The organism is Candidatus Binatus sp. (assembly GCF_036567905.1).
Taxonomy (GTDB): Bacteria; Desulfobacterota; Binatia; order Binatales; family Binataceae; genus Binatus.
This window is the reverse complement of the sequence record NZ_DATCTO010000101.1, coordinates 1-57,671: the sequence shown is the minus strand read 5'-3', so window position 1 is coordinate 57,671 and position 57,671 is coordinate 1. Positions and strand designations below refer to the sequence as shown.

Here is a 57,671-nt window from a genome sequence, read left to right as displayed (position 1 = left end):
GGCATGAAGGAAGAATCACCTGCGCGGTGGGCGGCAGGGGCTGCGGCCCCTGCACCCGCAGTGAGAAGACGCGAAAATCTGCGCAGCGCATCTTTCCGCGACTACGCGAGTAGGGGGTGACCCCTGCACCCAGTATTAAAAAAAAAGATGCGGGCTTCGCCCTGTTAGAACGGGTCAGGGGGAGAGACGTCGTTTCTGGTTCTGGTTCGATGTCGCGGCTTGTGTTTTTGAAGTCATGTTTTGCGCGTTAATTTCCTCGCCCTGTTAGGGCGAGGATGAAGGTGAGGGTCCTTATACAGGGCGCCCTGTTTTCCTTTCTTAATACTGGCCTCCCGTGCCAACGGGCGCGCGATTCAGGATTCTGCCTTTGCCCAGAACGCGCCTCGTGTTCGCGCAAAGCTCTGCTAACGCGGCGGATGCGTCAGTCCGTCTTGATGAATCCGGCCGGGACGGCAGCCGCGACTAGCAGCAACATCCATCCGGCGAATAGCTGAATTAGCGAATAGACTTCAAATATCCAGTACAGGGAATCGCAGTGCCATTTCTCGCTCAGCCGCCAGTGCGACTTCTGGCCGAGATCGAAGGGGGAAATGACATCGAGCGAGTACACGGAAGCGTGGAACCGCGGATAGTAGTACGGCAGCGGGGTCTTCACTGTTTGGTCCGACTCGTAAGCCTCCTGGTCTGACGGCACCATCACGCGGACTGAGGGCCAACGAGCGACCGAGAACACGAGGGTTCCCAACAGCACTAGTATCGCCATCCCGAGGAACGCCCGCCACGGTTCGTATCTGTAACCCACAGCGAGATACAGAATCCAGCTTCGGAACTTGCCCCACCAGCCGAGATCGCCATGCTTGTACAAGTCCTTCTGCTTGGCGATGGCAACTTCCGCGACCTGATGCTCATGGCCCATCCGCTGCAAGACAGCGATTAACTGCTCGTATGGCTGGGGACGAAACCCGAGTTCGTCCGGCTGCCTGCGCAGCCACTCAAGCCTTGTCTTCGCATCCGTCGGACCGTCAGTTATGCGGTCATAGACGAAGCCATCGAGAATCAACCGTCCCTTCTCCGGCCAGCTAGCCTCCTCATCGGCCAACGCCCCCACAATCGCATTGGTCAAGTCCAAGGATGGCTTCCATTCCTTGTTTGGAAAGTCCGGATTGGAATCCTTGTGGATGTTTCGCCAGAAGAATGTCCCCGTGATTTGGGCGCTATCGAGATTTAACGCGTCCAGCCAGGCGTCATCGACCTCGAGTCGCCCCGTGATTTCTGCGCCAGGCAGCCTAACCTCGCCCTCGGCAACGAATTTGTCGCGCAGGAAGACGTTGCCGTGCACATTGATGCCGTCGGCGCTCAAGGCGTTCCCAATCGAATTCTTGAATGTTCCGCCTCGCGCAGTTAGATCGCCGCCGATGGTCGCGCCGAGCAGCCGCACCGTACCCTCAGCGCTGAAGCCGTTCCTCAGGAAAACGGTGCCCGTCACCTTGATGCCGTCGGCGTTCAGGGCGTACCCGTTGGAATTTTTAAATCTTCCGCCTTCGGCATCCAGGTTGCCCCCGATGGTCGCGCTGGGCAGCCGCACCCCGCCCTCGGCATGGAAACCGTTCCTCAGAAAGAGGCTGCCCTCCAACTTAAGCCCATCGGCACCTATCGCTCCCGTCCAACTGCCGTTTAGATTTAGCAGCGGCATCTTCGCCCATTTCAGGTCAAGGTCCTGTTCCAAACGGCATCTGAACAGGGCGAAAGAAAAGGGTACGTTGGTAAAGCTGAGGTCGAGAGCTCCCGTAATCCGGGCGCCCAGAATCTGGATGCCTCTTGGATCGACCTGCTCGCGGGCCTCGCGATCGACGCAGAGCCAGCGGATCAGATCGGCGCGAACGTTGCGCGACGCGGGCCATGTGTCGGCCTTCTCCGGGTCGCTGCCTCCGCCGAGATCGATGCATTTCGCCTCGGTCCCGTCGGAAGCGGCCCGCACCACCCTTTCTTCGGCCTCGGACAAGGGCGGGTCCGTAAACTTCAGCCGCGCCAGATCCTCCAGTTTGCCCACTCGCTCCCCCTTCACCGGCTATTGTCTAGCCTCCCTCGCCGCATAACGCGATAGCGCGCGAGATCCTTGGCTGCGCTCAGGATGACTCAAAAAAGCGAGCGGCCGCAGGTGTCATTCTAGAGCGAAGCGAAGAATCCCGGAGCCGGGGTTCCTTCGGCTTCGCTCAGGGCAGGCTCCTCGGCGTCGCTCGGGATGACACAAAGAAAGTCGGTCCTCGATGATCCATGAAAGTTTGCATGCGCGGCAGAACCCTCAGCTATCGGCCGCAAGGCGGCCGGCCTCCTCTCCGGCGTGAAATAAGGGGTGAGGAAATTTCAGAAGGGAATCGAAGTGATGTGGAACGCTACATCCTGACCTGGGCGAAAAATCGGAGGTAAGAGTGGAAAATCGGTGCTTTGGAGCACCTTAATAGCGTTCGACGAAGCATGAAGTGGGGCTGTCGTGTTGATAACTTGTGGATACGCAGTTAACACCCAGTTAACACACAGCCGGACCCCACCTCCTGTCTAACCTCCTCATCACCCAGCATAGCCGGAAGGCGCAGGTCATAGCTGTCGCAAGGAGAGCGCGTGCGCCCTAGTTTGCGGACTGGCGGGACAGTATTGCCGGCGGCTTTTGCGGCCGCACTGTGGCTTGCGACAATGGGCGGGGTTTTGCGCGCGGGAGTCGGCGCGCTGAGCGCGGTCCGTGTGCTGGGGCAAATCGATTTCATCAAGACCGCGGTGAACTTTGTCGATCCGATCGGAATGCACGCGCCGGCGGGAGTGGCGATCGACCAGTCGGCCGGCCACGTGCTGGTGGCGGACACGCAGAACAATCGAGTGCTGGGATGGAAGAGCATCGCGGCGTTTGTATCCGGTGGCGCGGCAGACCTGGTGATGGGGCAGTCTGATTTCAATTCATCGGGATGCAATCAAAGTGCGCCCGCGCCGGACGCGACGCGGCTGTGCCAACCGATCGGAGTCGCGGTTGACGGATCACATAACGTGTATGTCGGCGATACGCTGAACAACCGGGTGTTGGTATTTGCAGATCCGTTTGCGGCGCTTTCCAGTACAAATCAAGCGAACGATTTTGCAGCTTTCGCGGTATTGGGGCAGGCCGGGAGCTTTTTCACGAACGCGAACGGCCTGAGCGCCGACAGTCTAAACGGTCCGCAGGGCGTGGCGGTCGATGCGAACGGCGATCTGTTCGTTGCCGACGCGGGTAATAATCGGGCGCTGGTGTTTTTCTCTCCGATTCCGATGAGCAACGTGAGCGGGCCGCCGGGGAATTTCGGCGACGCGACGGCGGACGTGGCGATTGGACAGCCCAACCTGGTCAGCGGAGCTTGCAACCAGGGCGGTATCGCGACTCTGACGACGCTGTGCATGGCGCGTTCGCTGTTTTTCGGGGTTGGGATTGCGGTCGATGGCAGCGGCAATCTCTACGTCGCCGACACGCAGAACGATCGGGCGCTGGAATACAATGGCCCGTTCGGCTACGGGCAGACCAACAATCAAACAGCCGACCTGGTTTTCGAGGGCAACAACCTGGCGCAACCGTCGGGGGTCGCAGCCGATTCGAACGGGAATTTTTATGTTTCATCGGAGCCTCACAACCAGGTGTACGAGTACACCCAGCCGGTCCTGCTGGACACGGCGGCACTGCTCAACCTGACGATCGGGCCCGGCGCGCAGAATCCAAATGCCGGGACGCTTCAGTTCCCGATGGGGCTGGCGATCGACGCGGCCAACAATCTCTATGTTGCCGACCAGGCGAACAACCGGGTGCTGGAGTTCAATGAGGGCGGTGCGCCGGCCAATAAGAGAGCCAACGGCGCGGGCGGGCAGATCGATCTGTTGCACAACGCGCCGAACCAGGTCGATGCGGCAGGCGAGAGCGCGCCGGGCGGAATCGCGGTGGACGCGTCGTCGGACCCGCCGCATCGCCATCTATACGTCGCCGACAGCGCGAACAATCGCGTGCTCGGATGGAATGACGTGTCGTCGCAGGTCAGTGCGCAGCCGGCGGATATCGTTTTTGGACAGCCCGACCTTTACTCGTACAAGTGCAATGACGGGGTGGCGGGAGGCGACGTTGGCGGGCTCGGCCCGGACAGTCTGTGCGGTCCGGAGCGCATGGCAGTCGATCAAAAGGGAAATCTGTACGTGGCGGATTCGCGCAACAATCGCGTGCTGGTGTACAACACGCCGTTCAACCCGGCCAGCGGCGAGCCGGGCGCGGGCGACGCGTCGGCGGATTTCGTTTACGGGCAGGGCGGGGCCTTCACGACCAGGAACTGCAATCTCAACGGCGCGAGTGCGACGAGCTTGTGCAATCCGGCGGCGGTGGCGCTCGACGGCGCGGGCAATATCTATATTGCGGACGCGTGGAACAATCGCGTGCTCGAGTTCGCGAAGGCCGGCAATCCGCCGGTCGCGTCGGATGCGCTTGCGAATCGGTCCTACGGACAGGGGGCGGTGTCTGATTTTTCCGATACGCAATGCGCCGACGGCGTGGGGCATGATCCGCCGCCAAGCAATCACGGGATGTGCAACCCGGGCGGCGTGGCGCTGGATATGTCGGGGAACCTGTTTATTGCGGACACGAGCAACAACCGGGTGATCGAAATCGACGCGCCGCTTGCGGGTATGCAGAACGCGACGCGGGTGTTCGGTCAGGCGGGCGACTTCACGGCGTCGGGATGCAATCAAGGCGGGTCTTCGGCGCCGGGCGCATCGACATTATGCGCACCGGCGGGATTGATGCTCGACGTGCTCGGCAACCTGTGGGTGGCCGACGTGAGCAACGATCGGGTACTCGAGTACGATGCGCCATTGGGCTCGGACAGCGCGGCGGCGATGGTGATCGGACAGGGCGACGGCGGCAATTTCACGACCGCGGGATGCAATCGGGGAATTGCGCCGGGCGACTTGAACGGAGTTGGCGCGGACAGCCTGTGCTCGCCCGGCGCGGTGGCGGTCGATTCGAATATCGATCTCTACGTGGCGGACACGAGCAACAACCGATCGTTGGTCTATGACGGGATAATCGCGACGCCCACGGCGACTCCGACGCCGACCGCAAGCGCGACCGGCACACCTTCGCCGACCCCGACGGCGACGATGACCACAACTGCGACGGCGACCGCGTCAGCGACGGCAACTGCGACGGCAACTGCGACGCCGTCCGCCACGCCGACGCAGACGCCAGAACCGGGCGGCAAACTGATGCTGAGTCGGCGGTCGATTAAGTTCGGCAAGGTTGCGGTCGGCGGCCAGCCTGCGACGCGCACGCTAAAAATCAAGAATGGCGGGACGGTTACGCTGATGGCCACGGTGCCAAGGTACGGCGCGCCGTTTCCGATGAGCGGAGGACAATTCATGGTCAGTCCGCATGGCTCGACGGCGGTGACGATTCAATTTGTCCCGACCGCGAAGGGCGCCGCGCACGGCATGATCGAGATAACGAGCAGCGACCCGAAGCATCGAACAGTGGAGGTGAAGCTGAGCGGCACGGGAAAGTGAGGAGCGAGCGCGTGCAAGGCGCGCCGCCGCCGCCACATTATTTTGGGCCGGATGACCGATTTCCTTACATTTGACGATTAGCTAGTCGGCGATGACCATTTTCATATTACAATTGCGGAATGGGGGCGCACCGAGAGCGAGTATCTACCGCGCTCACGAGTGAGGCGCACTGGCGCCTGGAACGCGCTGGACAGCGTTGCGGAAGTGAGCACGCGCCCGCGAGGTCCGGCGGCGAGCACGCGACCCGACTTGAGCACGAGTACGTGCGAGAAGATCGCGACGATCTCCTCGACGTGATGGGTGACGAGGACCATCGTGGGCGCGCTGCGGGTGCGGGCGAGGCGCCGCAGGAATTGCAGGAAGTGCTCGCGGGCGACGGGGTCGAGTCCGGCGCACGGTTCGTCGAGGATCATGAGCTTCGGCGAGGCCATCAGGGCGCGGCCAATGAGGACGCGCTGGCGTTCGCCCTGGGAAAGAAATCGCCACGGACGATCGCGGAGCGCGCGGGCCTCGATGCGGCGCAGGATCGCGGTGGCGGCGCGGCGGTCGCCGGGGCGGATCTCGCCCCAGTAGCCAATTTGTGCGTAGCGTCCGCTGACGATGGCTTTGAGAGCCGTTTCGCCGTCGTTGTGTTCCATCATCTGATGCACGCTTGAACTGACCAGTCCGATCCGGGTCCTCAGATCGCGCCAATCAAAGCGCCCGTAAGTCTCGCCGAGCACGCGAATTTCCCCGGCGGTCGGTGGCAGGTATCCGGTCAGCGCGCGGAGCAGGGAAGTTTTACCCGAGCCGTTGGCGCCGAGAATCGCCCAATGCTCGCCGCGTTCGACGCGCCAATCGATGGACTCCAGGATTACGGCCTCGCGCTCGACGCGCAGCGCGGTCACCTCGATCACGGGCGGATGGGACTTCATTGCGAAACAATTTTTAACAGGCCGGCGCGGGTGAACGCGAGCCGAGTGGAATCGGCGACACGGGCGGGCATCGACATTAGCCGCGATAATTTACCCGGTAGCCACGAAAGTTCAGGGCTGAACTGTTCAGCCTTATCCAATTTCGAAACGCGATGCACAATGCGCCTCGATGGAAGACCTCATTACACGCACCGGCGGTGAGCGCGAGACGCGGGCGGGCAAACTGATTCCTTCGTTCGTGATCGATACCGCCGGTGCGCCCGCCTCTGCGCCAGCGCCGGGAGAAAAAGTCACGGCGGCGCCCGAATGGATCGAGCTGCTGCCGGCCGGGGTGTTTTACGGGCGCGACGGACGCGGGCCATTTCGGCTTGACGATCCGGCCGCGGTAATCGAGTCGACAATCGCGTTGCAGATGAATGCGGGCCTGCCGATCGACTACGACCATGCCACGGATTTCGGCGCGCCCGAAGGACGGCCCGCTCCGGCGGCCGGATGGATCCGCGAACTCGAGGTGCGTGGCGGCGCGGTCTGGGGGCGTGTGGAGTGGACGGCGCGGGCGGCGAATTCGATCGTGGCGCGCGAGTACCGGTACGTCTCGCCCGTGTTCCAGTTCGATCCGAAAGACGGCAGCGTGACCCGGCTGTTGCGAGCCGGTCTCACCAACAATCCAAACCTTCACCTGACCGCGATCGCGGCGTCGCGCACGGCGGCCGCAGACGCGAAGGACGAACGCATGGAATTTCCAACTCAAGAATTGCGCGAGCTGCTGAACCTCGATGGCGATGCGACGGTCGCCGAAGTCGTCGCAAGGGTGCGCGAGCTGCGGGCGGCCACAGATGCGGCGGCGCCAACCACCGGCGCGCACGCGCACGACCCGGCGCATTATGTGGCGATAGCGGAGTTCGAGCGGGCGCTTACCGAGCTCAACGCGCTCAAGGCCGAGCGCGCGCGCGAGTGCGCCGCGCATACGGTCGAAGAGGCGATTCGCGCGGGCAAAATCGTGCCGGCGCAGCGCGAGTGGGCGATCGCGTACTGCGCCGCGGACACGCGGGGATTCCAGGCGTTCGCCGCCAAGCAGCCGTCGATCGTCGGCGAGAATCTGGGACTGGCGGGAGAGCCGCCAGCGCAGCAGCGAGCGGGCGGGCTTAATGCGGCGGAGCTCGCCATCTGCTCGCAACTCGGCCTCAAGCATTCGGAGTTTATCCGGCGCAAGCGCGGACGCGCGGACTTCCTGAGCCTCGAACGCGCCGACGCCGATCTCCGAAATGCGGAAATCCGCAGCGCCGGCTTTCGCAGCAACCAAGACTAACTCGCGCCTCGCGCGGCTGCGATAGCGGCCGCGCCGGCGCGCATCAACAAGGGTGAAAAGATGGCGGCTCTAACCAATGCGCGAAACACGCCCGAGATGGCCGATGGCGGCAGGATGCGCGTTTACCCGGTCGAAGCGAATACCAACATCTACCTCGGCGGGATCGTCGCGCTGAACGCGGCGGGCAATGCGGTGCCGGCGTCGGCGACCACCACCGTCGCGAACCCGCTCAAGATCGTTGGGCGCGCCGAATACGTGAGCAACGGAATTCCCGGGCAGAACGCGATTAACAATCCCGGCGCCGCCGGCGCGCTTTCGATCACGGCGCGCAAGGGAGTCTTCCTTTACGCCACCGATGGATCGGTTGGCGCGGCGCAGGTCGGACTAATCTGCTTTGCGCTCGACGACAACAACGTCACGGCAGCCGATCGCGCAAGTGGCGCGACCGTGCAGCAATACGCGGCGGCCGGAATTGTGGTTGCGATCGATCCGAGCGGCCAGGTGTGGGTGGATTTCTGGCATCAGGCGACCGGAGCCGCGTGATGACTGCCTTCACCCGAAAAACGAAGACGAGGAAGAATTAGATGGAAATCAGTGCTGCGAATCTGACCGCATTGTTCACCGGCTTCGACGTCGTCTTCCAGCGCGGGTTCGAGAAGCCGCCGTCATACTACGAACAGATCACCAGCGTGGTGCGTTCGGCGTCGCGCCAGACTACCTATCCGTGGCTCGGCCGCACTACCAAGTTCCGCGAATGGCTGGGCGCTCGCGTTGTGCAGGCGCTCGAAACGCACGAATACACAATAGTCAATCGCAACTTCGAGGATACTGTCGCCATCGATCGCAATGACATCGAGGACGATACCTACGGCGCGTATGAGCCGATCATCGAACAGCTTGGATGGGACACCAAGGTCCATCCGGACATGCTGCTGTTCGCGATGATCAAAGACGCGGTGGCGAATCCAGCCGATGTCGTCGGCTTCGACCAGGTGCCGTTTTTTTCGGCCAGTCATCCGGTCGGCCTGATGGGGCAGAGCGCAGCCACGGCGGCGAATATCAACTCGAGCGGGTCGGGCGCGTACTGGTTCCTGATCGACGCGTCACGCGTGATTCGCCCATTCATCTTTCAGTTGCGGCGCGAATACGCAGTGACGCGAATGAATACCGTCACCGACGAGGCGGTGTTCAACCGGCGCGAGTTCCGTTACGGCGTGGACGGGCGGGCCAACACCGGCGTCGGGCTTTGGCAGTTGGCATACGCCAGCAACACGGACCTGAGCAATCCGGCCAACTACGCAGCCGCGCGTGCCGCGATGAGAGCGTTCAAAACCGATGCGGGGCAGCCGTTTGGCGCGCTGTCGAGCAGCAGCGGCGCGTATCTGCTGGTGCCGCCGACGCTCGAAGAAGTCGCGCGTCAATTGCTGAACTCCGAGTTCATGGCCGGCGCCGGCGCGAGCGCGAGCGTCGCGACCTCGAATATCTGGCGCAACAGCGCCGACCTTATAGTCAGTGAGTTCCTGGCGTAAGGACCCTGAGATGAAACCAGTCTCCCTGAACCGGCGTACCGCGGGTCCCCCTCCCGCCCGCGGCGCCGGAGCGCGTGCCCACTCTCCGCGGGCGCAGGCCAGTTGCCTGACGCCCGCGGAGAGGCCTGTCGGGGCAATAGTCAGTTGCGATGCGATGAGGTTACGACAGTGAGTTACGCGACCGCGCAAGATGTGATCAACCGATACCCTAATCGAGACCTTGTTCAACTGACTAATGAGGACCCGGCCGCGACCACGGTGAATGACACACCGATCACCCAGGATCTGGCCGACGCGTCCGCGGAAATCGACGGATATATCGAAGGGCGCTTCACCCTGCCGCTGACCGATCCCCCGGCGGTGCTCAACCGTCTCGCCACCGATATCGCGATGTACCGGCTGCAATCGCTGCGGCCGTTGCACGACCTTGAAGACGCGCGCAAGCGTTATGAAGACGCGGTCGCGATGCTCACGAAAGTCGCGGACGGCGAGCTCACGCTCGGTCTATCCGCCGACAACCAGGAACCTCCCGTGGCGGCGGGCGCGGTGGAAACCGTGCAGGCGCCGGATCGCGTTTTCAACCGCGGCAAATTGAAGGGCTACTGAGATGGGCGTCATGCTCGACGCGCCGTGCAACGGCGTGGTCTTCACCCCGCCGACGGCGATCGACATCGCGACGATCGAAGAAGCGATCGTCAATCAGCTGCGTTCGCAAATCAACTCGATCGAAATCGCGCACTATCCGGATCGGCCCGAGACCTGGCGCCTGACCCATCGCGTGGGCGCGGCGTTGGTGATGTACAAGGGCGCGCACTACGGCGAGATGCTCGACACCGCGGCGATAATCCAGGAACGCAAACTCGAGTTCGAGGTCACGGTAATGATGCGCGACCTCGGATGGGCGGTCGGTGGTGACCCGTCGGGGCCGAGTCCCGGCGCGTACGCGATTATCGAGGGCATTCGCACCGCGCTGACCGGATATCGGATTCCGGGCTGCCGCCGGATGTACCCGGTGAGTGAAAAATTCGTAAAGCGCGACAAGCAGGGCGGCGTATGGACGTACGCATCGACGTTCGCTCTCAGCACCGTGGCGGTCGAAGCCTCGGAGCCGGACGGGTTCCCGCTCTTCATCAAGGGCATCGCGCTGGAAGAAGGCGGACAGACTTCCATCACGGTAGGCGCGGCGGCGTACACGTTCAATTCGAACCTGCAGGTTCAGCTTCCCCAGGGCAACGTGTTTGCCGTGAGCATCACGGATCCCGGCGGCGCAGTGCTGATCCAGGGCGCGGATTTCTCGGTCGATCGCGCCGGCGGAATCGTCACCGCGATCCCGGGCGGCGCAATTTCCGCTGGCGAGACGGTGCAGATCGCATACGCATACGCCGAACAGGTTATTGCGACAGCGGGCCAGAGCGAGCCGACTAACTAGGCCGGAACCAATAGTAATTCGATTCAACTGAGTAACAGGTGACACATGCCAGCGAGTTTCTTACACGGAGTTGAGGTAATCGAGGTGCCTAACGGGCCGGTCCCGGTCACGGTCGTCAAGTCTGCCGTGATTGGACTGGTGGGGACGGCGCCGTCATGGGCGGTGCGATCGCCGTCGGTCGCGCCGGCGCCCAACGCGCCGGCGCTGGTCTCGTCAGCGCGCGACGCTGCAAACTTCGGACCGGTGGTTCGCGGGTACTCGATTCCGTATGCGCTCGCGGCGATCCAGGCGCAGGGAGCGGGACAGGCGATCGTCGTCAACGTCTTCGATCCCGCAATACATCTCACGGCGATAGCCGCGACCGCATTCAGCTTCAACCCGCAGGGAGCTATCAACCTCGGCCACATGGGCGTGTCGAACGTGGTAATCACTAGTAATCCTGCCGCTACTACCTATGTCGCGGACACTGACTATACGCTCGACGCGGTGAATGGCGCGATTGCGATCGTGCCCACGGGATCGGGGGGACATATTACCGCCGGCGCCAGCGTGTTGATCGCATTCGACTATGCGGATCCGTCGAAGGTCGAGGACGCCGACGTGATTGGGGGATTCACAAGCGGCGTGTACACGGGGATTCAGGCATTTCAGACGACCTACGGGACGATGGGATTCTTTCCCAAGATTTTGATTGCGCCGGGTTACTCACAGGACGCCGCGGTTGCGACTGCAATCGATGCCATGGCGACCAAGATTCGCGCGATGGCGCTGGTCGATTCGCCGCCTTCGACCGAGGTGGCGGCCGCGATAGCCAATCGCGGCGTCGTGGGCAATCCCTTCGCAGCGTCGAGCAACCGAACAGTGCTCTGCTATCCGCAGGAAACGTTCTACGACACGGGAATCGTGCCGACTGGCGTCACGCTCAGCGCTTCAGGGACGCCGCTTACCTCGCAATTCAACGCGAACTCGGTCAGGCCGTATTCACAGTGGGTGGCCGGAGCGATCGCGGCCAAAGACCTGGCGCAGGGTTACTGGTGGTCGCCATCCAACACGCCGGTCACTGGAATGCTCGGGCCCGACGTTACGCTCTACGCATCTATTCTCGACGCGTCGTCCGACACCAACAATCTCAATGCGGCGGGAATCGTCACGGTGTTCAACACATTCGGCACCGGACTTCGGGTGTGGGGCAATCGGAGCGCGGCCTACCCGGCGTCAAGCGCGCCCGACAATTTAATTTCGGTACGCCGCACGATGGACGTAATCGAAGAATCGCTCGAGCTCGCGATGCTCCAGTTTATCGACCAGCCGATTTCGAACGCGCTGATCGACGCGATCCTCGCCAGCGCGAACGCGTTCATCAGGTCGCTTATCCAGCGCGGCGCACTGGTAGCCGGCGCGGCGAGCTTCGACCCGGCGGAAAATCCGGCCACGCAGGTCGCCGCCGGCCAGCTGGTCTTTGACATCGACGTAATGCCCCCGCCACCCGCGGAAAGAATCAGCTTTGAGGCATTCATAGACGTGACGTTGCTGCAGCAACTCGGACAGACGAGTCCGATAACTGCGGCGGCGGGAGCGACGTCGTAACTCGCGCGGAACCCAGGGGAACAGGATGAATATCCAGATCAACTCACTGACTAACGCAAATATATACATCGACGGCGTCGGCCTGCTCGGCCGCGCCGAAGAGATCGAGATCGCCAATCCAAAGCACAAGATGATTGACTACAAGGGCCTGGGGATGGCCGGAACGGCTGAGCTGTGGGCGGGCGTGGACAAACTCGAGTCAAAAATCAAGTGGACCTCGTTCGACGCGGGTACGCTTACGATGTCAACCAGTCCGTTCCTGACCCATTCCTTCCAGGCGCGCGGAAATCTGGAACAGTACACCAGTCAGGGCCGAAGCGCGCAGCTCCCGGTCGTGTACCTGATGACGGGAATCTTCAAGGACGCCGGAAGTCCCACCTTCCGCCAGCATAAAATGGTTGAAACCACGTCGGTCATAAGTATCTATCACTGTGAGTTATACGTGGCGGGAGTCCAAATCTACTTGTACGACGTATTCGCCAATATCTACGTGGTTGGCGGCGTCGACCAACTGAGTACTTTCCGCTCAAATCTCGGCGGCTGACCGGGTATGGCATTGAAACCGAAAGACAGGGGCGATGACTAATGAAGACCGATGAAATTACGGTGAATGGAGTCCGCATCGGTGGCGCGGAACCGAAGGAGGACGAAGACGCCCAGCTCATCGACCTACCCTCGGGCGCGCGTGCCGAGGTGCGCAAAGGTCATGGACGGGATTTGATGCGGGCGCAACGGGCGGCGGCGGGTGGCGACGCAAGCGCGGTGATATTTGCGCTAATCGCGGAACTGACGCGCGTGGACGGGCGCAAAATCGTATACGAGGACGTGCTCGAGATGGATCTTGCCGACGTGATGGCGCTGCAGGCCGAGGTGATTGGCGAAAATTTCGACCGCCCTCCGCAGCGAGCTTCGCAGGCCTCGTTCAATCCGGATTCTCAGTCCAGGAGTTGAGCGGGATGGACTTTGCGGAGCTGTCGTACTGGCTCGACGCGATGACGGATTATGAACGGATGCGCGTCGAACGCGGCGGAGGGAGCGAATCATGAGTAGTAATTGCAGTGACTATGGCGCAATGCGTGAAGTAACTAATCAAGCGAGACGGTGAGATGATGGGAGTGAGACTATTCGTAGGGAACCTGAGTTTTTCGCTGGGCGACGGCGATTTGCGTGCGGCATTTGCCGAGAGCGGCGCAGTGGAACGAGCCGAGATCGTGCGTGACCGATTCGACGGACGCTCGCGCGGGTTCGGATTTGTCGAGATGACGAATGAAGACGACGCTGCGGTCGCGCTCCGGGCGATGAACGGCAAGGAACTCGCAGGACGTCCGTTGCGAGTCGAGGCCGCGACCTCGCAGCGCCGCCCATTCGAACGTAATCTCGCGCGAGCTTAGTTGAACCCCGCAATCGCGGCATCAGAGCGAATCATTAGATGGCGAGGCAATCCAGGACAATCGGCATGCCGACGGAGATTAGCGGATCGAAGGCGGCGCGCGCGCTCAGCCACCTTGACCGGCTGGCCGGCTTCGTACGAGAAGGCGCGCGGGTAGCGCGGGCTGCCGCGAGCATCGCGACGGCCGCAGGTTATCGCTGGCAACTTCCCGCGCATGCTTCCTTCCCGAACTACGATCATCCTTCGGAAACGGGATCTCTCACGAACGAAGAAACTCATAGCGATGGCTCTCAGAGCCGAGTGGACGACGGTGCAGGTCGAAGTGGAAGAAACGGTGGGAAAAAGACTGGGAGCGCCGCGCAATTGATTCGGACGTTCACCACGGGCGCCGAGGCGCTGAAGACGACTGCGCGAGTAAGTCACAGCATCGGGGGAAACGGGGCGGCAACTTCGATGGCGCGCCTGAAGGATTCGGATGGCGCGATCGATGGAGAGTCAAGAGGAACGAGTGGCGGTCATGCGAATGCGTGGCATCGCACGACGGTAAGGGTCGACGCCGGCGGCCGCTTGTTTCGGGAAATTCGGGAAATGTCTCTCGCGAGGGATGCTTTGTCACGGGTTGAACGCGCAGTTGAATCGGGAACCGTAGCCTGGGCGATTTCCATCGCGGGCCGACGCGGGACGGAATCCGGATTGAAAAGTTCGAGCGATTTCGCCGAGCAGACGCACCACGCCAACGAAGTTGCCCAGACGATGGTTGTCGCGAATACGGAATCGTTGCCGAGATCAGATGCAGGGCGGGGTTCGAGTCGATCGCGGGGAAGTCTCGAAGCGGAGCGAATGGCGTTCGCTGGGACAGGCTTCCTCGCGAGCGCACGCATGGCTTCATCGATTCGCGCAGTGATTCCGCCCGCAAATCTTTCGCAGCGCGAGTTCGCGGAACCATCGGGCAACGCTCGCGGTCCGAATAACCGCAGCATGCGCACTAGGATCACCATCAACTCGTCGCCGACGGTCGTGATCAACGCGCCGGCGGCGGGTGGCAATGTAGAGCGTGATGCGATTGGCGCACTGCGGGCGCATCGCGAGGAATTGTTCAATCAATTGAAGCGAGAATCAGCGCGGCGCGAGCGCGCGCAGTTCTGAGGAGCGATTACTTGTTCGCAGCATTGGGCGATATTCAGTTCGAGGTGGTTGGCTCTCCGGAAGGCTACGAATCGGCAGGGGCATACGATTTCGCCGAGCAGCGAGTGATTGAAAGCAAACCGCGGCTGCAATGGGTCGGCGACGATCTCGAGCGGCTCAAGTTCGAGCTGATGTGGCACTCGTCATTCACGAATCCCGCCGTGCAGCTGGCGCTATTGCGCGCGACAGCTGCGCAGCATCTCGCGCTGCCGCTGGTATTTGGCAATGGAGGATTCCGCGGGTTCTTTGTGATCGAATCGATCAAAATGAAATCGCAGCAACTGTCGGCGGGCGGTGCGCCGATAGCCATCAGGGTCGCACTCGCACTCAAAGAATGGATAGCTGATCCGCAACTTGCTTCCGGCGCGCTGCCCATTGCGACATTTTCTCCGCTAGGAATAACGACGGCGTCGACCGGAATTGCCGGCAGTGCTTCGGACGGATCCACGCCAGGCGTTTCGGCGTTGCTCAGTATCCCGTCCGCGACCGGCACAAGCGGCCCCAATCTTGAAGCGGACGACGTGCCCGCCGCAGTCATCGTGAGGAGCGCCGCGCGATGACTCCGTCTGGACAGTTCATACTTCACACTACGACGGCCGGTGAACGCTGGGACCTGTTAGCCTGGCAATACTATGGCGATCCGACTGACTATTCTCCGATCATAATGGCTAATCCGAGTGTACCGATTGAGCCGGTGTTCGATGCCGGAATATCGATCGCCGTGCCGATTCTGCAAAAGAGCGCGGTGGTCACGGCCGACTTGCCGCCCTGGAAAATGTCTCAGACGGCGAGTGCATGATGGCTGCGACGCCGTCGTATTCAGTTCATTCGCCGCAGTGGATACTCAGTTATTCTGGCGTGGATATTACCGCTGATGTATCGCAAATGGTTCTTGCGATCAGATATGTCGATCAACTCGATGGCGCTTCGGGCGACCTGGAAGTGGAGCTTGAGAATTCCACGAAGCGATGGCAAGGATCCTGGTATCCGGCTCTTGGCGACATAGTCAGTCTGCAAATTGGCTATAGCGGCGAGGCCCTGCTGGATTGCGGCGATTTTCAGATCGACGAGCTGGAATTGGATGGTCCGCCCGACGTGATGAGACTCCGCTGCCTCGCCGCATACATCACACCGGCGATGCGCACGGCGAATACCGCGGCGTACGAGAACATGGGCATCCTGGAAATAGCGGCGTTAATCGCGGCTAAGTATGGGCTGGTAATGGTGGCGGCGTCATCCGAGTCCGAGAGCGATGTCGTGTTTGCCCGCGTCACTCAACGGCGCCAGACGGATTTGGAATTTCTGAAACGGCTGGCGCGAGAGCACAACTTCGATTTCACAGTGCGGGGAGGGCAGTTGGTCTTTTACGCGCGACCGGTGCTCGAGTCCGCACCTGCAGTGGTGACTATAACGAGATCAGATGCGGTTCGATTCGCATTTCGGAACCGGGCGCGCCGAACCTACGATGGTGCGGAATTCTCATACTTCGATCCTGACACGAAAAAACTGATTACCCAGTCGGTGTCCGCGGAGCCGCCTTCTCCGACGGGAGACACGCTCAAGATCGTCGCGCGCTGTGAGAACGCGCAGCAAGCGCTGGTGAAGGCCGAAGCCGCGCTTCATTTGCACAACATGGTGTTCGTGGACGCATCGATTGAGGGACCAGGGACCACGGTGCTGGTGGCGGGAAACAATGTACAGCTCAGCGGATGGGGCGCGCTGGATGGAACATACTTAATCGAGACGGCGCAGCATCATTTGGCGCGAGCAACAGGCTACTCAACATCAATTGCAGCACGGCGGATCAATGCATGAACGACATAATTGAATACCGTGAGCGATTTGCCGCGCTGAATCCCGGTCTCCGGGTCGGGATCGTGCAGCAGCAGGACACGGCGCGCGCGAAGGTGCGGGTGGTGTTTCCGGATTACGACGAAGTGATCAGCTGGTGGCTGCCAGTAGTTTTTCCCAAGACGCAGAACGACAAGGCGTATTGGATTCCGGACATCGGCGAACAGGTCGTATGCCTGATGGATCTGCGCGATGAAGCAGGCGCGGTGCTGGGCGCGATTTATTCAGACGCAGACGTGGCGCCGGTGAATAGCGCCGATAAGTTTCATCTTGCGTTCCAGGACGGCACGAGCATCGATTACGATCGCGTCGCGCACATCCTCGCTCTCCTTTTCCAGGACACCACGGAAATCAAGTACGACGCTCACGCTCATCTGCTCGATCTGAAGTTCCAGGACCAGGGCGAGGTCAAATACGACGGCACCGAGCACATTCTGAGCGTGAGCCTTCCCCAAGGTGCGGCGTTCAATGTTACGGCGAACGGCGCGCAGATTCAGATCGACTCGATCGGCAACGTCATCATCAGGGCGGCCGGACAGGTGCAGCTAGGAACCGGCCCGTTGGCAGGCGTCGCGCGGCTCGGCGATAGAGTTCAAGTGGGCGAGACGACGGGTACGATCGTGACGGCGAGCACCGACGTGTTGGCGGGATGACGATGCCGGCGGGCGCAATCACACTGGCGGATATCACCTCGGCTGACTGGTCACTGGCTCTGGGAGCCATCGGTGAGGTCATGCAGGGAATCGCCGACGTCGCGCAATGCCTTGGGATAATCGTAACGACACCACAAGGAAGCGATCCGCTGCGGCCGACTTTTGGCGCAAATATCTGGCGGTACATCGATTTTCCGATCAACCTGGCGTTACCCGCAATTGTGAGCGAACTGACATCGGCAATCACGACCTGGGAGCCGCGGGTAAATCTTGTTTCGGTGACGGCGCAACCCGTCAATGACGGGAGCGCGCAGTCGGGCGCGCATCTCGAGGTGACGCTCAACTGGCAGCTCAAGCTGGGCGCCAATCCGGCTCCGGTTCAGACCACGACCGTGACAGTCCCGGGAGCGACGGTCTAGTGCGGGCCGCGCCGACGGCGATGAAAGGATGAGTTGATGAGTGCAGGAGTTCCATCGCTGCCGCCGCCGGTGTTCGTCAACGATGCGGACGGGCTCGATCCAAACCTGATCCTCGCCGACATGATTGCCGAGTTCGAGGCAGCCGCGGGCCGAAAGCTTTACCCGGCGCAGGTCGAGCGCCTGTTGATCAACCTGTATGCGTACCGCGAATCGCTGGTGCGCAATGCGATCCAGTATGCAGCGCAGCAGAATCTGCTTGCCTTCGCGTCGTTTCCGATGCTCGATTATCTCGGTCAACTGCTAGGCGTCACCCGACTGGCGTCGCAGCCCGCGGTGACGACGCTCCAATTCACGCTGGCCGGCGCGCTGACGGTGCCTTTCACGATCGCCGCGGGAACGCTGGCCGGCACGAACGACGGGGAGTTTGCCTTCGCGACCAGCGCGACGATCACCATTGCGGCCGGCGCAACCACTGGCAGTGTCGCCGCCGCGGCGACAACTCCAGGAGCGGCTGCGAATGGATATATGGCGGGGCAGGTCAACGTCCAGCTCAATCCGAATGCGTTGATCGCGAGCGTGACCAACACGAGCACGACCACGGGTGGATCCGTCCCGGAAACGGACGATCACCTGCGCACGCGCATTCAGGCCGCGCCAAATCAGTTCAGCGTCGCGGGTCCGATCGGAGCGTACCGGTTTTTTGCGATCGGCACCGATCCGTCGATCATCGACGCGCAAATTGTCAGTCCTTCCCCCGGATCGGTCAACGCGTACGTGCTGACCGGACCGATTACAGTGCAGCCGGCGGCGGCGCCAAATAGTGCGGGAGTCGCGAACTCCGCGCTGCTTGCGAAAGTGTCGGCGGCGCTGAACGCGGACACTGTGCGTCCGCTCACCGACACGGTCAACGCGCTCGCGGTGACCGAGGTGGACTACCAGATCACCGCGACTGTGACGCTCTACTCGGATGCGGACCCGACCGCGACGATTAGCGCGGCGACCGTCGCCGCGCAGGAGTTGGCGCTGGAGCTTGCAGCCAAGATTCAGCGCGACATCGTGCCGAGCCAGATAATTGCGGCGCTGTCGGTCGCGGGTGTCTATGGCGTGACGCTCACGGCGCCGGTGCTGACCACGCTTACGGCCGGGCAGTGGGCGAACTGTACGCTGATCTCGCTGACGACGGCGTTCAGCACGGAGCACAGCTGATGCCCGAGCTTTCGGCCGCGCCGTCGATCAACGATACGCGCACGCAGGCGTTGCTGGTGCTGATCGGGCGGCTCGCGGCGCTCGATCTCACGACGCTGCTGGTCTACCGAATCGACTCGGTGGTGGAAAGCGCGCTGCCGTTTCTGGCGTGGCAATTCGACATCTTGTCGCCGCTGTGGCAATTGATCGCGCCGGTGTCGCTCGGGGTCGACGCGCTTACGAGCATCGATTTGCTGATCGACGTGGACAATCTGATCGAATCCGGCGGCATGGTTTCGGAGCAGACGCTGACGGAGGCGGCAGAGCGCGAACTGCTCATGAGCGCCATCCCGTTGCATCGATTTCGCGGTACGCCATGGGCGATCAAGCAGGCGCTCGCGTCGCTGGGTTGGACGCAGGTCACTCTGCTCGAAGGCCAGTCGACCTGGGGCGGCGATGCGTATCCGCCGAACCAGGGATGGGCGGTATTCCGTGTCATGATCAATCTCGCGGCCGGGCAGGGTGTTCCAAGCGGCGCGGCATCCACCGCAGCGGCAGCGGTTGATTTCTTCAAGCCGGCGCGCGCGTGGATGGACTCGATATGGTTTGTGGCGCCGCCGACTTCCGACCCGGGGCCGCCGCCGTCAGACAATTTGACACTCGGCGGGATTGTTCAGTACCAGATCGACGCGGCGCCCGGGCCCAATGACGACGCGCTGAAGCTCGCGATTGGGACCGCGCCAATGGCCGATGCGTACGGTCCGATTGTCCCCACTTACGACGCTCACTATCTGCACAGCGGAATTACTTACGGCGCCAACGAGCCCGCGGTTGCAGATTCGGCGCTGGTCGTCAACGGCGCAGCCGTTTTGCACGGAGGTTGAAATGAGAAGGCCGATTGGAATCGTGCGAATCCGTCTTGTACAGCAAGGGCGTATCGTGTGGAAATACGCGGGCCGCAATCTTTTCGTGAACGCCGGGCTGCCTGCCCTTGCGGCGCTGCTCGGAGGCGATACCAGCGGCGAATTCGCGGCGGCGGTGGGATTCGGCTCGGGATCGAACGCACCGGCGGTGACCGACAGCGCGCTGACCGCCCGCGCGTATTACAAAGCGCTCGACAGTCACAGCGAGGACGGCAACGGCAGCGTGACCTTCAACTGGTCGCTGACGACGGCGGACACCGGCGCGGATGGGATAACCATTCAGGAGCTGGCGATCTTCGCCAATCATGCCGGCGCGGGACTGCCCGGAACGACCGCGCCGACTCCGATGCTCGCGCGCAAGACGATAGCACCGATAGTCTTTGGCGCGGGAATGAGTATCAGCGGTACGTGGACGCTTACCTTCTGAGGTAGTCAATGGCTACACTAATCGACGCAGCCGAGTTCACCTCGAATGAGGTGTATCAAATTCAAGCAACCGATCCGGTCCAAGGCGCAGCCAGCGGCGCGAGTTTCAGCGGGACAGGCATCTCCAATCAGCCGCATCAGCAACTGGCTAATCGCACCGCGTTTCTGAAGCAGCGCCAGGACGTAAATATCTCGAATATCGGCGTGTTGCAGGCCTTCCAGGCGCTGTTCACCGGGCTGATGGCGCCCAACGGCTATCTGAAGATCCCCGTCGCCGACACAAATAAGGGGCTGATCCAGTACGTCATCCAGTGGGGTCTGGTGAACTGGGGCACCAGGCAGGGCGAGGGACTCTATGGGCCTTATTCCTTCCCGATCGCTTTCCCCAACGCCTGCGAACTCTTCATGCCGGTTACGTTGACGCCGGAGTCCGTGGGTCATCCCGCGGCCGGTGATGACGTTGCGATGGTCAGCGCCAGCTACTTCCCAACCGCCTCACAGTTTTGGGTCTGGAACAACAATCCCGGTCCCGACTCGACTGATGCCTCGCAAGGCTTTTACTGGTTTGCGATCGGATTCTAGCCGCCCGTTGGCACGGGTAGCCAGTAAAACGGAATAATGAAGATGAACCTTAAAATACTGCGTTGGTGTAGCAACGGCCGCACGCGACAACGGAGCGTGGCCTTAATACTGCGCACCGTCGCAACGGTTTTAATACTGCGTGCCGCCGCAGCGGCGCAGAATCTGCCCCCGCCCGGAGCTTATCAGCCGATCCCCAACTTCACCGGCGTGGGCGCGGGATTGCAGTTCCGCGAAGCGATCAACGATCGATTTTCGGGTGTTCAGCCGATCGCGCCTTCGATAGCCAGTCCGGCCTTCGCCAATCTGCCGCCCGAGCGGGACGGGATGCTGTTGTTCTGCAAGGACTGCAGGAGCGCGACGCCGTGCGTGAGCGGCGGCAGCGGCGCATTCGCTTACGGACAGGGCGGCCAATGGAGTTGCAGCAGTGGCGGCGGCGCGGGCCCCGCCGGACCCACTGGCCCGGCGGGACCGACTGGCCCGGCGGGCGGATTCTCGACGGCGGGTTCAGGACTCACAGCCAGCGGCAGCACGATCAGCGTTGCCTCTCCGATCACGACGCCCATCTCGGCAAACGTCAACGGCGTGCTGAACGCGCAGACCTACGGCGCGATTTGCTCGGACACGACCGAGACGGCGACGACGACGGCAAGCAATGCGGTTGTCACGGTCGGCGCGATCGGAGATTTCAAGGTCGGGCAGTACGTGAAGCTCGACGCCGCAGGAGCGACGAACACGGTGGCGACGCCGGCGATTTCCAGCGTCGTGAACGATGGCTACGGCATAGCCGGGACGAACCAGCCGCCTGAGCTGGGTATCTTCGCTATTCCGGTATTCGGCAGCGTCGAAACCGCGAACGGCAACTGCGTGGTGGATGCGGGCACGGCTGCCAACCACAATACCTCATGCTCGACCACCTACGGCTACAGCGTGCAGAACGTCGGCCAGACGGGAATCGGCGCGGGGCTGAACGGGATGCGCTCGGCGGCAAGCTCAACTTCATATATCACGACGGGTCCGGCCAGCCCTTCGATCGGGAACGCGGTCCTTGTCAGCTATTCGGTTGACGCGAACACCGCCGGCACGATCATCCGGCGCTGCACGGGCGCGAGCTGCACGCCTTCGAGCATCTACGCGGTAATTCCGAATCTTCAGGGCGTTTCCGCCACGAGCGCTCAGTATCGTGACAACGGCAAGCCCTACGGGATTGACGAAGAGGCCAGCGCGAGCGCTGTGGCGGCTGACCTGAACGCTCAGATCACGAACGTCAGCGGGACCAGCGTGACGCTGTCGGTGGCTCCTTCGCAATCTGTCTCCAAGACGATGCGCCATGATAACTCGCCCGCGCTGCAACAGGCTGTGAATGCGTCGGTCCTCGCAGGCGCTATCGGCTCGAAGGTGTACCTGCCAACGTGCGCGACGCACTACGACATGTCGCAAGCGGTCAGCTTTTGGGGCCTTGTAGGGACTGGAATCACGGGGCCAGGCACGAATCCCGGCTCATACTCGAATGCCGAAATCCAGTGGGACGGTCCTCCGGGTGGCATCGTCTTCAACCTCAACAATGCAGGCGCTGATACGATTGAAAATATCGGTCTTGAGGGCACGACCGGCAGCACGCCGGGAATAATGATCGACGGCAACGGCTACGGCACCAGCTCGCCTTCAACGCAAGGACCGGGAGCACCCGCGAGCAGCGCGACTACCTGGACGACCCCGACCAAGACGAACGTGCGTCATGTCGATTGTGGAATAGTCGGGCTGTGTCTGGACTTGAGCGGCAGTACCGGCAACGACGAGAACGCGGTCGTCGATGACCTTCAATGCTCGACCAACTATGTCAGCGGCGGCAACATCTGCGTCTATTCCAACTCCCAGGAGACCTACAACGAGGCGTTCTACAACACCGGATGCAGCTACCGCGACTACTGCTTCGACTTCCCCAGAATCGGCTCGTTCGTCATGCTCAACACCAACTCTGAGAATGCGGGAATAGAGTTTGTCGGCACCAACTACATATCGAACTACGGCAAGGTGATCGGCGGCCAGGAGGAAGGCGCACAATTCTTTCAGCTTGGGATGGAACTCAATAATTCAACAATGGCCTTCTCGGACTACAGAGTTGCGGGCGGAGGCGGCCCGTGGGCTGCGATCATTGTCAACGGCGGAGAGGGAACTACCTACCAGAATATGACCATCGGCGACGCGGCACCGTCGCCAGTCACAAGCATGAACGTAGTCGGCGGGGGGAGTTTTATCAACGTCAATTTCGGCCAGCCGTTGAGCTTCCTTGGTTTTGGATCGAGCGAATATGGCGGCGGCACGTCGCCGGAGACCCCAAACACGGGAGTCGCCACCAGCCCGTACTTCATTCCGATCACAAGCACCAACGGGTCTTCGATTCCGAACTTCACCTGTATCCATTGTGGCGTGTACGCGCAGACGGTGCCGGGAGTTGTCTCGAACGAGCCGAATCAATCGACGGTGTTTAATGCGGCGCCATCGGCGACGACGATTACCGGCGCGGCGGGAACCGCGGTCTGCTCGCAATCGATGCAGGGCACGCTCAAGACGGCGACCTGCTACCTGAACGCCTACGATGAGACCGGCACCGCGCAGACGTTCACGTTCCCGACGGCGTTCTCGACCTATCCGACGCTCATGGAAGGCGGCTCGGGCGGTAATTCCTGCGGCACGTATAATCCGAGCACGACGGCCAGCACGCTGACGCTGCCGGCCAACGCCTCGATGACGGCGGAAACCTGCACCATCACGGCGATAGGACAGTAATCATGCTGACGCCCACGCACCCTTAGCGTCAACCGAGCCTCTCGATAACACGTTCCATTGCGATTCCGCGCGAACCCTTGACCAGCAACACATCGCCGGGCCGGATCAATCCGGCAATTATTCTCGCCGCGGCGATACTGTCGGGCGCGGCGAGGATATCGGTGGTATCCGCATCGCGGGATACGATCGCGCGCGCGGAGTTCATCTCAGGGCCGACGGCGACGAATGCGGCTGGATGCGAGAGCATCGCGTCGCGTATCGCCTCCTGATGCGCGGCGGCTGACAGCTCGCCCAGCTCGAGCATGTCACCCAGTGCGATCACGAGACGGGCGCCGAGACCGTCGGCTGCCTCGCGCGCGGCCGCGAGCGCGGCCCGGATCGAGCGAGGGTTCGAGTTGTAAGTGTCGTCGATCACAAAGATGCCGTGAATCGAGGTGTTGGCGAGCCGGCCGGCGACCGGCTTGACCACCGCGAGCGCATCGGCGATCGCGGCAAGCTCGCGCGATTCAAGCGGCAGCGGGTGCATCGCGGCGACCCCGGCGATCGCGGCGGCACAGTTGAGAGCAGCGGCCTCGCCCAGAAGCGCGATTTCAGTTTCGACGAAAGGTTCGACTCCCGCGGCGAGCATCGCGCGCGCGATTTCGACGCGGATGCGCGAGCGGACGCCCACGCTTCGACTGACGAGCCGCACGTGGGCGTCGGGCGATTTGCCAAAGGTGATTCGCCTCAGATGTTTCGGAATCCGCGCCAGGACCATCGGTTCGTCGGCGGATGCGACCGCATAGCGCCTGGCAGTCGAGAACAGCGCGGCTTCCTCGTTGGCGATATCGTCGAGCGTGCCGAGACCTTCGCTGTGCTCGAGATCGACGTTGAGAACCATTGCGACGTCCGGCTCGACGATTCGCGCCAGTTTTGGAATCTCGCCGCGCGTGTTGGTGCCACATTCGAGTACGGCAGCTCGATGCTCGCTGGTGAGCGTGAAAATCGTCATAGGCACGCCGATCAGATTGTTCAGATTACCCGGGGTTGAAAGCGTGGATCCGAACAGCGCGCGAGCGGCGGCGGCGGTGAGTTCTTTGGTGGTGGTCTTGCCGACTGCTCCACCGATTGCGATCAGCCCAAGCGGGCGGGCCGCGCGCGTGCGCATGAGATGGCGGCGCGCGAGCCGGCCCAGCGCCGCGAGAGTATCGGCGACCTCGATGCAATCGAGAGCAGGATGACGGCGGTCGGTCGCGACGATCGCGGCTGCGGCGCCCCGCGCGGCGGCTTGTGGCAGGTAGTCATGGCCGTCGGAGGCCGCGCCACGCAGTGCGACGAACATCGCTCCCGCCGCGATCGAGCGTGTATCTATGCTGACGCCGCGGACGCCGCCGCCGGCCGGGACAGTCGAAGTGGCGCGGACGAGAGTACCGCCGGTGGCCTCGACAACTTCGGCGAGCGTGAACTCGCACTGATTGCTGGGAATCGGCGTCGCCATCGCCAGTACATTGTGCCGAATTATCCAGGGCGCTCATACCCGCCGCGACTTGACATGCCGGCGGGCTGGAATCAGCCTTCAGATTCCAACAGTGCTGCGTCCCTTATCTCGATTGTGAGATGATGCATGCATAGGGAAAGAACGAGGAACCACGATGGCGGACAGCAGGGCGCCGATTGTCGGCGTGATCATGGGTAGCAAGAGCGACTGGGAATATATGTCGGCCGCGGCCGAGGTTATGGACGAACTTCAAGTGTCGCATGAAGTTCGGATCATGTCCGCGCATCGCACGCCCGACATTACTTTGGAATATGCCGCCAATGCGGCGGCCCGCGGCCTGCGCGCGATAATCGCCGGCGCCGGCGGCGCGGCGCATCTTGCCGGCCTGCTCGCATCGAAGACGATAATCCCGGTTATCGGCGTGCCGATGCCGACGACGTCGCTCAACGGAATCGATTCGCTGCTGTCGATCGTGCAAATGCCCAAGGGGGTGCCGGTGGCGACGATGGCGATCGGCAAAGCCGGTGCGGCGAATGCGGCTCTGCTCGCGGCGCAGATAATCGCGCTGGGCGACGCGAAGCTGCGCGAACGGCTGGTAAAATGGCGGGCTGCGCGGGCGCAGGAATTGTTGCAGCAGAAGCTTCCCTAGCAGGAGAGCTTTTGCATAACGTGATCGAGGCTTTTGTTTCCTCTCCCTGCAAGCGAGAGGATGAAGGTGAGGGTCCTTGTACAGCGCGCCCTGTTTTCCTTTCTTAATACTGGCCTCCCGTGCCAACAGACGAACGATCGCCGCGATAGCCATTGTAGTAGCCATTTGCGGATTTGCGCACGCAGCCGACATCAAAATGGCGGGCAAACTGGTGGTGCCCGCAAACGCCGGCGTGGTTGCGATTTGCACCGATCCCGCTGTGCAGAACGTGCTGAACGAAGATCTGAGAGCGGCGCGCCGTGGTCTTGCGTCCGATCCGGAAAATTCGGTGACGCTCACCGTGACGGTGAGTCAGCAACTGCTTGCACCGGGAGTGTCATTGAATCAGATGTTCCCGGGCGATCCTTCGATGGTCGAATTGCTCAAGGCGGCCGGCGCGAATCCGCCGCCGCTGGGCGACACCGGCGATCAACCGATCGATCCGTTCGCACAGGAGGCTCGCCGCCAGTCGTTGTATCCCGACGATACGGCTACGGAACAGTTCAAAGCCTACCAGGCGGGTCAGCAGGCGTTGCAGGGCATCAACCCGCCGAACCCGTATGGCAATATCCCGAAGAACCAGATTTACGACACGGTGATCGTCGCACGCGCGTCGCTGGAGGGCGCAGCCGATGAGCTAAAGGTGGTCGCGGTCGTGCACTCAGGCGACGACGCGCGACGTGCCAAGGAGCTCGTCGCGGAAGAGATCGCCAACGCCGTGCTGCACTAGCGCCTGTTACTAATCGGTGGCGCCGCGGGCGCGGCGACCGAGGATGCGGCGGCCGGCAGAGAAGGTGGCGCGGCCCCTTCGGGATTCGTGACGATGGTCGCGGGCGGCAGAGTTTCGTTCGGCGCTTGGGCATTAGGCTCCGCCGCTGGCGCCATCGCAGCCGGCGAAGCGACCGGGGCCGGAGTGGATGCTTCATGCTCCACAAACCGGCGCCACGCGAAATCTGCCATCAAGACGAGCACCGCGGCGATCAGCACGAAGAAGGCGATTCGGCTGGCGCCGCCGGAGCGCTTCGTGACCATCGTTATCTCTTGCGAGATTCGCACCACGTTGGCCTCGGCATGCTGAACCTCGCTGACGAAACGGGAGGCGACTTCCTCGGCGTCCAGACCCAGGAACGTTGCGTAGCGGCGAAGAAACGGCACGAGGTAGAGCCGATCCGAAATCAGATCGTAGTTGTCGGTCTCGATCATTTTGATGTAATGCGCCGGCAAATGAGCCTCGCTGGCGACTTGCTCGCGAGTCATGCCTTTGCGTTCGCGGGTTTCCGTGATCAAGTGGCCGAGCGAAGGTTTGGACTCGGCGCCGTCGGCTCCGATTTCCGCAGCCTGAAGTTTGGATTTCTTGTCAGCCACCTGTGATCAGTCTCTCCCCGGCAAATCGTTTACGGCCAAAATTGTGACTTTTCACTTTTCACCTTTCACTGGAAACGGCCGCAAGAAAGCTACAGCGAGAAAGCTACAGTCCAATGAGCCCGAATCCAAGTACCTTGATTCCGGCATTTACGGATTTTTGGTTTCGGATTTGAGACAATCGGCTGCGCCCGGCGGCGGCGCCAGCGCGCCATTGTAGAGCGCGAGCTTTTTCCCCTCGCATCCGATCACTGCCGGCGCGGGCTTCAGCGAGTCTGCAAGCGCATTGCGGTCGCGATCGTTCACGATCAGAACCATGCACGCGCCCGACGACCAGAGCTGGCGCAGGCGCGCGTCGGAGCCGATAAGGAACGGCGACTTGCCCTTCGATGCGGAAGAAAATTCCGAAAGCTCGCCCCAATACTCGACCCGGACCTCGCGCCGGCGCGTATAGAACGGGAGCGATTGGACGTAATGGCGGTATGAGGCAAGCGTACAGTCTCCCGCAAGGTAGGGCTGAACCGCCCTTGCCAGGTTGCGATAGGTGTAAATCGAAGACGCGTCTTCGCGCGCGCGCGCGGCCAGCGCCGCCGCCGCCAGCATCGCCAGCGCTATCGCGCCGATCGCGTACCCAACGCGCGACGACGCGCGCCCGAGCGAGTACATCGCAATCGCGCCGGCGGCCACCGCGGCGCCAATCAGCAATCCGTCCACGCCAAGCTCGGGATGTATCGGCGCCAGTACGAGTTCGGAAAATACGAAAAAAACTGCCGCGATCGCCAGGTTTGCGATAGCAACGACGCCGAGAAGACGGCGGCGGCTCGCGGCGCCGAGCGCGGGCATGCGCGCGAGGCCGTATCCCGCAACGATCGCGAGCGGCGCAAGTGCGGGCAGAATATAGCTGCCGAGCTTGGAGCGGGGGATCGAGAAGAACACCAAGATCACGACGAACCAGATGGCCAGTAAGCGCGCGGCTGCGCGCCGGCCGGATGGGTCCTCGGCGCTCTCGGGCAAGCCGCCGCCCGCGCGCATCGCGGACCATCCAAGCGGGACGAAAAAAATCCAGGGCCACGTTCCTCCTATAACGATCGGGATGAAGAACCACGGGCCCCATCCGTGTTCGCTCGATGCGACGTAGCGCTCGAGATGTTCGTGGACGATGAAGTAGTGCATGAAGCCGGGATTTCGGGCCTCGGCCAGCACGAACCAGGGAACGACGATTGCCGCGAAGATGACGACGCACCAGACAAGCGGCATCTGCGCGACCTGCCGCAGCCGCCGCTCACTTGCCAGCCACGCCAGAGCGATCGCGCCGCCCAGCAGCAATGCGACGGGTCCCTTGGCGAGACTGCCAAGGGCGAGCATCGCGGCGGAAATCAACAGCCACCTGCGAGCCTGCGGCCGCGAGAACGAATCGCCACGCGCCGCGGCGTAAAAGGCGCCCAGCGCCGCGGCAAGAAAAAACGCCAGCGCGGGATCGAGCGTCGCGAATCGCGCAAAGCCGAAAAATAGCGGACTCAGCGCGAGCACGAGTGCCGCGAAGAATCCCGCCGCAGCACCGAGCATCGCCTCGGCCAACGCGGCCGTGACAACGACCTGGCCGATGCTAAAGAGCGCCGCGGGCAATCGCACCGCGAATTCATTGACCCCGAAAATTTGAATTGCGGCGGCCTCGGCCCAATAGACCAGCGGAGGTTTTTCGAAATATAGCTCGAAGTCGTCACGCGGCGTGACGTAGTCGCCCGAGATAACCATCTCGCGCGCGATTTCGGCGTAGCGGCCCTCGTCGGGCTCCCAAAGCGCGGGCCTGCCCAGACCGGGGAGATAGAGAATCGCCGCGAGGATAGCGTAGATGGCCAGGCGCAGCGGTCGGTTGGCGGCGAGCATCGTCGATGCAGTCTCGCGAGGCGATCGGGCGCGGTCAACCGGGGCGGGCCGGCGCTATCTTTAATTCTCCGAGGCTGTCTGCAACAATCACTTTACGCGACGGCGGTTTCGCATGGATTGACCGGCGGTCAGGTCGCGCACGTTCTTTGAGCTTCCCGGGCAAAATATCACCGATTCGAGGCGCTTCGGCCGTATCGCGAGCGGCGAGCGGATTGGTGTCGGTGGTTGTGCCGGTGTTCAACGAATCCGCGAACCTTAAGTCGCTTTGGTCGCGCCTCAAGCCGGTTCTCGAAGGTCTGGGCCGTCCATGGGAGGCGGTTTTTATCGATGACGGCTCGCACGACGATTCTCTCGGCATCCTTCGTGAAATTGCGGCGGGCGAAGAGGGCCGCGTGCGGGTCGTCGAGTTGGCGCGCAATTTCGGACAGCATTCGGCGATCCTCGCGGGCTTCCGGCAATCGCGCGGCGAGATAGTCGTCACGCTCGACGCGGACCTGCAAAATCCCCCGGAGGAAATTCCGCGGTTGATTGCGGCGATCGATGAAGGCAACGACGTGGTGGGCGGATGGCGCGAGGAACGTCACGATCAGGCGTATCGGCGCTACGCGTCACGCCTGCACAACCGCCTGACGTCGCTGATCGTCGGCGTACCGATGCACGATTACGGATGCATGCTGCGTGCGTACCGGCGGCACATCGTCGATACCGTGGTCGAGTGCGACGAGAAGGCGGCGTTCGTTCCCGCGCTGGCCAACACGTTCGCCAAGCGAGTCGCGGAAATCCCGGTCGGCCACGACGATCGCGCCGGTGGCAAGTCGAAGTACAATCTCTGGGGGCTGGCGAAACTCAGTCTCAACCTGATTACCGGATTTTCTCTGGTTCCGATCCAGATGCTGAGCATGACCGGGATAGGGATTTCGGTGCTGGCCGTAATGATGGCGATGGTGCTGGTTGCGCATCGGCTGATCTACGGCCCGCAAGAAGAGGGCGCACTGTGGACGCTGTTCGCGATCCTGTTCTTTTTCGTCGGGATGATATTCCTGGCGCTCGGACTTATCGGCGAATACGCCGGGCGTATCTATGTAGAAGTGCGCCACCGCCCCACTTACATCGTGCGAGCGGTGCATGGAGGCGAAGGCCAGCCGGTTGATTCCCAAGTTGGGCCGGCGCCGGACCGCAACTGACGGCGAAGCCGGCCAGCGATCAACCGTGGAGTCCAACCGCTCGAGCGCCGCATCTGGCGCGACTGTGAAATCCGCCGTCTGCGTGCTGTTCGCGTACCATGAGATGGGTTACGCGTGCATGGAGGCGTTGCTGAAAATGGGCGCGCCGATCGCCGCGCTGTTCACTCATTGCGACGATTCGCATGAAGAGATTTGGTGGCGATCGTGCGCGGAACTGGCCGCACAGCACGGCGTCCCGGTGCACACCGATGACGGCGCCGGCTCAGGGTCGGCGGCCGGGATCGGCGCATTGAAGCCGGCGGTAATTTATTCCTTCTACTACCGCCATCTGATTCCCGAGAGCGTGCTCGCGGTTGCGCCGCTGGGCGCCTTCAATCTGCACGGGTCATTGCTGCCGGCGTATCGCGGTCGCGCGCCGGTGAACTGGATGCTGGTGAATGGAGAACGCGAGGCGGGCGTCACGTTGCATCAGATGGTTGCGCGCGCCGACGCCGGAGATATCGTCGGGCAGCGTGCGGTTGCGATCGACGACAGCGACAACGCGCTGACGCTATATCGCAAGCTGGTGCCGCTGGGCGTCGAGCTGATAACCGAGCTGCATCCAAAGATCGTCGCCGGCACTGCGCCGCGGCGAAAAATGGATATCTCGAAGGGTAGTTACTTCGGGCGCAGAAAGCCGCAGGACGGACGGATAGACTGGCGATGGCCGGCCCGAAGGATCTTCAATCTCGTCCGCGCCGTGACGCATCCGTACCCCGGCGCGTTCTGTTTCGTCGGCGGGCGAAAGCTGCTGGTATGGGAAGCGAAAATTGGCGCAGAAAACGCAGTGCTCGGGGAGCCCGGGCGGGTCGTGCGCGAAACGGCGGACGGCGCGCTTGAAATCGCGGCCGGCGAGGGCAGCGTAATCCTGAAAATTGCGCAGTTCGAGGGTGGCGCCGAAGGCGCTGCCCGCGAGGCTCTTTCCGAGGCCGGGCGCGTCAAAGATAATATTCTATTCGATTAGTCTCTTGGAGGTCACATGCGGGTTCTGATCACCGGCGGCGCCGGATTTCTCGGGTCACATCTTTCGGATGCGTTCATTGCGCGAGGCGACGAGGTCTTTGTGCTCGACACCGGCTCGATCGCCAAGGTGCGTCACCTGCTGGACAACTCGCGCTTTCATTACGTGCACGATTCAGTCTTCAACCTCGAGTTGATCGACAGCCTGGTCTCGAAGGTCGATCTTATTTACCATCTCGCGGCCGTCGTCGGCGTCGAGCACTACGTCGCCGATCCCTACGAAACGCTCAACGTAAACGTAAACGGCACGCAGAACGTGCTGAAGGCCGCCTACAAGCATAACAAGCGGGTCGCGTTCAGCTCGACCTCCGAGGTGTACGGCCGCAACCCCAAGGTGCCGTGGCGCGAGGACGACGATCGCGTGCTCGGGGCCACCAGCATCGATCGCTGGTGCTACTCGACGTCGAAGGCCGTCGGCGAGCATTTCTGTTTCGCGTATCACAAGCTCGGCCTGCCGGTTACGATCATGCGCTATTTCAACGTGTACGGTCCGCGGCTGGACAAGGTTGATGTGGGCCGGCTGTTTACGATCTTCATGGGTCAACTGCTGCGCGGCGCGGACTTGACCGTGGTTGGCGACGGATTGCAGACGCGATGCTTCACCTACGTAACCGATGCGATCGAGGCAACCGTGCAGGCGGGAGTGAATCCCGCGGCGGATGGGCAGGCGATTAACATCGGCGTCGATGTCGAGACGACGGTGCTCGAGTTCGCCAAACTGATGCTCGAGTTGTTTGGGCCAACGAAAACGAAATCGAAGATCAAGTTCGTGACCCAGGAGGAAGTGTACGGCAACAGCTACGAGGACATCCCTCGCCGCGTTCCGGACAATACCAAGATGCGCACGTTGCTGGGGGTCACGCCGAAGGTGAACCTGCGCGATGGCGTGAAAATCTCGATGGACTGGTTCCGCAAAGAGATGAGTTCTTAGGCGCGGGCCGCGTCCGCGCAGTCGCTACATTTGGAAGTCGCGTTAAAGATCGACGTCGATACCCATCAGGGCCTCGAACTGGGCGTGCCGCGGCTGGCCTCGATGCTCGCCAGCGAGGGCGTCGCCGCGAGCTTTTATATCGCGATGGGCCCGGACAACTCGGGGCGCGCAATCCTGCGGGTGTTTCGAAATCGCGGGTTCCTGTCGAAGATGTTCCGCACCAGCGCCGTCTCGATGTACGGCGCGCGTACGATTCTTTCGGGGACGATTCTGCCGTCGCGGCCGATCGCGCTGTCGTTCCCCGGGATTATCCGCGACCTGAAGGCGCATGGCTTCGAGATCGGCGTGCATGGCTACGATCACGTGCGATGGCAGGATCAGCTCGATAAAATCGGCGAGTCCGGAATACGCAACGAACTGGGCGACGCGTTTGAGGCATACCGCGCGATCCTTGGTGAAGCGCCGCGCAGTTTCGCCGCGCCCGGATGGCGCACCAACGATGCGGCGCTGGTCGCGCTGGACGCGATGGCGCTCGACTATCGCAGCGACACGCGAGGAATCGCGCCGTACCGGTGCATCGTCCAGGGGCGGGTGCTCGCGACGCCGGAAATCCCGACCACCTTGCCGACCCTCGACGAGGTAATGGGACGGCGAGAATTGCCCGATGACGGCGCGGTGCGCGATTTCTTTCTCACGCTGTGCAAGCCCGATGCGCTCAACGTGCACACCATTCACGCCGAGACCGAAGGGATGGGACAGCTCGAGGGCTTCACCGCCCTGGTCCGCGGGCTGAAGCAGCGGGGCGCGAAGTTCGTGCAACTGCGCGAGGTCGCGGCGCGGCTGAATCGCGCGGAATTGCCGGTATGCGAAGTCATTCGGACGACGCTGCCGGGCAGGGCCGGGTGGATATCGTCGCAAGCTCCGGTGCGGATCGCTTCCGAATGACGAATCGGCGGCGGCGTGTTATATCCCGAAGACTGGAATTCAAACGCAAGGAGTGCCCGCGATGCCCGCGCAAAGTCATTTTGCTGACAGTCCACGCGAAGTCGGCCTCGATCCTGAAAAAGTCGAAGCCCTTTTCAATCGTGCCGAACGCGAAGTCAAGGATGGCTTGCTGCCATCGACCCAAATCGCGATCGCCCGCAACGGGAAAATCGGCGCGATGCGCACGGTCGGACGCGCAGTCCAGGGTGGAAGCGAAAAGCCGGCAACCAACGACACGCTCTACACGATCTTCTCGTGCACCAAGGCGATCATGTCGGCGGCGTCGTGGATTCTGATCGGCGAAGGCAAACTGAATCCGGGCGAGCGCGTCGCGGAGATCGTCCCCGAGTTCGGCACCAATGGTAAGGACACGATGACCGTCGAGCAGGTTCTGCTCCACGTGGGAGGATTTCCCAACGCGCCGTATCCGCAGAACGAGTGGCTGGACAGGAGCAAGCGGCTCGAGCGATTCGCCAAGTGGCGGCTGGAATGGCCGGTGGGCAGCAAATTCGAATACCATCCGACCTCGGGCTTCTGGGTAATCGCGGAGATAATCGAGCGCCGCACGGGCAAGGACTTCCGCCAGTTTGTGCATGAGCGGATTGCAACGCCGCTCGGACTGCCGGAGCTGCGGGTTGGATTGCCGCGCGAGTATCATCACCGGGTTGCGCAGCTTTGCTACGTCGGAGAGGCCCTGTCCGACGAGGAACGGAAGAAGCTCGGCCTGCCCGCGATGCCGGAAACCGAAGTTACCGAGGAGGCGGTCCTCGGCTTCAACCGGCCCAATGTGATGGAAGCCGGCGTGCCGGGCGGCGGCGGAATTATGACGGCGGGCGACCTGGCGCTGTTCTACCAGGGCTTGCTGCATAATCGCGGCGCCAACGGTGCGCTGATCATCAAGCCTGAAGCGCTCAAGGACGCGTTGCGCGTGCGCTCGGGCGATTACAAGGATCCGATTTTCGGCGTCAAGTGCAACCGCGCGCTGGGAGTTGTCGTGGCCGGAGGCGACGGGCTGGCGAACTATCGCGGCTTCGGCAAGACCAACTCGGCGCTGGCATTCGGACACGGTGGCGCGGGCGGACAGATCGGATGGGCCGATCCGGCGACGGGAATTTCGATCGGGTACACAACCAACGGGTTCGATCGCAATGACCTGAGGCAGGGACGCCGCGGTGTCGCGCTCTCGAGCCTCGCGGCGGTTTGCGCAGGGTAGGGGGCACGCAGATTGGTTGCCGGATTCCATGTGCTAGAGTGAAATCATGAAGTTTCTGGTGACGCTCGAACGCGATGAAGCCGGCTTTGTCGTCGTGGAGTGCCCGGCTCTTCCGGGATGCCTGTCCCAAGGCCGGACCGAAGCCGAAGCTCTCGCGAACATCCGAGAAGCGATAGAAGCGAGCTTGGCGACCAGGCGGGAATTCGCCGAGCTGTTGAACCGCTAGCAACGACCTAGTCGGCGAAGGGGTTGCGCACCACGATGGTCGCTTCGCGCTCCTTGCCGACGCCGATCATCGCAATCGGCACACCAACCAGCGCGCTGATTCGTTCGACGTAGCGGCGCACGCCCGCGGGCAATTCGGCAAGCCGGCGCGCGCCCGCCGGGCTCTCGCTCCATCCCGGCATCTCTTCGAAGATCGGCTTGGCGTTGATCAGCATCCGATGCGACGGCGGCATGTCGTCGTAGCGTTTCCCCTTGACGATGTAGCCGACGCAAATTCTGACCGGATCGATCCCGGTCAAAACGTCGAGCTTGGTAAGCGCGAGCGCCCACATCCCATTGACGCGAGCGGTGTAACGGGCCAGCACGGCGTCGAACCATCCGATCCGCCTGGGACGCCCGGTGGCGCTGCCGAACTCATCGCCTTCTTCGCGCAGCGAATCGGCGAGATAGCCGGTGAACTCGCTCGGAAAGGGTCCCGCCCCGACTCGTGTCGTATATCCCTTGCTGATGCCGAGCACCGCTTCGAGATTGCCCGGCCCGATGCCGGTGCCGCTGAAGACTGCGCTGGCGACGCAATTCGACGAGGTCACGTACGGATAGGTGCCGTGATCGATGTCGAGCATCGTGCCGTGGGCGCCCTCGAAGAGGACGCGCTTGCCGGAATCGATCGCCTCGCTCACGAACGCGCCGGTGTCGCACAGATGCGGGAGCAGCCGGCGGCGCGCTTTTTTCATCGCGTCGATGGTTTCGTCGGCCTTGATCGGCTTGGCCTTGAGCATTGCTTTCAGGTACGCGTTCTTCTCGACGATATTGCGGCGGAGTTTCTCCGCGAAAAATTTGAAATCGAGCAGATCTTCGAAGCGCAATCCCACCCGAGCCATCTTGTCTTCGTACGCCGGGCCGATTCCGAATCCGGTCGTGCCGATCGCGCGCTTGCCCAGGCGCGCCTCGCGAGCGAGATCGATCGCGAGATGATACGGCATCACCATGTGCGCTTCGTAACTGATCTTGAGCAAACTATCGTCGGCGAGATGGCCGCTGCGCTTGAGGTCTGCCATTTCGCCGAGCAATGCCAGCGGATTGACGACCAGGCCGTTGCCGATTACGCAAGCCTTGCCGGGATGGAGCGCGCCGGCGGGCACCAGCCGCAGCACAAATTTCTTGCCGCCGACCACCAGCGTGTGAGCCGCGTTGTTTCCGCCCTGGAAGCGGACGACCACATCGGCGTCGGCCGCGAGCATATCGACGATTTTGCCCTTGCCCTCGTCCCCCCACTGCGTGCCGACCACGGCCACTGTCTTCATGTCTTTTCCCCGGCCGGCGTCATTTTCGCCGGCCTGCGCGCGCACCTGTCGGGCTGAAATGTCCCGCGCGCAAAATAAATTCAGAGCTTGAGCAGCGACGCCGCTGTAATTGCGGGCAGGGTCTTGAGCCGATCGAGGACGGCGCCCGGCACGGGTTCATCCACCGCGAAAATGCTGAGCGCGGTTCCACCCACGCGATCGCGGCCAAGCTCCAGTCCGCCAATATTTATTCCCGCCTGCCCGAGCATCGTGCCCACCGCGCCGACCACTCCGGGAACGTCGCGATTATGCAGCATGAGAAAGTAGCCCTCGGGCACCGCCTCGACGCGGTAGCCGTCGATCCCGGTCAGGCGCAGCACGCGATTTCCGAGCACGGCGCCGGAGACTTCGTGCTCACCGGCGCCGGTACGAACCGTGAGCGTCAGGGTGTTGACGTAATCAGTGACTTCGCGCGAGCGTGTTTCGATAATCCTGATTCCGCGTTCGCGAGCGATAAACGGCGCGTTGACGTAATTCAAATCCTCGTCGAGGAAGCCGCTCATCAATCCCTTTAGAACCGCGGCGGTGATCGCGTCGGGCTTGAGATTCGCGGCTTCACCGCCAAACGCCAGCGTCAGCTCGGTGGGCGCGTCGGTGATCAGTTGCGCGGCAAGTCTGCCCAGTTTTTCGCCAAGCCTTAGATGAGGCCCCAGTATTTCGAGTTCCTTGGTGGATAGCGCCGGGATGTTAACCGCCTGCCGAATGGTGCCTTCGATCAGGAAGTCGGCCACTTGATGCGCGATATCGACCGAGACCTGGACCTGCGCCTCGTCGGTGGCGGCGCCGAGGTGCGGCGTTGCGATCACGTTGTCGAACTGGAGCAGCGGATGGTTGGCGGGAGGTGGTTCCTCGACGAACACGTCCAGCGCGGCGCCCGCGACCTTGCCGGATTTCAGCGCCTCGGCGAGCGCGCCTTCATCGACGATACCACCGCGGGCGCAGTTGATTATTCGCACGCCCTTCTTCATCTTTGCGAATGCCGCCGCGCCCACCAGGCCCCTCGTATCGTCGGTCAGGGGGGTGTGGACGGTGATGAAGTCGGCGCTCGCAAAAAGCTCATCGAGGCTGACAAGCGCAACGCCGATGCGCGCGGCAGCCTCAGCCGTCAGGATCGGATCATAGCCGATCACTTTCATCTTGAGCCCAAGAGCGCGGTCGGCGACGATCCGGCCGATGTTACCGAGGCCGACCACGCCCAGCGTTTTGTTGCATATCTCGGCGCCGGTGAATTTGCCGCGCTCCCATTTGCCGGCTCGGATCGAGGCGTTGGCGGCTGGAATATGCCGAGCCAGCGCCATCATCATGGTGATCGCGTGCTCCGCGGTCGTGACGCTGTTGCCGGTCGGGCTGTTCATCACGACGATTCCGCGGCGCGTTGCCGCTTCGATATCGACGTTGTCGACCCCAACGCCCGCGCGCCCGATCACTTTGAGCGACGTGGCGGCATCGATTACTTCGCGGGTGACGCGGGTGCCGCTGCGAATCAGCAGCGCGTCGTAGGGCGCGATTATTTTCGCCAACTCCGCGGGCTTGAGGCCGGTCTTGATGTCGAACTGTAGCTGCGGAAAGCGCTTGAGGACCTCGATCCCCTGCGCCGCAAGCGAGTCGCTTAAAAGGACACGGAAAGTTTCCGCCATGTTGATTCAAATGCTCCGTGCCAGGCGTGCCTGAACGGCGGCTACGCCGGCGCCAAGTTGAATGTTTGCGCCAATCTGCTTAAGTCCCATCTCGAGCGCGCCGACCGCGATGAGCATGTCGAACGGGCTCAAATGACCCATGTGCCCGATGCGCACGAGCTTGCCCTTCATCTGATCCTGGCCGCCCTGAACCGACACGCCCAGGCTGTCGCGCAGGAACTTGACCAGTTTACCGCCGTCGAGACCTTCGGGGACCAGGATTCCGGTGACCCCCGGAGCCGGATTGTCGGGCGACAGCAGTTTCAGCCCGAGCGCCGCGGCAGCGTCGCGAGTGGCCTGCGCCATCAGCGCGTGACGCGCGTAAACCTGCGGCAGACCTTCGGCGTGAATCATTTCAAGTGATTTGTTCAGCCCGCAGATCAGCGACACGGCCGCGGTCCATGCGGTGGTATGCTCGTCGCGCTGCGCCTTCAATTCTTTGAGCAAATCAAAATAGAAGCGCGGCGTCCTGGTTTTCTTCGCGACGTCCAAAGCGCGCGCCGACAGCGCGACCATTCCGAGACCCGGCGGAAGCATGAGCGCCTTCTGGCTGCCCGTGACGAATGCGTCAATGCCCCATTGGTCCATCTTCTGTTCGAAGACCCCGACCGACGTGATTCCATCGACGATCAGCATCGCGCCGCGCTTGCGGCTGACCTCGCCGATCTCGGCCACCGGATGCACCGCGCAAGTGGAAGTTTCGCTAGCCTGCACCAGCACGGCGCGCGACTCGGGATACGCCTTGAACGCATCCTCGATTTGCCCGGGCCGTGCGGCGCGGCCCCATTCAACCCGCACCTCGTGCCCAATCATGCCGAACGCGGCGAGCAACTTGCCCCATCGCTCACCGAATTTGCCGCCGTTGACGTAGATCGCATGTTCGCCCGGCGCCAGCAAATTCGTCACCGCCGCTTCCATCCCACCGGTGCCGGTGGACGCGAGCAGGATTACCTCGCTCGAGGTGCCGAAGAGAGGTTTCATCCGATCGCGAGCCTGATCGAGCGCAGCACTGAACTCGGGCGTGCGATGGTGGATGATCGGACGCGCCATCTCGAGCAAAACCTCGGGCGGTACGGCAGCCGGCCCGGGCGTGAACAGGTATTTCTTCATCTGCGGCATTTTTGATCATTCACGGAGACGCTGGCGATTAGCGATGGCAGCCAAAAAAAAGGCTGGTGGCCGCGCATGCGGATCGCCAGACCCCAATTTGTCCCGGCTTCGCCGGTTCCCCGTCCTCAGCATTTGGGATAATGGAGCCGGGAGCCGTAGTCAAGGCGATCCCCGGCTCGCGACGGTTTCGAGCCGGCGTTGAAATGGCGCGCCGGCAATTGTTAAAGGTTATCACGCTCCGATGCCGATAGAATGCGAAATCCGCGATGGTTCCCTGGTCTGGATCAAGAATCCGATCACCGGCGTGATTTCATACGTTGTCGATGTTCGCGGCAAGAGCTTCGCCTTCACGCTCGGCGGCCGCGAGAGCGCCGATCCCGACACCCCGCATCTCAGCGCTGAGGCTATTCGCCGCTCGACCGAGTCATGTCCTTTCTGTGCGGGCAACGAAGGGCTCGCGCCGCGCGAGCTGTTTCGGATGACTGCGGATGAAATCCCCGAATGGAACGGGGCGAAGACTGCCGATGGCGCAACCTGGGTGGTGCGCGTGATCAACAACCTCTTCCCGCGCATTCCCGCGGAGTTGACCGGAAATCGCAACGAGTCGTACATCGTCGTCGAAGATCCGCGTCATTTTATCGACGCGCCGCGATCGCAGGCCGATCTGATGTTTACCGGCGCGCTCGGCGGCGGTCATTTCCTTCATCTGATGCAAGCCGATGCGCGGGTGATGCGCCTCGCGTTGGATAATCCGGACGTTTGCTCGGTTGTAATCCGCAAGAATCAGGGGCGCGAGTCGGGCGCCTCGCAGCCGCATCTGCATCAGCAGATCATCGGATCGCCGGAGCCGTTTCCGGCCGTGCTCGCGGAGGCCCGCGCCGAGCGTGAGAGTCCTCATCTATGGCACGAGATCGTCGCGCTGATGGAGCGCCTGGGGCTGGTGATCGATCGCGCCGACTCTGTCGTCAGCTATGCGAGCCCGATGGGCGGATTCCCGCGCAGCTACGAGGTCGTGATGCCCAACTATCGGGGCTTGCTATCGGATCTGAGGCCGGACCAGATGCGCCAATTCGCAAATGCGATCCATCGAATACTGATGATCCTCGGGCCGTTGCCGCTTGACTATGAAATTCACCAGGGCGAGGGAATTCCCCTGCACGCGCATCTCAACGCGCGGCTCTATCCATATTCAAATGTCGCGGGAACCTTGAACCTGCCGAGCACGCTGCTGGAGAGCGCCGGCGCGATCCGCAACGCACTGGGCAGGCATTCGGAGTGAGGGATTTTCAGGGGCCGCGACGCGGCCCGGTTATTTCTCAGCGCCCATCCGACGCGATGCACGGCCGGCGGAAATTGCCGCCGGTCATCATGCAGCACGCGGATTCACTGGCCGCCGTGCCAACGGAGCGCTACTCGGCCTTCCAGGCCGGCTTGCGCTTTTCCAGGAACGCGCGCACGCCTTCCCGGGCGTCGTGGCTGTCGCGCACCGAGCGCGCCATCTGCAACAGATCGGCGTGCCACGCGTCGAAGCTCTCGCTCATGCATCGGCGCACCGTCGCTTTCATCGCGCGCAGAGACAGCGGCGCGTTGTCGGCGATCTTCTCGGCCAGCCGCGTCGCCGCCTCGCCGAGCTTCGCGTCAGGGACGACCTCGTGAACGAGATTCATGCGGCGGCCGTGCTCGGCGTCGAGCAGGTCGGCGCTGTAGAGAATCCATGCGGTGTTGGCCGATCCGCAAACCTCGATCAGCTTGCGCGCGAAATCATACGGCACCACCAGCCCGACGCGTCCGAGCGTCATGCCCATCCTGGCGTTTTCCGACGCGATTCGAAGGTCGCAATGGAGCGCCAGCTCAAGTCCGCCAGTGATCGCGGCGCCCTGGATAGCCGCGATGGTCGGCACCGGGAACCGCTCCAATCGGCCGAACACGGCCTCGAGCGAAGTCGGGTTGTGAGGGGCGCTGGCCTCGGCGACTTCCTTCAGATCGATTCCCGAGCAAAAGCTTGCTCCTTCGCTACGCAGGAGCAGCGCACGGATTTCGCGGTCGCTTTCGAACTTGGCGAGCGCATTGTTGAGCGCCTCGATCAACGGCTGATTCAGCGCGTTGCGTTTTTCGGGACGGTTTAGCGTCAACACCGCGTAATTCGGATGGCGTGTGACTTTGAGCACTTCCTCGGCCATGTCGGTCGCTCCTTGCGTGATCATGAAAAGGATCTAGCGTCGTATCGGCCCGAAGCATCGCACGGGCAGCGCGCATCCATCAAGGTTCGCGGCGATTTGGGCGCTCGTTCAGTTTCGATGAAGCTGAACCCGGATTTCAGGCCGGGTTTGGGGATGAACTGTTCAGCCTGACCGCGGCGGATTTAGCGTGCTACGCGTACGGTATGGACAACCGTCACGATGCCTCATACTGGCCGGGTTCGCCCGAAATCGGGCGGCCTCCGCTTTTAGCAGAAATAATTTTTGACGGAACAAAGCTAGCCATAGAGCGCAGCCGTCCCAAAACCACTACAGATGGTATAAATTGCTCCGGGAGTATGTACTTGACGCAATTAGCGCCCGTTTATGGCCATGAAGAATAGTCGCATTGCGCCTCCTCCGTTTACGGGGAAAGGGGTTCGCCTAATCGATCCCAGAATCCGCCGTGCAGTGAAGATTCTTTGGGACAATGGGATCGAGACGTTTGAATCGTGCCAAGGGGGTCGCGGCCACTCATTTCCTGAGCCGACTGTTCGATTCCATGGCCAGAAACATGAAGGATTCCGAGCGGTCGCAATCGCGCTAGGGCACAGATTGAAAGTGGCAACACTCCGCCGCTACTACACCGTCGAAGATGGCGAGCTGCACGGCCCTTGTTGGGAAATGACGTTCTGGCCCTAGCTGTCGGGCCTATTTTCCTTCGCTATCCAGCTTCGCACAGTCCTTACATTTCTCTTTGCCGCCGGTTCCCGGAACCTGATTATGCTTCGGAATCTCGCTGCCCGGCCCGCACTTTGTGTTGTCGTGATAGTGGTTTTCCTTGATCGAGTGCCATGGGTTGGGAACTTGTGGCATTTGAGTGTCCTCCAGAAGTTAATTCGTAAAGCTGACTTTCTGTCATATCATACTGGGCGACTTGTCACACCCCTTCGGGGTTTCATCTTCGGCCAGCCGGCGGCCGGCTTCTTCGCTTGAAGCGCCTTGGTAACGGCATCCTTCCAGTTGCCCTCGATTTTCAGGACATCCGGCGCGGGACCGGGGGTGCGGCGTTTGGGCTTAGTGATTTTTTTCATAGAAGCTTGCCTTGTTCCTTGGCCTCCACTTCGGCCTTCGCGAACTGGCCGGGGTCGGGTGATGGCAGATCGGGCCTTTTGCCCGCGAGCAGTTCTTTAATCGTGGAAATTTGAAGTTTCAGGTATTTGCCGCCGGTACTCGTCTCGAAATAGCCTTCCTTGAGCGCTTCCTTCCCCATCGGGTCGGTCGGCTCCGCGAGCGTAATAAACAGGCCCATCTTCGCCTTTTCTCGATCCACAACGTGGGCGAGATCCCGGATCATGCTAACGCTTACATTCTCGCCGCCCTTGACGGATACAACGGCTTTCTCGGTAGTGATTTTCCCGTCGCGGAAATCCTTGAAGTAGATCAACCCGTCGATGCCGGTGTCCGCGCCTTTTTTCTTGCCGCCGAAAGGCACCGCATTAACGAGCGAGACTGCCCACCACTGGAATTGATACTTGTCGCGAGCGGCCAGATCGCGCGCACCGTCCAAATCTTTTGGCGTACCGTGAACCTCGTACGTGATTCCGGGGAACGCATCTTTCAGCCGCTTTTCTACCAGCGAAATAGCTAGGTGAGTAACATCAATTCCGATCCATTGGCGCTTGAGTTTTTGCGCAGCGTGGATCGCCGTACCGCATCCGCAGAACGGATCGAGGACAACATCGCCGGGGTCGCTGGACGCCTCAATGATGCGCGCGAGCAGCGCTATCGGTTTCTGGGTCGGGTAGCCTAATCGTTCTTGCGCCTGCGAGTTAATTTCTGGAATGTCAGTCCATAGATTCTGAATCGGCATCCCTTTCAGTTCTTTTGCGTAGCTCTTTCTTCGCAAACGTCTGCCGGGATGTTTTGGAAAGTAGATTTTTCCTTCCTTATCCCATTGCGTCATCTTTTCCTTGGTAATCATCCAGCCGTTTGGTGGCGGCTTGTACCCCTTGTATTCGTAGATGAGATTTGGCCGAAAGGCAGGATTTACAAGGCTTGTGGGCTGAAATTGTTCGCCCTTTTCATCGACCATTGTAAACCGTTCTTCAATATACCTCTGGTAATCAGGGTCATCCAAGTTGTACTGCGGACGGAACTGGGCACTGTCAGATTTCGCGTAGAATAAAATCGTGTCGGTGCATATTCCGAATCGGTTCGATTCGTGAACGGCACTGCTCATACCAACTCGGCGCTTCCATATGATCTCATTCCGGTAGTTAGAAACGTTGAAGATTCCATCCAACAGCATTTTCAAGTAATGGCTCGCGGTCGGATCGCAATGCAGGTAGAGCGAGCCGGTTGCTTTCAAGACGCGATGCAATTCCAACAGGCGGATCGCCATCATCGCGAGGTAGGCCATCATGTCGTTTTCATGGAGGGATGTGCGCAAGGCGCGGAGCAGTTCCGATGCGGCGGTATTGCCACTGCTCATCACTTCATCGAAAGCGCGCTCTGCGGATTCCCCCCAGTGCCAAGTATCCTCGAACGCCTCGATCTGGGCGTGCGACTGCTCGCCAGTCGGCGCTTTGAACAGGACGTTGTACGTTGCTTGGCTGTTGAAAGGCGGATCGAGGTAAATGAGATCAACCGATTCGTCTTTGATCTCCTTGCGGAGAACTTCGAGATTGTCGCCGTAATAGAGTCGATTCAAAATGGCGTCCCTTGTATCGGAGCAGGCGGAAGTGTTGCCACTGGCTCTTTGTAGCGCAGCCGCTTGCCTTCCGCGCCTCGAATTGCACGCGCCAAACGCTCGCCGTCATCTACTTTCCGCGCATTCCAGCGGAAATCAAACTCGGCAACGTACCGATGCAAATGTTTGCGGCTGACATTGTGAAAAGTCCCGTAGATGCCGCGCTTGAGCAGCGAAAACGAGGATTCTACCGTGTTGCTGTGCGTGCCGTCCGGCTTCGCATATTGACCCCTTGAATGATCGGTGAATCCGTGTCGCGCAAATGGCTTGGTGACAGGGCCGCGCATATAGATTGCCGCGCTGTCGGTCATCAGGTGAGAATCGCGGCTGACGTTCTCCGCAAGAATCCGCCCGACATTTGCCGCCGTCACATCCACGGTTACGAACGAACGGATGTTGCCGCCACGCTCGACCAGTGATACGACCGGAGTTTTCTTACCCTTTCCGATACGCGGCCCCGGTCGCAACTGCTTATTGCGCGGCCTGCCGCCGACATAGGTTTCGTCAGTTTCGACTATGCCGCTAAGTTTCGGCTGGCCCTTCCAATCTTCCGCCATCGCGAACCGAACCCGATGCATCATGAACAGCGCCGATTTGTAGCTAAGCCCGGTCATCCGTTGAATCTGCATCGAGGAGACGCCTTTCTTGGACGCGGCCCCGGCCCAAAACGCATACGCCCAATGGCGCAATGGAATCAGACTCTCTTCGAGAACCGTACCGACGCGGACGGTGTACTGTTTCTTACAGCCTTGGCACATCCACAGGTAGCGCCTGTTACGCTGGCCGGTTTTGCGGTCGGTCATCTTGTAAACGTCGGTATCGCCGCAGCGCGGGCAACACGGGCCAGTTACGCCCCAGCGCCTTGCCTCGAAAAACTCGACCGCCGCAAGATCATCCGCGCACGCCTTTGGCAACGCGGCCACGATTTCCGACTTCGCTGATCCAGCTTTTCTTTGTCCTTTTGCCATGATTCAACTATAGCGCATCTTCGTATCTGCGTCAAGTCCCAAGATAGTCGCGGCGACGGGAATCGAACCCGCACGAGCTTGCGCTCACCGATCCCCAGAATCGGCCCGTCTTCCAATTTCGGCACGCCGCGTTGATGTACAATTCGCTTATGAAGGGTGCCGGTGAAATTAGCCATTTCCTTGCGGCACCCAACAACAAATTGTCTTGTGGTGGCGGGCGGGCGAGAGTGTCTTGCCAACGCCATGCTGAGAGTTTGATTGCCATTCGGACCTCAATTCCGTTTGGTGGGGGCTGGGGCGTTGATAGCGCTCCGGCCCCGAATGTTCTTCAGAGACCATGACAGGTTTGGGCGTGCCGGAGTCTGTCCCAAAAACAAAACCGAGCATCTGGTTATGTTGGGGCGAGTCTTGTCAAAATAGGCAAGTCCGTTCGGCGAAATGCGACGGATCGGTCCTATGCTTCGTGATTTGGGAAAATACCTCAGGGCGGTCGGTATGAAATGGCTTTCCAGCTATTCGTTTGTGACCGCTATCCCCGAGGTGGCACGCCTCTTCTCGCCCAATTGGTATTCAAAGGCCACGAATTTCATAGCGCCATATGCGGGGTACGCACAGGTAGCCGTTTTGTCGCTCGGAATTTTCGGGCTGTTCTTCGCCGGTTTTTTAACTTGGAGAGAAGAATACGTCAGAAATAAATCGCCCCTTTATGCACGAATCAGGCAAACCCGTTGTTCTCCATCGAACGTCGCAAACTTTAGCACAATCCGATTTGACGTTGATCTTCGTAATGGGGGACCGCCGACGGTCGCAACTGATTGGCTCTTCTATATCGGCAAGCGCAAACTCGCTAGGGCATCGGAGCGAACTTTTTTTCTCGATAACGAGAGTCCAATCGATCCGCAGAAAACGCCTCTGCCGCAAGGCGCATCTGCATATGGAACATTAGTCTTTACGGTCAAAATGTCGGTGCCAGAAGCGGAGAGTGCGCGGAAGGAATGGCGGCTAATTTGCCAAGACGCTGCAAGGCGCGAGGTAGTGGCCGATGATGTCGAAGCGGACGGGCTCTGAATTGGGGAAGGGGTAAACGCCGGGCAATCTATGGGCAAGTCACGACCGCCAATACCGAAAGAATTGCAGTTATCCATCTTCCGGCGCGACCGCTGGGTTTGTCGATGGTGCAATCGGCCCGTCATCTTCGCGCCAGTTATGCGCCTGATTGAGCGCGACGTTAGATTGGCGCGGAATGGTGCGCCGCTGTCGTACTATCACGCGCATTGGACGCGCGCGGGCGCTCCGCTGCTCGACGAATTGGGAGCGGTGATCGATCACGTCGAAGCCTATTCAACCGGCGGAGCCAACAGCGAAGATAATCTTGCGACCGCCTGCAACAAATGCAACGGGCGCAAAAGCTCCGCGTCTCTGAAAAAGTGGGGCGGGCGCGTTATGCGCAAGCCCATCAAGGGAAAGTACGGGGAGCCGCAACACTGGGACGGGTTATCGGGTGTATTTGTGATTTTGGCACAACGCGATCCGGTCGGCCTTACCGCGTCCGATAGGACATGGCTCAAAGTTTTTACAAAAGGTTTGAAAGTTCATTCGAGAGGGCACGCCTGCGGCGTGCAATAGTATTCTTGACGCGAACGGCCCGACGGCTCTAAGTTTCGGTCCACCATGCGCGTTATTGAGTATATGAAGGCATTACAGCCCCGCCGAATGATCTGGTTCTTAGTCTTCGCAATCGGTGGGATCAGCCTCTCTGGAGTGTTCGGCTACATAATCGGGCACGCAGCCGGTTCGGGGACAGCAGCAGGCACCACTATCGGCGTCTTGGCGGCATTACTAGTCGTTCTCTTCATATCCGGGCTTACTGCGTGGGACAAAGAACGTGTCAGGAATGTGGATAAATGGCCCCGCCTGAACCCACCTCAGCGGGTGGCAATGGCGGATGCGCTCAAACCTTTCTTCCCGGAACCTGAAATAGTGGTTTATACTGACGGTGACGAACCCGCCGAATTTGCCGTCGATTTGTGCGATGTTCTAGGACGTGCAACAAACGGACTGGCAACCTTTGAAGCGCGGCAATACTCATATCCCTTGGCCTCTGGTTTGCGCATAGACGCTCCCACCGACGACACCCGCGCCTTCCTGATCAAAAGCGTTCTTGAGAAATATGCCGGGATAGCGGCCCACCTAGAGCGCCGGTCCAAAGTTGGCTTTCAGATTTTCATCGGAAAGCGGGCATAGATGGTCCCGCTTTCGCCTTCGGGCCGGTCTCCGTCCGGCCTCGTCCGCACTGGTCCGGCCCGGTCCGGCAAAATTGCGTCAAGTACATACTCCCGAATTGCTCTTCCGAGCCCTTTCGGCTTATCGGGCCTGCAAACTGAACCAGTGCCACGATTCGGCGCGGCTACGCGACGATGCTGAGCATCTTGTCTTTTACAAATATGAACTTGGTCGGCGTCTTGCCGGCGAGGTGGCGCGCGACGGCCTCGCTCTTGAGCGCGAGTTCTCGCACGTCGGCTTCCGAAGCGCCCGCGACGACCACTAGGCGATCGCGAACCTTGCCGTTAACCTGCACGACGACGGTTACCGTCTCGTCGCGCACGAGCTTCGGATCGAACTTCGGCCACGCCTCCAGATGAACCGACGCATCGTGGCCGAGCGCCTGCCACATTTCCTCGGTGACGTGCGGCGCCATCGGCGCGAGCATCAGCACAAAGGTCTCCGCGGCGAAACGGCCCATCTCCGCGGGCTTGAGCTTTGCCAGGTAATTGAGCTGATCCATCAGCGCCGCGAGTGCGGTGTTGAAGCGCATCCGCTCGATATGATCGGTGACGACCTGGATCGTTTTGTGTGCGCGCTTGAGCGTTTCTTCGCCTGGCTTGCCGCCGGGGCATCCCGCCTCGACGTAGCGCCGAATCATCGTCCACACGCGCTGGATGAATCGCAGCGTGCCGGCGACGCCGCTTTCGTTCCAGTTGGTCGCTTCGTCAAAGGGGCTCATGAACAGCTCCCAGAGCCGAAGCGCGTCCGCGCCGTACTTGTCGATCATCGCGTCCGGAGTGACGACGTTGCCCTTGCTCTTCGACATCCGCTGGCCGTCGGCGGCCCACACCACACCCTGGTTGCGCAAGGCGGGGAACGGTTCGTCGAATCCAATCAGCTCCGCGTCGAACATGACTTTGGTCCACATCCGCGCGTACAGCAGATGCATCACGGCATGCTCGGCGCCGCCGACATAGAGATCGACCGGCAACCAGTAATCGACCGCGCTCCGATCGAATGGGCGGCGGTCTTCATGCGGCGAGGCGAAGCGTAGGAAGTACCACGACGAACACGCGAAGCCGTCGAGCGTGTCGGTCTCGCGCTCAGCCGGGCCGCCGCACTTGGGGCAGGTCGTGTTGACGAACGATGCGACGTTGGCGAGCGGAGAGCGGCCGGTGCCCGACGGCAGATAGTCCTTCATCGGAGGCAACATCACGGGCAGTTGATCTTCCGGCACCGGTACGATCCCGTCGGTCTTGCAGTACACCATCGGAATCGGACATCCCCAGTAGCGCTGACGCGAGATCAGCCAGTCGCGCATCCGGTAGTTGATAGTCGCGCGGCCGATTCCGTGTTCCTCGGCGTACTTTGCGACGGCCGTGATCGCATCAGCCGTCGTCATCCCGTTGAGAAATTCTGAATTGATGGCGATGCCGGATTCGGTGAACGCGCGATCCGCCGGTGGAGCGCCGCCGTCTGCTGGTGCGGTCACGCGAGGAATCTCGAGACCGAACTTCGTGGCGAATTCGAAATCGCGCTGATCCTGGCCGGGCGCGCCCATGATTGCGCCGGTGCCGTAGCCCATCAGGACGTAGTCGGCGATCCAAACCGGGATGTCTCTATCGGTAAAGACGTTGTGCGCGTAGGCGCCGGTGAAGACGCCGGATTTCTCCTTGACCGTGGACATCCGCTCGATTTCAGTCTGGCGGCGCGCGTCGGCGACATAAGCTTTGACCACCGCGCGCTGCGCGTCCGTAGTAATCTCTGCGACGAGCGGATGCTCCGGCGCGAGCACCATGAACGATACGCCGAAGACGGTGTCGGGGCGGGTGGTGAAAAAGCGGATTTCCTTATCGGCGTGAGCGGGCACCGGGAAGGCAAGCTCCGCGCCTTCGCTGCGCCCGATCCAGTTGCGCTGCATCAGCTTGATCGGTTCCGGCCAGTCGAGGCCATCCAAATCGTCGAGCAATCGATCCGCGTATTCGGTGATCTTGAGATACCACTGCTCGAGATCTTTCTTGCTGACCGGCGAGTCGGGATGCCGCCAGCAGCATCCGTTGACGACCTGTTCGTTGGCGAGGATGGTGCGGCACTTGTCGCACCACCATTGCGCTCCGGTGGCGCGGTAGGCCAGGCCGCGTTTGTAGAGCATCAGGAAGAACCACTGCGTCCACTTGTAATACTCCGGTGACGACGAGTTGATCTCGCGCGTCCAGTCGTACGCGCATCCGGAGATTGTCAGTTGGCGCTTGAAGTTGGCGGCGTAACGCGGGACGGTTTCCGTTGGATGCGATCCTTTCAGGATCGCCTCGTTTTCCGCGGGCAGTCCGAACGCATCCCATCCCATCGGGTGCAGCACGTTGAATCCCGCCATCCGCTTGAAGCGTCCGATTACGTCGCACGGAACGTAGTTGTGCAGATGACCGACGCTCAGCCCGGCGCCGGACGGGTAGGGAAACATCTCGAGAATGTAGAATTTCGGGCGTGCGGGTTGCTCGCGCGTGCCGTAGAGATTGGCGCGTTGCCATTCAGCCTGCCACGCGGGCTCGATTTTCTTTGGGTCGTAACGTTCGTCCATCGTAGTTTTTGCGTGAGGTCGCCGGATATGCGTCTGGGCTACGCGAGTTTAGCCTGCCGATCGCGCGGCTCCAACTATGTCGCGACGCGGGAATCGGGACAATCGCAAAAGTGAGCCGCAGCGGCGCGTTGATGCAGATCTCATGCGGGAATAATCTCATCCGTGATGGTTCGGGATGCGGAAAATATCGTGGTCGGCGCGGTCGAGGCGGCGCTTGCGCGCGCGCGGATCCGTCGGGGCGCATCGATACTGATCGGGCTTTCCGGCGGGGCGGATTCGGTTGCGCTTACTTGTGCGCTGCTTGAACTTCGCCAGAGGCTGGGACTCCGGATTGCGGCGGCGCATTTGAACCATCGGATTCGAGGGGATGAGTCGGATCGCGACGAAGCTTTCGTGCGCGCCATGTGCGCGCGACTTGGGGTTGAATTGATCGTCGAACGCGCCGAGGGACTCGACGCGTCGATTTCCAGCGCGAACCTGGAGGAGCGGGCGCGCGAGGTGCGCCGCGATTTCCTCGGTCGCGTCGCGGACCGCATCGGTGCGGACTTTGTCGCGCTCGGGCACCATCGCGACGACCAGGCCGAGACCGTGCTGATGCGCCTGATGCGCGGCGCCGGCGCGGCGGGGATGGCGGCGATGGCCGAGCACGGGCCGGGTCGGTTGATTCGTCCGATGCTGTCGGTTTCGCGCGCCGACATTCGCGGCTATCTGGACGCGCGCGCGGTTGCGTTCGTGGAAGATTCGACGAATTCGTCGCGCGGCATTCTGCGCAACCGGATTCGCGCCGAACTGCTCCCGATGCTCGAGCGCGAGTACGCGCCGGGGCTTGGCGGGCGGCTGGTGGAAGTTGCGGCCGAGATGCGCTCGCTCGACGAGCTGGTCGCGGCGATTGCCGCGCGCGAATTGGACGCGATGCGCCGGCGCGGCGGCGCGCTCGACGTGTCGGGATTCAGCGGGATGAATCGCGCGGTGCAACCGGTTGCGATTCGGCTGTTTCTCTCCGAGCGGATGGGATCTTTGCGCGCAATTTCGCGCGCGCATATCGAAGCGATGCGTCAACTCATCCTGGAAGGCGGTCCGAGCGACTCGATCGATCTTCCGGGCGGCTGGCGCGCCGGGCGCGAGTACCATCTGATTCGAGTGGCGCATCCGCGGGCCAAGCGCGAAGCAGGCGCCGCGGTCGGCGCCGCCGCGGGATTCTCGGTTGCGATTGCGGCGGACGGAATCACAGTCGTGGAAGCGGCGGGCTTTGCGTTCGAGGCTTCGACGAATCCGGCCGCGCACGCGTCGATGCCGGATAGTTCGTTTTCGCTGGTCGCGATGTTCGATGCCGCGAAAATCGCGGACGCAGGGATGGTCGCGCGCAATTTTATGAAGGGCGACAGGATGCATCCGATGGGGATGCGCGGCACGCGCAAGGTCCATGACGTGTTTGTGGATCGCAAGCTGCCACGCGCAAGGCGGGAGCGCTTCCCGGTGGTCACGGTCGGCGGCGAAATCGCGTGGCTTCCGGGGCTCGCGCGCGCGGACTGCGCGTTGGTCACCAAGGCCACCGAAACCGTACTGCGCGTTGAGGCGTCTGAAATCGCGGCTTAGGGCCTGCCACGTTGCGTGCGGATCAACGCGCGTGATATTTTGTCTAATAGCATGAACCAGTTTTCTCGCAGTATTGCGCTATGGCTAGTGCTGGGACTGATGTTCCTGCTGCTGTTCAATATCTTCAGCAGGCAACAGCCCAAAGAACCCGAAATAATTTTCTCGGACTTCCTCAATCAGGTTGAGAAAAACCAGGTCGCCCAGGCGACGATTCAGGGAAATCTAATCAAGGGCGACACTACCAGCGGGGAGCATTTCAAGACCTACGCGCCCGAGGATCCCGACCTGGTCAAGACGCTGCGCGAAAAGGGCGTCAAGATCGCGGCCAAGCCGGTCGAAGGCGATCCGTGGTGGATGGTCGCGCTGGTGCAGTGGTTCCCGATCTTAGTGCTGGCGGCGCTGTGGATTTTCTTCATGCGCCAGATGCAAATCGGCGGCGGCAAGGCGATGTCGTTCGGCAAGAGCCGAGCCAAGCTGCTGACTGAAAATACCCATAAAGTTACCTTCGGCGACGTGGCGGGAATCGACGAGGCCAAGGACGAGCTCGAAGAGATAATTCAATTTTTGCGCGACCCCAAGCGCTTCACCCGGCTGGGCGGCAGAATCCCCAAGGGCGTGCTGCTGGTCGGGGCGCCGGGAACCGGCAAGACGCTGCTCGCGCGGGCGATCGCCGGCGAAGCGGGCGTGCCGTTCTTTTCGATCTCGGGATCGGACTTTGTCGAGATGTTTGTGGGCGTGGGCGCGTCGCGCGTGCGCGACCTGTTCGTCCAGGGCAAGAAGCATGCGCCGTGCATCATCTTTATAGACGAGATCGATGCGGTGGGACGTCATCGCGGGGCCGGCCTTGGCGGCGGTCACGATGAACGCGAACAGACGCTCAACCAGTTGCTGGTCGAGATGGACGGATTCGAGGCCAACGAGGGCGTGATCCTGGTGGCCGCCACCAATCGCCCCGACGTGCTCGACCCGGCGTTGCTGCGCCCGGGCCGCTTCGATCGGCGGGTGGTGGTGCCGCTGCCCGACGTCAAGGGGCGCGAGGGCATTCTCAAGGTCCACACCCGCAAGGTGCCGCTGTCCGACGACGTCGATGCGACCAAGCTTGCGCGTTCGACCCCGGGCTTCGCCGGAGCCGACCTGGAGAACCTTGTCAACGAGGCCGCGCTGCTGGCGGCGCGCCGCAACAAGGACAAGGTCGAGATGTCCGACTTCGAGCTGGCCAAGGACAAGGTGATGATGGGCGCGGAACGGCGCTCGATGGTGATGTCGGGCTCGGAGCGCAAGATAATCGCTTATCATGAAGGCGGGCATGCGTTGGTCGCGATGCTTCAGCCCGGTGCGGACCCGGTCCACAAGGTTACGATTATCCCGCGCGGGATGGCGCTTGGCGTGACGCAGCAATTGCCGCTGGACGATCGCTACACCTATCCCCGCGACTACCTGGTGACGCGGTTGGCGGTGATGTTCGGCGGCCGCACCGCGGAAGAACTCGTGTTCGGCCAGATGACGACCGGCGCGGGCAACGACATCGAAAAGGCGACCGAGCTCGCGCGCAAAATGGTCTGCGAATGGGGCATGAGCAAGGAGCTGGGCCCGATGACCTTCGGCCGGCGCGAGGAACAGATCTTTTTGGGCCGCGATATCTCGCATCATAAGGATTACTCCGAGCAGACCGCGCTCGAGATCGATCGCGAAGTGCGCCGCATCATCGATGACTCGTATCAGAAGGCGCGCCAGCTCCTGTCGGATCATCTGCCGCTGCTTCACGCGATCGCCGCGCGGCTGCTCGAGAAGGAAGTGCTCGACGGCAGCGAAGTCGAGGCGATGGTGACGGCGTTCCGCGAAGGGCGCGAGCTGCCGCCGTCGCCGGCCGCGGTGCGCAACGATTTTCCGCCGCGTCCGGGCGCGGAACCGGGCAAGGAGAAGCGCGCCGACAACGAAAACGAAAGCCCGGTGCCCGGACTCCCGCCCAAACCGGTCCTCGTGTAGTCGTCTTCGCCGGCGTGCTCGCGGCGCTATGATCGATTCGCCGCGGCGGGTCGGTTGCCGCGTGGCTGAGGGGGAGTGGGGCCGGTGCGATGCGACGCTCGCGGATCAAAACCAAATCATCGACTGATCGAGGCATGCGCAAGCGCACGCCTCATCCCTCGCATCTCAAGCTTTGCGACGGTCGTGTAATCGAGTTCCCCGCGGTAATGGGCGTGCTCAACGTCACGCCCGACTCCTTCTCCGACGGCGGCAGATACCTAGACACGGACCGCGCCGTCGAGCACGCGCTTGCGATGGAAGCGGCAGGCGCCGGCCTGATCGACGTCGGCGGTGAATCGTCGCGTCCCGCGGGCGCGTCCGAGGTCCCGGTCGAGGTCGAGCTCGCGCGAGTCAGGCCGGTGCTCGCGCGCTTAAGCAAGCGCCTCGGCGTGCCAATCTCGATCGACACGCGCCGCGCGGAGGTCGCGCGCGTCGCGCTCGACTCCGGCGCGGCGATCATCAACGATATCACGGCGCTTGAGCACGACTGCGAAATGGCGCCGCTGGCGGCGCAAACGAAGTGCGCGGTGGTGCTGATGCATATGCGCGGCGGTCTCGCCAATCATCTCGAGTTCGCACGCTACCGCGACGTGGTGCGCGAGGTCGTCGAATTTCTGGAGGCGCGCGCGCGATTTGCCGCCGCGGCGGGAGTTGTGCGCTCGCGAATCATCCTCGACCCGGGACTAGGCTTCGCCAAGACGGCCCAGCATAATCTGAAATTGCTGGCCGCCTTGCCCGCCCTCTGTGCGCTCGGCTATCCCGTATTGGTGGGAGCGTCGCGCAAGAGCTTTGTGGCGCGAATTGCCGGTGCCGGCGAGCGCGAGCTGGAATTCGGCACCGCGGCTGCCAACGCGCTGGCAGTGGCCGCCGGCGCGTCGATTGTGCGCGTGCACGACGCAGGTGCGGCCGTCGCCGTGGTGGCAATGGCCGCGGCGATAACCCGGCGGGACCGGCGGTTCAGGCGCAATGCATAACTACATACCCATGATACCGCAGCCGCGATGGCAGGACGTCGTTGACATCCTGATCGTGGCCTACGTGATATACCGGATCGCGCTATTGATCCGCGGCACGCGCACGATGCAGATGGTGGTCGGGATGGTGATCGTGGGCGGCGCATTCGTCGCGTCGCAGGTGCTCGGACTGTTCACGCTCAACTGGCTCTTGAACAACTTCCTTGGTTCGTTGTTTGTGATCCTGGTGGTTATCTTTCAGGCCGACATTCGCCGCGCGCTGACCCGGGTCGGTGCGCGGTCCTTCCTGGGCCGCAATGCGGCTGCGGTCACGCCTGCGGAGGAAATAGCCACCGCCGCGGCGTGGCTTTCGGCGCGTCGAGTCGGCGCGCTGATAGTGATCGAACAGGACGACGGCCTGGGCGAGTTCGTCGAGAGCGGAAGAACCGTTGACGCCAAGGTCTCGCCCGAGCTGCTCGAAACGATTTTCACCAATGGCTCTCCGCTGCATGATGGCGCCGTGATCATAAACGGCGACCGGATACTCGCCGCGGCGTGCCTGCTGCCGCTGTCGCAAAACCCCAACGTAAGCCTGGCGCTGGGCACGCGTCATCGCGCGGCGATTGGAATGAGCGAGGACAGCGACGCGGTTGTGCTGGTCGTGTCCGAGGAGGACGGCACGATTTCTCTTGCCCGCGGCGGCGTTCTGAGCCGTGGACTGGAACCAGCCGAGGTCCTGTCCACACTGAGGAAGCTGCCGGGTTAGGCGCGCGAGGGCAAAACCGCGACGGGACGACGCACGATGAGGCTGGGCGACTTCAAAAATTTGTTCAAAGTTAGGGGCGTGCGGCGGCTCCGCGGCGCCGACATCGGGCTGCGCACATTTGCGGTGGTGCTCGCGATCGGGCTGTGGATATTCGTCAACGCGGGCGAGCGGGGCTCAGTCGAGCCGCTCACGGTGCCGATCAGCTATCGCGCGCTGCCGCCGGGGATGGTGATCGTGAACCATCCGCCGACGCTCGTAAAAATCGAAGTCACCGGTCCGCGCACCCTGCTGTCGCTGTTGGATCCCGAGCGGCTCACGCTCAAAATCGATCTGCGCGGCGTTGCGGCCGGACAATCCGAGTTCAAGATATATCCCGCGATGTTCAACGTGGGACGAAATACCGCCGTGACCAGCATCTCGCCCGATCAATTGTCGCTTGATGTCGATCGCCTGGTTACCCGCGACGTGCCGGTCCATCTGGCGGTTCAGGGCAAGGTCGAGCCGGGCTACACGATTACCTCGGTCGATATTACGCCGCCAACCGTCACCATCGCCGGGCCCAGCCGCTTCGTCACGCCGCTTACGTCGGTCAGCACGGAACCCTTCGACTTGAAGGGACTCACCGCGGATGCCGACCGCTCGGTTGATATCGTGGCGCCCAATCCGGCGTTGGGATTCTCTACCGGTCATGTCGATGCGCGGATCAATGTCGCGGAGGCGATTGCCGACCGTGAGTTTCGCGCGGTTGACGTGGAAGTCAGGGACAGTGGCTTCAAGTACCGCGTCGAACCCAGGCAGGCCACGCTGACGATTCGCGGGCCCGCGGTCAAGCTCGCGGCTCTCGCGCTGAAGGGGCTGGCCTATGTTGACGCCAAGGGCGTTGCACCCGGCTCGCACGAATTGCCGCTCCAGGTGACACTGCCCGACGGAATGCAGTTGGTGCGCCAGCTACCCGACAAGGTTAGACTGCGGATCTATCACGAGAAGCTGACAACTACTGCCGATGAGCACCCATCGTAAACTGTTCGGCACCGACGGCGTCCGCGGAGTCGCCAATCAGGAGCCGATTACCTCCGAGACCGCGCTGAAGCTCGGCCGTGCGCTCGCTCATGTGTTCCGCAATTCCACCGGTCGTCATCGCAGAATTCTGATCGGCAAGGACACCCGCCTCTCGGGCTACATGCTCGAGACCGCGATCGAGTCCGGAATCTGCTCGATGGGCGTGGACGTATGGCTGGTGGGTCCTCTCCCCACCCCCGCGATCGCGTTTCTGACCCGCAGCATGCGCGCCGACGCGGGCGTGGTCATATCGGCCTCGCACAATCCCTTCCAGGACAACGGCATCAAGTTTTTTTCGCGCGAAGGATTCAAACTCGACGACCAGACCGAGCGCCGAATCGAAGCGCTGGTATTCGACGAAACCGAGGTCGGGAAGCATCGCGCGCGCGCCGGCGATATCGGCAAGGCGGCGCGAATCGACGACGCGCTCGGCCGTTACCTGGTGTTTCTGAAGTCGTGCCTGCCGCGCTCGGTCGCATTCGACGGGATGAAGGTCGCGATCGATTGCGCCAACGGCGCGGCCTACAAGGTCGGCCCCGACGCGCTCGAGGAACTGGGCGCCGAGGTCGTGGCGATCGCGGCCGAGCCCAACGGCACCAACATCAATCTGAATTGCGGCGCGACGCACCTCGACGCGATCCGCCAGACCGTTGCGCGCGAGCACGCCAACGTCGGCATCGCGCTCGACGGCGACGGCGATCGCGTGATGCTGATCGACGAGCGCGGCGAGGTCTTCGACGGCGACGACATGATGGCGCTGCTCGGCCGCAAGCTCGCCGCCCAAGGCCGGCTTAGCCACAACGCCGTGGTTGCAACCGTGATGAGCAACTTCGGACTCGAGCTGGCGCTTCGCGACGCGGGCGTGCGGCTGATCCGCACCGAGGTCGGCGACCCCGCCGTCGCGCGCGAGATGCGGCTGAACTCGTACAACCTGGGTGGCGAGCAGTCGGGCCACGTGATCTTCATGGATTACTCGACCACCGGCGACGGAATGATTAGCGCGTTGATGGTGCTCGCACAGATGGCCGAGAGTGGGCGCACGCTCAGCGAACTCCGCGCGATGCGCCGCGTGCCGCAAGTTCTGGAAAACGTGCGCGTCCGGCATCGCGTGCCGATTGCCGAGATGCCCGACGTTCAACGAATCATCGCCGACGCCGAGCGGCGCTTGGCCGGCGCCGGCCGGCTGCTGGTGCGATATTCGGGGACCGAGATGCTCGCGCGCGTGATGGTCGAAGGCGCCGACGGTGTTCAGATCAAAACGCTCGCCCAGGAAATCGGCGCCGCCATCCAGAAGTACGCCGGCCCGCAGTGACTAGTCGAATGCGAAACCCACCGTGGGTTTCGCCCTTCCTTGGGCAGGGGCCAGCCCCTGCACCTTAGTAAGGATGAAGAAAAGATGCGGGCCTCGCCCTGTCAGAACTGTTTGGGGGGAAAGAGATGTTCAGGCGGCCGGTCGCCTGCTTTTTCTGTCGGCCCAATTTTGTGTCATCCCGAGCGGAGTCTGCGGAGTCGAGGGACCCCGGATCTTTTTCTTTGCCGTGCGCCCGTGGCACCTCTCTATCAGGGAGAGGCCGCGCCTCCGGCGCGGGTGAGGGTCCGAATTCCAAATTCCACGCGCGGGTTCCTTCGCTGCGCTCAGGATGACACAAAAAAAGTTCTAACAGG

Annotated in this window: 53 protein-coding genes and 1 tRNA gene; 39 read left to right on the top strand and 15 right to left on the bottom strand. The window is 61.8% G+C overall.

From position 1 onward, the window contains the following. Positions 1 to 421: 421 nt before the first annotated feature. The gene (locus VIO10_RS15805) at positions 422 to 2,050 is read right to left on the bottom strand and encodes a hypothetical protein (RefSeq protein ID WP_331966493.1); all 1,629 of its coding nucleotides are present in this window, start codon (positions 2,048 to 2,050) and stop codon (positions 422 to 424) included. A 641-nt stretch (positions 2,051 to 2,691) separates the two neighbouring features. Here VIO10_RS15805 and VIO10_RS15800 point away from each other — a divergent pair. Then, on the top strand, positions 2,692 to 5,559 hold the full coding sequence (locus tag VIO10_RS15800; RefSeq protein ID WP_331966490.1) for a choice-of-anchor D domain-containing protein: 2,868 nt from the start codon (positions 2,692 to 2,694) through the stop codon (positions 5,557 to 5,559). Between the two features lie 101 nt (positions 5,560 to 5,660). On the opposite strand, the gene VIO10_RS15795 is transcribed toward VIO10_RS15800, so the two are convergent. Beyond that, a complete protein-coding gene (locus VIO10_RS15795) occupies positions 5,661 to 6,473 on the bottom strand; it encodes an ABC transporter ATP-binding protein (protein WP_331966487.1) in 813 nt (270 codons plus the stop codon). 169 nt (positions 6,474 to 6,642) lie between these two features. Here VIO10_RS15795 and VIO10_RS15790 point away from each other — a divergent pair, with 169 nt between their 5' ends. The 20 genes from VIO10_RS15790 (at position 6,643) to VIO10_RS15695 (ending at position 23,728) form a co-directional block, all read left to right on the top strand. Beyond that, positions 6,643 to 7,782 carry a phage protease gene (locus VIO10_RS15790; protein WP_331966483.1) on the top strand — a complete coding sequence of 380 codons (1,140 nt, stop codon included), beginning with the start codon at positions 6,643 to 6,645 and terminating at the stop codon, positions 7,780 to 7,782. Positions 7,783 to 7,842: 60 nt separating this feature from the next. Next, positions 7,843 to 8,325 carry a hypothetical protein gene (locus VIO10_RS15785; RefSeq protein ID WP_331966480.1) on the top strand — a complete coding sequence of 161 codons (483 nt, stop codon included), beginning with the start codon at positions 7,843 to 7,845 and terminating at the stop codon, positions 8,323 to 8,325. Positions 8,326 to 8,366: 41 nt separating this feature from the next. Then, positions 8,367 to 9,311 carry a Mu-like prophage major head subunit gpT family protein gene (locus tag VIO10_RS15780; RefSeq protein ID WP_331966477.1) on the top strand — a complete coding sequence of 315 codons (945 nt, stop codon included), beginning with the start codon at positions 8,367 to 8,369 and terminating at the stop codon, positions 9,309 to 9,311. A 168-nt stretch (positions 9,312 to 9,479) separates the two neighbouring features. Further along, the gene (locus tag VIO10_RS15775; RefSeq protein ID WP_331966474.1) at positions 9,480 to 9,917 is read left to right on the top strand and encodes a DUF1320 domain-containing protein; all 438 of its coding nucleotides are present in this window, start codon (positions 9,480 to 9,482) and stop codon (positions 9,915 to 9,917) included. A gap of 1 nt (position 9,918) precedes the next feature. Then, entirely contained in the window at positions 9,919 to 10,740 is an 822-nt protein-coding gene (locus VIO10_RS15770) for a Gp37 family protein (RefSeq protein ID WP_331966471.1), read from the top strand. A gap of 84 nt (positions 10,741 to 10,824) precedes the next feature. Continuing rightward, the gene (locus VIO10_RS15765; RefSeq protein WP_331966468.1) at positions 10,825 to 12,327 is read left to right on the top strand and encodes a phage tail sheath family protein; all 1,503 of its coding nucleotides are present in this window, start codon (positions 10,825 to 10,827) and stop codon (positions 12,325 to 12,327) included. 25 nt (positions 12,328 to 12,352) lie between these two features. Further along, positions 12,353 to 12,871 carry a phage major tail tube protein gene (locus VIO10_RS15760; protein ID WP_331966465.1) on the top strand — a complete coding sequence of 173 codons (519 nt, stop codon included), beginning with the start codon at positions 12,353 to 12,355 and terminating at the stop codon, positions 12,869 to 12,871. 41 nt (positions 12,872 to 12,912) lie between these two features. After that, positions 12,913 to 13,278, top strand: a complete 366-nt coding sequence (locus tag VIO10_RS15755) for a hypothetical protein (protein ID WP_331966462.1) — start codon at positions 12,913 to 12,915, stop codon at positions 13,276 to 13,278. 158 nt (positions 13,279 to 13,436) lie between these two features. Beyond that, on the top strand, positions 13,437 to 13,718 hold the full coding sequence (locus VIO10_RS15750; RefSeq protein ID WP_349259263.1) for an RNA-binding protein: 282 nt from the start codon (positions 13,437 to 13,439) through the stop codon (positions 13,716 to 13,718). A gap of 452 nt (positions 13,719 to 14,170) precedes the next feature. Then, a complete protein-coding gene (locus tag VIO10_RS15745) occupies positions 14,171 to 14,863 on the top strand; it encodes a hypothetical protein (protein WP_331966455.1) in 693 nt (230 codons plus the stop codon). Positions 14,864 to 14,874: 11 nt separating this feature from the next. Beyond that, entirely contained in the window at positions 14,875 to 15,462 is a 588-nt protein-coding gene (locus VIO10_RS15740) for a phage tail protein (RefSeq protein WP_331966452.1), read from the top strand. After that, positions 15,459 to 15,701: a tail protein X gene (locus VIO10_RS15735; RefSeq protein ID WP_331966449.1), complete on the top strand. Its 243-nt coding sequence runs from the start codon at positions 15,459 to 15,461 to the stop codon at positions 15,699 to 15,701. Before VIO10_RS15740 ends, VIO10_RS15735 begins: the two co-directional genes overlap by 4 nt. An 86-nt stretch (positions 15,702 to 15,787) precedes the next feature. Next, complete coding sequence (locus VIO10_RS15730) at positions 15,788 to 16,717, top strand: hypothetical protein (RefSeq protein WP_331966446.1); 930 nt, start codon at positions 15,788 to 15,790, stop codon at positions 16,715 to 16,717. Further along, the gene (locus VIO10_RS15725) at positions 16,714 to 17,406 is read left to right on the top strand and encodes a phage baseplate assembly protein V (RefSeq protein ID WP_331966443.1); all 693 of its coding nucleotides are present in this window, start codon (positions 16,714 to 16,716) and stop codon (positions 17,404 to 17,406) included. Before VIO10_RS15730 ends, VIO10_RS15725 begins: the two co-directional genes overlap by 4 nt. Before the next feature lie 2 nt (positions 17,407 to 17,408). Continuing rightward, positions 17,409 to 17,825 (top strand): GPW/gp25 family protein, encoded by a 417-nt coding sequence (locus VIO10_RS15720; RefSeq protein WP_331966440.1) that lies wholly within the window; start codon positions 17,409 to 17,411, stop codon positions 17,823 to 17,825. A gap of 36 nt (positions 17,826 to 17,861) precedes the next feature. Next, positions 17,862 to 19,031, top strand: coding sequence for a baseplate assembly protein (locus tag VIO10_RS15715; protein ID WP_331966436.1), 1,170 nt, complete (start codon positions 17,862 to 17,864; stop codon positions 19,029 to 19,031). Then, the gene (locus VIO10_RS15710; protein WP_331966433.1) at positions 19,031 to 19,894 is read left to right on the top strand and encodes a phage tail protein; all 864 of its coding nucleotides are present in this window, start codon (positions 19,031 to 19,033) and stop codon (positions 19,892 to 19,894) included. The genes VIO10_RS15715 and VIO10_RS15710 overlap by 1 nt, the downstream gene beginning before the upstream one ends. Before the next feature lies 1 nt (position 19,895). Further along, a complete protein-coding gene (locus VIO10_RS15705; protein ID WP_331966430.1) occupies positions 19,896 to 20,360 on the top strand; it encodes a hypothetical protein in 465 nt (154 codons plus the stop codon). 8 nt (positions 20,361 to 20,368) lie between these two features. Further along, positions 20,369 to 20,941 (top strand): gp53-like domain-containing protein, encoded by a 573-nt coding sequence (locus VIO10_RS15700; RefSeq protein ID WP_331966428.1) that lies wholly within the window; start codon positions 20,369 to 20,371, stop codon positions 20,939 to 20,941. A gap of 96 nt (positions 20,942 to 21,037) precedes the next feature. Beyond that, positions 21,038 to 23,728, top strand: coding sequence for a hypothetical protein (locus VIO10_RS15695; protein ID WP_331966426.1), 2,691 nt, complete (start codon positions 21,038 to 21,040; stop codon positions 23,726 to 23,728). 28 nt (positions 23,729 to 23,756) lie between these two features. Here VIO10_RS15695 and VIO10_RS15690 read toward each other — a convergent pair whose 3' ends face one another. After that, positions 23,757 to 25,205, bottom strand: coding sequence for a UDP-N-acetylmuramoyl-tripeptide--D-alanyl-D-alanine ligase (locus VIO10_RS15690; RefSeq protein WP_331966424.1), 1,449 nt, complete (start codon positions 25,203 to 25,205; stop codon positions 23,757 to 23,759). A 154-nt stretch (positions 25,206 to 25,359) separates the two neighbouring features. Between VIO10_RS15690 and purE the strand changes: the two genes are divergently transcribed. Continuing rightward, a complete protein-coding gene (purE, locus tag VIO10_RS15685; protein WP_331966421.1) occupies positions 25,360 to 25,854 on the top strand; it encodes a 5-(carboxyamino)imidazole ribonucleotide mutase in 495 nt (164 codons plus the stop codon). A gap of 196 nt (positions 25,855 to 26,050) precedes the next feature. Beyond that, positions 26,051 to 26,623 carry a hypothetical protein gene (locus VIO10_RS15680; protein WP_331966418.1) on the top strand — a complete coding sequence of 191 codons (573 nt, stop codon included), beginning with the start codon at positions 26,051 to 26,053 and terminating at the stop codon, positions 26,621 to 26,623. Here VIO10_RS15680 and VIO10_RS15675 read toward each other — a convergent pair. Together VIO10_RS15675 and VIO10_RS15670 are read right to left on the bottom strand one after the other, a co-directional pair. Beyond that, positions 26,620 to 27,258, bottom strand: coding sequence for a helix-turn-helix domain-containing protein (locus tag VIO10_RS15675; protein ID WP_331966415.1), 639 nt, complete (start codon positions 27,256 to 27,258; stop codon positions 26,620 to 26,622). The two genes, VIO10_RS15680 and VIO10_RS15675, sit on opposite strands and share 4 nt — an antisense overlap. A 147-nt stretch (positions 27,259 to 27,405) precedes the next feature. Continuing rightward, on the bottom strand, positions 27,406 to 29,142 hold the full coding sequence (locus VIO10_RS15670; RefSeq protein ID WP_331966411.1) for a glycosyltransferase family 39 protein: 1,737 nt from the start codon (positions 29,140 to 29,142) through the stop codon (positions 27,406 to 27,408). Positions 29,143 to 29,357: 215 nt separating this feature from the next. Here VIO10_RS15670 and VIO10_RS15665 point away from each other — a divergent pair, with 215 nt between their 5' ends. From VIO10_RS15665 to VIO10_RS15640, 6 genes are all read left to right on the top strand, one after another. Further along, complete coding sequence (locus VIO10_RS15665; protein ID WP_331966408.1) at positions 29,358 to 30,326, top strand: glycosyltransferase; 969 nt, start codon at positions 29,358 to 29,360, stop codon at positions 30,324 to 30,326. A gap of 64 nt (positions 30,327 to 30,390) precedes the next feature. Beyond that, complete coding sequence (locus VIO10_RS15660; RefSeq protein WP_331966405.1) at positions 30,391 to 31,329, top strand: formyltransferase; 939 nt, start codon at positions 30,391 to 30,393, stop codon at positions 31,327 to 31,329. A gap of 15 nt (positions 31,330 to 31,344) precedes the next feature. Then, positions 31,345 to 32,316 carry an NAD-dependent epimerase/dehydratase family protein gene (locus tag VIO10_RS15655; RefSeq protein WP_331966401.1) on the top strand — a complete coding sequence of 324 codons (972 nt, stop codon included), beginning with the start codon at positions 31,345 to 31,347 and terminating at the stop codon, positions 32,314 to 32,316. Positions 32,317 to 32,346: 30 nt separating this feature from the next. After that, positions 32,347 to 33,261 (top strand): polysaccharide deacetylase family protein, encoded by a 915-nt coding sequence (locus VIO10_RS15650; RefSeq protein ID WP_331966398.1) that lies wholly within the window; start codon positions 32,347 to 32,349, stop codon positions 33,259 to 33,261. Between the two features lie 61 nt (positions 33,262 to 33,322). Then, a complete protein-coding gene (locus VIO10_RS15645) occupies positions 33,323 to 34,513 on the top strand; it encodes a serine hydrolase domain-containing protein (protein ID WP_331966395.1) in 1,191 nt (396 codons plus the stop codon). Positions 34,514 to 34,559: 46 nt separating this feature from the next. After that, on the top strand, positions 34,560 to 34,739 hold the full coding sequence (locus VIO10_RS15640; RefSeq protein WP_331966392.1) for a type II toxin-antitoxin system HicB family antitoxin: 180 nt from the start codon (positions 34,560 to 34,562) through the stop codon (positions 34,737 to 34,739). A 7-nt stretch (positions 34,740 to 34,746) separates the two neighbouring features. On the opposite strand, the gene VIO10_RS15635 is transcribed toward VIO10_RS15640, so the two are convergent. From VIO10_RS15635 to VIO10_RS15625, 3 genes are all read right to left on the bottom strand, one after another. Then, a complete protein-coding gene (locus VIO10_RS15635) occupies positions 34,747 to 36,042 on the bottom strand; it encodes an adenylosuccinate synthase (RefSeq protein WP_331966389.1) in 1,296 nt (431 codons plus the stop codon). Between the two features lie 80 nt (positions 36,043 to 36,122). Then, entirely contained in the window at positions 36,123 to 37,718 is a 1,596-nt protein-coding gene (gene serA, locus VIO10_RS15630; protein WP_331966386.1) for a phosphoglycerate dehydrogenase, read from the bottom strand. Between the two features lie 6 nt (positions 37,719 to 37,724). Beyond that, entirely contained in the window at positions 37,725 to 38,867 is a 1,143-nt protein-coding gene (locus VIO10_RS15625; protein ID WP_331966383.1) for an alanine--glyoxylate aminotransferase family protein, read from the bottom strand. Positions 38,868 to 39,108: 241 nt separating this feature from the next. Here VIO10_RS15625 and VIO10_RS15620 point away from each other — a divergent pair, with 241 nt between their 5' ends. Next, positions 39,109 to 40,146: a hypothetical protein gene (locus VIO10_RS15620; RefSeq protein WP_331966380.1), complete on the top strand. Its 1,038-nt coding sequence runs from the start codon at positions 39,109 to 39,111 to the stop codon at positions 40,144 to 40,146. A gap of 130 nt (positions 40,147 to 40,276) precedes the next feature. Here the strand turns inward: VIO10_RS15620 and VIO10_RS15615 are convergent, their stop codons facing one another. The 6 genes from VIO10_RS15615 to VIO10_RS15590 all read right to left on the bottom strand — a co-directional run bounded on the left by VIO10_RS15615 (position 40,277) and on the right by VIO10_RS15590 (position 44,895). Then, positions 40,277 to 41,071, bottom strand: coding sequence for an enoyl-CoA hydratase/isomerase family protein (locus VIO10_RS15615; RefSeq protein WP_331966377.1), 795 nt, complete (start codon positions 41,069 to 41,071; stop codon positions 40,277 to 40,279). 684 nt (positions 41,072 to 41,755) lie between these two features. Continuing rightward, positions 41,756 to 41,920: a hypothetical protein gene (locus VIO10_RS15610; protein ID WP_331966373.1), complete on the bottom strand. Its 165-nt coding sequence runs from the start codon at positions 41,918 to 41,920 to the stop codon at positions 41,756 to 41,758. Between the two features lie 47 nt (positions 41,921 to 41,967). Next, on the bottom strand, positions 41,968 to 42,138 hold the full coding sequence (locus VIO10_RS15605; protein ID WP_331966370.1) for a hypothetical protein: 171 nt from the start codon (positions 42,136 to 42,138) through the stop codon (positions 41,968 to 41,970). Then, positions 42,135 to 43,757 carry a DNA methyltransferase gene (locus tag VIO10_RS15600; RefSeq protein WP_331966367.1) on the bottom strand — a complete coding sequence of 541 codons (1,623 nt, stop codon included), beginning with the start codon at positions 43,755 to 43,757 and terminating at the stop codon, positions 42,135 to 42,137. The genes VIO10_RS15605 and VIO10_RS15600 overlap by 4 nt, the downstream gene beginning before the upstream one ends. Then, complete coding sequence (locus tag VIO10_RS15595) at positions 43,754 to 44,764, bottom strand: IS1595 family transposase (protein ID WP_331966364.1); 1,011 nt, start codon at positions 44,762 to 44,764, stop codon at positions 43,754 to 43,756. Before VIO10_RS15595 ends, VIO10_RS15600 begins: the two co-directional genes overlap by 4 nt. A gap of 47 nt (positions 44,765 to 44,811) precedes the next feature. Beyond that, positions 44,812 to 44,895: transfer RNA gene (locus VIO10_RS15590), tRNA-Pro, on the bottom strand. 325 nt (positions 44,896 to 45,220) lie between these two features. Between VIO10_RS15590 and VIO10_RS15585 the strand changes: the two genes are divergently transcribed. The 3 genes from VIO10_RS15585 to VIO10_RS15575 are packed head-to-tail and all read left to right on the top strand — an operon-like array spanning position 45,221 to position 47,008. Further along, the gene (locus VIO10_RS15585; protein ID WP_331966361.1) at positions 45,221 to 45,832 is read left to right on the top strand and encodes a hypothetical protein; all 612 of its coding nucleotides are present in this window, start codon (positions 45,221 to 45,223) and stop codon (positions 45,830 to 45,832) included. A gap of 30 nt (positions 45,833 to 45,862) precedes the next feature. Beyond that, entirely contained in the window at positions 45,863 to 46,390 is a 528-nt protein-coding gene (locus VIO10_RS15580) for an HNH endonuclease (RefSeq protein ID WP_331966358.1), read from the top strand. A 45-nt stretch (positions 46,391 to 46,435) separates the two neighbouring features. Then, positions 46,436 to 47,008: a hypothetical protein gene (locus tag VIO10_RS15575; RefSeq protein ID WP_331966355.1), complete on the top strand. Its 573-nt coding sequence runs from the start codon at positions 46,436 to 46,438 to the stop codon at positions 47,006 to 47,008. 163 nt (positions 47,009 to 47,171) lie between these two features. Here VIO10_RS15575 and leuS read toward each other — a convergent pair whose 3' ends face one another. Then, positions 47,172 to 49,607 carry a leucine--tRNA ligase gene (gene leuS, locus VIO10_RS15570; protein WP_331966352.1) on the bottom strand — a complete coding sequence of 812 codons (2,436 nt, stop codon included), beginning with the start codon at positions 49,605 to 49,607 and terminating at the stop codon, positions 47,172 to 47,174. 165 nt (positions 49,608 to 49,772) lie between these two features. Here leuS and tilS point away from each other — a divergent pair, with 165 nt between their 5' ends. From tilS to glmM, 6 genes are all read left to right on the top strand, one after another. Then, complete coding sequence (gene tilS / locus VIO10_RS15565) at positions 49,773 to 51,203, top strand: tRNA lysidine(34) synthetase TilS (protein ID WP_331966348.1); 1,431 nt, start codon at positions 49,773 to 49,775, stop codon at positions 51,201 to 51,203. A 51-nt stretch (positions 51,204 to 51,254) separates the two neighbouring features. Beyond that, positions 51,255 to 53,189 carry an ATP-dependent zinc metalloprotease FtsH gene (ftsH, locus tag VIO10_RS15560; protein WP_331966345.1) on the top strand — a complete coding sequence of 645 codons (1,935 nt, stop codon included), beginning with the start codon at positions 51,255 to 51,257 and terminating at the stop codon, positions 53,187 to 53,189. A gap of 134 nt (positions 53,190 to 53,323) precedes the next feature. Then, positions 53,324 to 54,202: a dihydropteroate synthase gene (gene folP, locus VIO10_RS15555; RefSeq protein ID WP_331966342.1), complete on the top strand. Its 879-nt coding sequence runs from the start codon at positions 53,324 to 53,326 to the stop codon at positions 54,200 to 54,202. Continuing rightward, positions 54,195 to 54,947: a diadenylate cyclase CdaA gene (gene cdaA, locus VIO10_RS15550; RefSeq protein ID WP_331966339.1), complete on the top strand. Its 753-nt coding sequence runs from the start codon at positions 54,195 to 54,197 to the stop codon at positions 54,945 to 54,947. The genes folP and cdaA overlap by 8 nt, the downstream gene beginning before the upstream one ends. A 36-nt stretch (positions 54,948 to 54,983) precedes the next feature. Then, the gene (locus VIO10_RS15545) at positions 54,984 to 55,967 is read left to right on the top strand and encodes a CdaR family protein (RefSeq protein WP_331966336.1); all 984 of its coding nucleotides are present in this window, start codon (positions 54,984 to 54,986) and stop codon (positions 55,965 to 55,967) included. Further along, on the top strand, positions 55,951 to 57,318 hold the full coding sequence (gene glmM / locus VIO10_RS15540) for a phosphoglucosamine mutase (RefSeq protein ID WP_331966333.1): 1,368 nt from the start codon (positions 55,951 to 55,953) through the stop codon (positions 57,316 to 57,318). The genes VIO10_RS15545 and glmM overlap by 17 nt, the downstream gene beginning before the upstream one ends. The last annotated feature ends 353 nt before the right edge of the window (positions 57,319 to 57,671 follow it).

Coding starts and splice junctions, on each gene's coding strand:
- VIO10_RS15800 (WP_331966490.1), top strand. CDS start 2,692: ATGGGCGGGGTTTTGCGCGCGGGAGTCGGCGCGCTGAGCGCGGTCCGT.
- VIO10_RS15795 (WP_331966487.1), bottom strand. CDS start 6,473: ATGAAGTCCCATCCGCCCGTGATCGAGGTGACCGCGCTGCGCGTCGAG.
- VIO10_RS15790 (WP_331966483.1), top strand. CDS start 6,643: ATGGAAGACCTCATTACACGCACCGGCGGTGAGCGCGAGACGCGGGCG.
- VIO10_RS15785 (WP_331966480.1), top strand. CDS start 7,843: ATGGCGGCTCTAACCAATGCGCGAAACACGCCCGAGATGGCCGATGGC.
- VIO10_RS15780 (WP_331966477.1), top strand. CDS start 8,367: ATGGAAATCAGTGCTGCGAATCTGACCGCATTGTTCACCGGCTTCGAC.
- VIO10_RS15770 (WP_331966471.1), top strand. CDS start 9,919: ATGGGCGTCATGCTCGACGCGCCGTGCAACGGCGTGGTCTTCACCCCG.
- VIO10_RS15760 (WP_331966465.1), top strand. CDS start 12,353: ATGAATATCCAGATCAACTCACTGACTAACGCAAATATATACATCGAC.
- VIO10_RS15755 (WP_331966462.1), top strand. CDS start 12,913: ATGAAGACCGATGAAATTACGGTGAATGGAGTCCGCATCGGTGGCGCG.
- VIO10_RS15750 (WP_349259263.1), top strand. CDS start 13,437: ATGGGAGTGAGACTATTCGTAGGGAACCTGAGTTTTTCGCTGGGCGAC.
- VIO10_RS15745 (WP_331966455.1), top strand. CDS start 14,171: ATGGCGCGCCTGAAGGATTCGGATGGCGCGATCGATGGAGAGTCAAGA.
- VIO10_RS15735 (WP_331966449.1), top strand. CDS start 15,459: ATGACTCCGTCTGGACAGTTCATACTTCACACTACGACGGCCGGTGAA.
- VIO10_RS15730 (WP_331966446.1), top strand. CDS start 15,788: ATGGTTCTTGCGATCAGATATGTCGATCAACTCGATGGCGCTTCGGGC.
- VIO10_RS15725 (WP_331966443.1), top strand. CDS start 16,714: ATGAACGACATAATTGAATACCGTGAGCGATTTGCCGCGCTGAATCCC.
- VIO10_RS15720 (WP_331966440.1), top strand. CDS start 17,409: ATGCCGGCGGGCGCAATCACACTGGCGGATATCACCTCGGCTGACTGG.
- VIO10_RS15715 (WP_331966436.1), top strand. CDS start 17,862: ATGAGTGCAGGAGTTCCATCGCTGCCGCCGCCGGTGTTCGTCAACGAT.
- VIO10_RS15710 (WP_331966433.1), top strand. CDS start 19,031: ATGCCCGAGCTTTCGGCCGCGCCGTCGATCAACGATACGCGCACGCAG.
- VIO10_RS15705 (WP_331966430.1), top strand. CDS start 19,896: ATGAGAAGGCCGATTGGAATCGTGCGAATCCGTCTTGTACAGCAAGGG.
- VIO10_RS15700 (WP_331966428.1), top strand. CDS start 20,369: ATGGCTACACTAATCGACGCAGCCGAGTTCACCTCGAATGAGGTGTAT.
- VIO10_RS15690 (WP_331966424.1), bottom strand. CDS start 25,205: ATGGCGACGCCGATTCCCAGCAATCAGTGCGAGTTCACGCTCGCCGAA.
- purE (WP_331966421.1), top strand. CDS start 25,360: ATGGCGGACAGCAGGGCGCCGATTGTCGGCGTGATCATGGGTAGCAAG.
- VIO10_RS15680 (WP_331966418.1), top strand. CDS start 26,051: ATGGCGGGCAAACTGGTGGTGCCCGCAAACGCCGGCGTGGTTGCGATT.
- VIO10_RS15670 (WP_331966411.1), bottom strand. CDS start 29,142: ATGCTCGCCGCCAACCGACCGCTGCGCCTGGCCATCTACGCTATCCTC.
- VIO10_RS15655 (WP_331966401.1), top strand. CDS start 31,345: ATGCGGGTTCTGATCACCGGCGGCGCCGGATTTCTCGGGTCACATCTT.
- VIO10_RS15645 (WP_331966395.1), top strand. CDS start 33,323: ATGCCCGCGCAAAGTCATTTTGCTGACAGTCCACGCGAAGTCGGCCTC.
- VIO10_RS15640 (WP_331966392.1), top strand. CDS start 34,560: ATGAAGTTTCTGGTGACGCTCGAACGCGATGAAGCCGGCTTTGTCGTC.
- VIO10_RS15635 (WP_331966389.1), bottom strand. CDS start 36,042: ATGAAGACAGTGGCCGTGGTCGGCACGCAGTGGGGGGACGAGGGCAAG.
- serA (WP_331966386.1), bottom strand. CDS start 37,718: ATGGCGGAAACTTTCCGTGTCCTTTTAAGCGACTCGCTTGCGGCGCAG.
- VIO10_RS15625 (WP_331966383.1), bottom strand. CDS start 38,867: ATGAAGAAATACCTGTTCACGCCCGGGCCGGCTGCCGTACCGCCCGAG.
- VIO10_RS15620 (WP_331966380.1), top strand. CDS start 39,109: ATGCCGATAGAATGCGAAATCCGCGATGGTTCCCTGGTCTGGATCAAG.
- VIO10_RS15615 (WP_331966377.1), bottom strand. CDS start 41,071: ATGATCACGCAAGGAGCGACCGACATGGCCGAGGAAGTGCTCAAAGTC.
- VIO10_RS15610 (WP_331966373.1), bottom strand. CDS start 41,920: ATGCCACAAGTTCCCAACCCATGGCACTCGATCAAGGAAAACCACTAT.
- VIO10_RS15605 (WP_331966370.1), bottom strand. CDS start 42,138: ATGAAAAAAATCACTAAGCCCAAACGCCGCACCCCCGGTCCCGCGCCG.
- VIO10_RS15595 (WP_331966364.1), bottom strand. CDS start 44,764: ATGGCAAAAGGACAAAGAAAAGCTGGATCAGCGAAGTCGGAAATCGTG.
- VIO10_RS15585 (WP_331966361.1), top strand. CDS start 45,221: ATGCTTCGTGATTTGGGAAAATACCTCAGGGCGGTCGGTATGAAATGG.
- VIO10_RS15580 (WP_331966358.1), top strand. CDS start 45,863: ATGGGCAAGTCACGACCGCCAATACCGAAAGAATTGCAGTTATCCATC.
- VIO10_RS15575 (WP_331966355.1), top strand. CDS start 46,436: ATGCGCGTTATTGAGTATATGAAGGCATTACAGCCCCGCCGAATGATC.
- leuS (WP_331966352.1), bottom strand. CDS start 49,607: ATGGACGAACGTTACGACCCAAAGAAAATCGAGCCCGCGTGGCAGGCT.
- tilS (WP_331966348.1), top strand. CDS start 49,773: ATGGTTCGGGATGCGGAAAATATCGTGGTCGGCGCGGTCGAGGCGGCG.
- ftsH (WP_331966345.1), top strand. CDS start 51,255: ATGAACCAGTTTTCTCGCAGTATTGCGCTATGGCTAGTGCTGGGACTG.
- folP (WP_331966342.1), top strand. CDS start 53,324: ATGCGCAAGCGCACGCCTCATCCCTCGCATCTCAAGCTTTGCGACGGT.
- cdaA (WP_331966339.1), top strand. CDS start 54,195: ATGCATAACTACATACCCATGATACCGCAGCCGCGATGGCAGGACGTC.
- VIO10_RS15545 (WP_331966336.1), top strand. CDS start 54,984: ATGAGGCTGGGCGACTTCAAAAATTTGTTCAAAGTTAGGGGCGTGCGG.
- glmM (WP_331966333.1), top strand. CDS start 55,951: ATGAGCACCCATCGTAAACTGTTCGGCACCGACGGCGTCCGCGGAGTC.